The following is a 57,671-nucleotide window of genomic DNA, read 5'->3' as shown; positions in this document are numbered from 1 at the left end:
CGCCCACGGCCGGATCCGCCGCTTCCCGGCTCAACCGAGCCTCGGCGACGCGACCGCGGGTTTCCCAGAGGCTGGACGGTCCGAAGAACTGCCCACCCCGCACACCGGGGTCGGTGGCGGCGTGCAGTTGTGGCAACGCGCCCCGCGCCGCGGGTTGGGTGGCCACCAGGCCGAGCCGTGCGATCACCCGTCCCAGTCGGCCGCGGTGCTCCCAGGCCCGCGGCGTGAGGTTGGTTCGGGTCAGGCCGGGGTGGGCCAGCACGCTGACGACCGGTGACCCGGCGGCGCGCAGGCGGCGGTCGAGTTCGACGCCGAAGACGGTGGTCGCGAGCTTGGACCGGCCGTAGGCGGCCGCGGCCCGGTAGCCGCGCTCGAACATCAGGTCGTCGAAGTCGAGGTGCGCGGTCTTGTGCGTGATCGAGCCGAGGTTCACCACGCGGGCCCCGCCGGCGGCGGCGAGGTTGTCCAGCAGGAGGCCGGTCACCGCGAAGTGGCCCAGCGCGTTGGTGCCCAGGTGCAGCTCGAAGCCGTCGGCCGAGGTACGGCGCGGGCCGAGCAGGACCACGCCGGCGTTGTTGACCAGCAGGTCGATCGCCGGGTGGTCGACGGCCAGCTTCCCGGTGAACGCGCGCACCGAGTCGAGGGAGGCCAGGTCGAGCTCGCGCACCTCGACGTCGCCGCCGATCCGCCGGGCGGCTTGTTCCCCGGCTTCGGTGTTGCGCACGGCGAGCACGACGTGGGCGCCGCGGCGGGCCAGCTCGGTGGCGGTGACCAGGCCGAGGCCCGAGTTCGCGCCGGTCACGACGGCGACCCGGCCGTGCTGGTCGGGGATGCGGTCGGCGGTCCATCCGGTCATGCGGTCGCTCCTGGGGTTGTCGAGGCGTTGTGCCCGCGACGCTAGGAGCGATCACGGCCGGCTCGGTCGGCCTCGGTTGCCTAGGTCTGCCGTGCCTACCTTGGGCGTCCCGCGGGACGGCACACTCGTGGCATGGGCAGTCGTCATCCGCACGCTCGCGAGCTCGGTGATTTCCTGCGCGCCCGGCGCGGCCGGCTGCGGCCGCACGACGTCGGCCTGGAGCCGGGCGGGCGGCGCAAGGTCGCCGGGTTGCGGCGCGAGGAGCTGGCGCTGCTGGCCGGGTTGAGCACCGACTACTACCAGCGGATCGAGCAGGGCCGGGAGGTGCGGCCGTCCGACGACGTCCTGGACGCGCTGGCCGGCGCGCTCGGCCTGGACGACGCGGAGCGGCGGCACCTGTTCGCCCTGGCGCACGCCGCCCGCCGACCCGTGCCCAGCCGGCCGGACCGAGCCGCGGAACGGGTGCCGGACCGCACCCGCCGGCTGCTGCGGGTGCTGGACACGCCGGCGGTCGTGCTCGGCAGGCACCTCGACCTGCTCGACTGGAACCCGATGGCCGAGGCGTTGCTCGGCGCGCCCGGCGACTACCCGCCGGACCGGTTGAACATGCTCCTGCTGCTGTTCGACGACGCGCTGACCGGAGGGCGGAGCTGCCCGGACTGGGAGCGGCAGGCCCTGGACTACATCGGCATGATGCGGGCCGCCGTCGCCACCGACCCGACGCACCCGCGCGCCACCGCGGTCGTCGGCGAGCTGAGCATCCGCAGCGCCGAGTTCCGGCGGCTGTGGGCGCGGCACGACGTGCGCGGGTCGGTCAGCGGCACCAAGGCGTTCCGGGTGCCCGAGGTGGGTGACGTGGTGCTGGACTGGGACACGTACCCGCTGCCCGGCGACCCGGGCCCGGTCATGCTGGTCTTCACCGCCGAGCCGGGCAGCCCCGACGCCGACCGGTTGCGGCTGCTGGCCTCGCTGCACGCGACCCGGGCGGCGATCGACCACCAGTAGCGTCCACGGTGGAGCGGAGACGGCCCGCCCGGTGTGGGCGGGCCGTCGTCGTGGCTACGCGGGAGCCGGCGCGTAACCGGTGGGCCGGGAGGTGAACGTGCCCCGGCCCTGGGTCCGGCTGCGCAACCGGGTCGCGTAGCCGAACAACTCGGCCAGCGGCACGCTCGCGGTGACGACCGTCGTGCCCGCGCGGGCGGTGGAGCCGAGGATCCGGCCCCGCCGCGCCGAGAGGTCGCCGAGCACCCTGCCCACGGCGATCTCCGGGACGGTCACCGTGACCTCGGCGACCGGTTCCAGCAGCGCCACCGTGCTCGCCCGCAGGGCGTCCCGGAGCGCGAACCGGCCGGCGGTGCGGAACGCCATCTCCGACGAGTCCTTGACGTGGGTCGAGCCGTCGATGAGCGTGACCCGCAGCCCCGTCACCGGGTGCCCGCCCAGGGGGCCGTCGGCCAACGCGTCCCGGCACCCGGCTTCCACCGCGCGCACGTACTCCGAAGGCACCCGTCCGCCGGTCACCGCGGACCGGAACTCGAAGTCGTCACCGTCCGACGGCTGCACGTCGATGACCACGTGGGCGAACTGACCCGCACCTCCTTCCTGCTTGACGTGCCGGTACGCGAAGCCGGAGACACCGCGGACGACGGTCTCCCGGTAGGCCACCTTCGGCCGCCCGACCACGATGTCGAGCCGGTGGTCGCGCCTGGCCTTCTCCACCGTCACCTCCAGGTGCAGCTCGCCCATCCCGGACAGGACGGTCTGACCGGTCTCGCGGTCCGCCCGGACCACCAGCGCGGGGTCCTCCTCCACCAGTTGCGCCAACGCCTGAGCCAACCGCTCGTGCTGCGCGGCCGTGCGCGGTTCGACCGCGACGGAGACGACCGGGGTCGCCACCACCGGCGGTTCGAGCACCAGGGGGGCGTCGGGCGCGCACAACGTCGTCCCGGCGCGGGCCGACTTCAGCCCGACCACGGCGACGATGTCACCGGCCGCGGCGACGTCCACCGACTCGTGCCGGTCGGCCTGCACCCGCAGGATGCGGGCGACCCGCTCGACCCGGCCGGTCCCGGGGTCCAGCACTGTCCCTCCCTTGTGGATGGTGCCCGAGTAGACGCGCAGGTAGGTCAACCGGCCAGTGCCCGTCGCGTTCACCTTGAACACCAGTGCCGCGAACGGACCGGCCGGGTCCGCGGTGCGCTCGTCGCCGTCCGCGCCGCGCACCGGCGGCAGGTCCAGCGGTGACGGCAGGTAGGCCGCGACCGCGTCCAGCAACGGCTCGACACCGCGGTTGCGGTAGGCCGACCCGCACAGGACGACCACGGCCTCGCCGGTGCGGGTGAGGTCGCGCAACGCCGACGTCAACGTGCGGGCGGAGACCGTCGACTCGGCGACGAACTCCTCCAGCGCGGCCGGGTGCAGCTCGGCCACCGCCTCCTCCAGCAGCCGTCGTCGCCGGTTCGCCTCGTCCCGCAGCGCTTCCGGCACGGGCAGGTGCTCGACGTCGTCACCGGTCCACACCAGCGCCCGCAGGCGCAGCAGGTCGACCACGCCGGTGAACGCGTCCTCCGCGCCGATCGGCAGCTGGACGACCAGCGGCACCGGGTGCAGCCGGTCGCGGATCGACGCCACGGCCGCGTCGAGGTCCGCGCCCGCCCGGTCCATCTTGTTGACGAACGCGATGCGCGGCACACCGTGCCGGTCGGCCTGCCGCCAGACCGACTCGCTCTGCGGCTCGACCCCGGCGACCCCGTCGAACACCGCGACCGCGCCGTCGAGCACCCGCAGCGAGCGCTCGACCTCGTCGGCGAAGTCGACGTGGCCCGGTGTGTCGATCAGGTTGATCCGGTGGCCGTCCCACGTGCAGCTCACGGCGGCGGCGAAGATCGTGATGCCGCGGTCGCGCTCCTGCGGGTCGAAGTCGGTGACGGTGGTGCCGTCGTGGACCTCGCCGCGCTTGTGGGTCGTGCCGGTGGCGTACAGGATCCGTTCGGTGAGGGTCGTCTTGCCCGCGTCGACGTGGGCCAGGATGCCCAGGTTGCGGACGCCGGTCAGCGGGAACGTCGAGGTGCGGTTCGGGTCGGTGCGCACGGCACAGCGCCTTTCGGGTGATCCGGAACAGGTCCGCGCGATGGCGCGACGAGCCGCCGGTGCGGGCCACCGGGGCGGTTCCGCTGCGGCGCAGCAAGAGCCCGGTGGTCAGGCGTTCGTCAGGACATCCGGAGCCGGGCGCGCAGCCGGCACCGGGCTCCCGGAGACACCAGGATCACCTCGTGACGCGAGGAGGGGACGACGACAGCGGTGCGGTAGCGCACGGCCTGCCTCCCTCGTCACGGGCGCGTCGTCGATCGACGCGCGAAGTCGAGCGGGAGTGTAGGCACGACCCCTCGCCCGCGGCGAGGGGTTTTCCTCTCGGTGGCTGAGCCCGACGACGTGCCGCAGTGCCGCCATGCCCCACGACTTCGAGTTCCACCTCGACCCGGCGCGCGGCGGCACCCCGGAGTGGCCCGACCGGTTCGCCGTGATGTCGTGGCCGGACCGGCTCACCCACGACTCGCTCGTCCTCGTGCCGCGGATCACCCCGCTCGACCCTGCTCGCGCACGCGAGCGGCCACCCCCGAGCGCGCGCCGCTCGCACGTCGGGCCGGCCGGCGTGCTCGTCCGACGCGCTGCGCCGGCTGCTCCGGTCGCGCGTGGGCGACGCGTTCGGCGACGTGCCGACCGCCTCCGCCCACCCGGCCGACATCGCGGCCGTGACCTGCGCTTCCACGCTTCGGGAACGAGGAGGCCAGGGAGCGGATGAGCGCCACCACACCGGCCGAGGACGTGATCGGCGAATCTTTTCCGCTCGCGGTGTCGATCCGGGTCCTCGCCGTTCGACTGAAGGGTGACAGGGACGACCGAGACGGCGGGGAGACGACGATGAGGGCAGGACGACGCGAGTGGCTGGGGTTGGCGGTGCTGGCGCTGCCGACGCTGCTGTTGTCGCTGGACATGAGCGTGCTGCACCTGGCGGTCCCGCACCTGGCCGCGGACCTGCGGCCGAGCAGCACCCAGCTGCTGTGGATCATCGACATCTACGGCTTCATGATCGCGGGCTTCCTGGTCACGATGGGCACGCTGGGTGACCGGATCGGCAGGCGGAAGCTGCTCATGGTCGGTGGCGCGGCGTTCGGCGCGGCGTCGGTGGTGGCGGCGTTGTCCACGAGCCCGGAGATGCTGATCGGGGCGCGGGCCGTGCTCGGTGTCGCGGGCGCGACGCTGATGCCGTCCACGTTGGCGCTGATCAGCAACATGTTCCAGGACGCCAAGCAGCGCGGCACCGCCATCGCGGTGTGGATGAGCTGCTTCATGGGCGGCATGGTCATCGGGCCGGTGGTCGGTGGCGTGCTGCTGGAGCGGTTCCGGTGGGGCTCGGTGTTCCTGATGGCCGTGCCGGTCATGGTGCTGCTGCTGGTCGCCGCGCCGAAGTTGCTGCCGGAGTACCGCGACACGGCCGCCGGGCGGCTCGACCCGGCGAGCGTGGCGCTGTCGTTGGGCGCGATCCTGCCGGTCGTCTACGCCCTCAAGGAGACCGCCAAGGACGGGGTGTCGCCGGTGAACGCGGTCGTGCTGGCCGTGGGCGTGGCGGTCGGCGTGGTCTTCGCCCGGCGGCAGCGCGGCTTGGCCGACCCGATGCTCGACCTGCGGCTGTTCCGGGTGCGGGCGTTCAGCGCGGCGGTGAGCATCATGCTGGTCGGCGCGCTCACCATGGGCGGGGTCTTCCTGCTGGTCAGCCAGTACTTGCAGATGGTCGCCGGGCTGTCCGCGGCGCAGGCGGGGCTGTGGCTGGTGCCGCAGGCGGGCGCGGTGGTCGTGGGTTCGCTGCTCGCGCCGCGGTTGGCGCGGCGGTTCCGGCCCGAGTTCGTGCTCGGGTTCGGGATGCTGGTGGCGGCGGGCGGGATCGGGCTCTTCACGCTGGCCGACGGCGCGGGCGGGGTGGCGTTCGTGGTGGCGGGCATGTCGATCGCGAGCTTCGGGATGGGGCCGCAGGGCGTGCTGTGCACCGAGATGGTGGTCGGCTCCGTGCCGCCGCGGAAGGCCGGCGCCGCGTCGGCCATGTCGGAGACCAGCGGGGAGTTCGGGATCGCCATGGGCATCGCGGTGTTCGGCAGCGTCGGCACGGCGGTGTACCGGGACTCGGTCGCCGTCCCGGGGGAGGTGCCCGCCGAGGCGGCGGCTCTGGCTTCGGACAGCATGGCGGGCGCCCTGCGAGCGGCGGGTTCCCTGCCGGGTCCGCTGGGGGAGGGCGTGCTGGCCACGGCGCGGGACGCGTTCGCGTCGGGCCTGCACGTCGTGGCCGGCATCGGCGCTTCGGTCGTCGTGGTGTTCGCGGTGGTGGGCATGGTCGCGCTGCGCCGGACCAGCCCGGACACCGCCGGTGAACCGGCCCCGATGTCCGCGGGCCACTGACGGTTCCGGGTGCGGGTCGGGGGCGGCCGGTTCGAGCCCTCGGCCGCACCCGGGCCGGACCGCTCGGTGGCGGGCCTTCGGTGGCCGTGGCCGTGGCCGACCGGCGGCGAGCTCCGGTCAGGCCGGGGTGCGCAGGGATGCGATGGCGGCGGTGATGCCGGGTTCGTCGTAGCTGTTCGTCGGCAGCGTGGCGCCGTGCGCGTGGCGCACGATGCCCTGCCGGTCGACCAGGATGCTGCCGGACTGCTGCATCGAGCCGAACACCTTGCGGCTCAACCCGACCAGTTCGTGCGGGTTCTCGTGGCGGCCCGTCAGGACCGGGAACGGGATCCCGTGCTCCTCCTTCCACTTGACGGCCTCCGGTCGGTCCTCGGGGACCGCGATGAGCACGCGGACGTCGTCGGCGGCCAGGTCGTCGGCGCGCTGGGCCAGGTCGCGGACGTGTCGGTTGCAGATCGGGCACGACGTCGACCGCATGAAGAAGAGCAGCACCGCGTGCCTGCCCTGGTAGTCGGACAGGCGGACGGCCTGCCCGTCGGTGTCTTCCAGCACCAGTCGCGGTGCGGGCGAGCCGGGTTCGAGCACGGTGGACCTTCCCTTCGAACTGGGTGACAAGGCGTCGGTCGACGGCGTCAGGCGCTGTCGGTCCCGCGCAGGCTGAGGCGCAGCGCGGCCCTGGCCCGGTGCAGGTGGGACTTCATCGCCGGGGTGCTCAGCCCGAGCGACTCGGCGACCGCGCGTCCCGGCCGGCCGAGCACGTCCCGCATCACCAGCACGCGCCGCTGGACGTCGGGCAACGCCCGGATCGCCGCCGCCACGCGGTCGGCTTCCAGGCGCCGGAGCACCTCGTCCTCGGCCGACGCCGCCGCGACGACGTCCGCCTCGTCCGGCCGGTCGAGCAGCCGCCGGGCCCGGCGCAGGCACTCGTGCCGGACGATCCGGAACATCCACGACGCGAGCGCCGCCGTGGCGCGCAAGGAGCCGATCTCGCGGTACAGGACGATCAACGCCTCCTGCGCCGCGTCCTCGGCGTCCTGCGGTGACGCGCACAGGGTCTCCGCGAACCGCCGCACGTGCGGGTGCGCGCTGTGCACCACCGCGACGAGTGCTTCGGGGTCGCCGCCCCGCGCGGCCTCGATCAGCCGCTCGCTTGCCCAACCACGATCAACCACGCTCACCCCCATGAGAGACCTCGACCCACCGAAAGGGTTCACCTCGACGGTCGACGCAGGTCAGCGCAGGCCACATCGGGTGGCCCGGTTTGTCCGGTATGCCCGATGAAACCGCTACACAAAGTTTCGTTGAAGTTTCGCTCAGTGACGTATAGGCTGACACTCGTTCTGGGAGCGCTCCCATATCGATCACCGCCGCTCACACCCATCCGGAGAATGGAGGCCCATCGATGCGTGTCCGTGGTACTTCCGGGTCCGTCGCCAGACGGCGGGGCATCATCGCGCTGGTCATCGGCTTGGTGGCGTGCACCATCGTCTCCGCGCCGACGGCTTCGGCGCACGGGACGATCGTCGGTCCCGCCACCCGCGCCTACCAGTGCTGGCAGTCGTGGGGCAGCCAGCACACGAACCCGGCGATGCAGCAGCAGGACCCCATGTGTTACCAGGCGTTCCAGGCGAACGCCGACACCATGTGGAACTGGATGAGCGCGCTGCGGGACGGCCTGAGGGGCAATTTCCAGGGTGCGACCCCCGACGGAACGCTGTGCAGCAACAACCTCTCGCGCAACAACGCCTTGAACAACCCGGGCCAGTGGCGGACGACCAACGTCGGCAGCAGCTTCACGATGCACCTGTACGACCAGGCCAGCCACGGTGCCGACTACTTCAAGGTGTACGTCAGCAAGAACGGGTTCGACCCGAAGACCCAGCGGCTGGGTTGGGGCAACCTCGACCTGGTCACGCAGACCGGTCGGTTCGCCCCGGCGAAGGACATCCGGTTCAACGTCCAGACCTCCGGCTCGTACCGGGGTCACCACGTGGTGTTCACGATCTGGCAGGCTTCCCACCTCGACCAGGCGTACATGTGGTGCAGTGACGTGAACTTCGGCTAGGACCGGAGCACGGAACGGCCGGCCCGGCGTCAGCGGTACCGACGCCGGGCCGGCCTTCGCCGTTCCTGTCGGTGGTGGCCGGCACCGTCCCCCTCGGTGACCCGGCTCCTGCCACCGCTGCTGCGCGATCCGCGTTCCGCTGGTACTCCGTCGCCCGGACGTCCTCCCGCCTCGGTGGCGGACTGATCGCCGTCGCGCCGCTGTTCGGGGCATTGCGCCTGGGCGCGTCACCGACCGCGGTGGGGCTGGTGCTGCCGGCCGGTTGCCGGTGGTCGTGTCCACGCTCGTCGGCGGGGTGGTGGCCGACCTGCTGTCACGCCGTGCCGTGATGCTCGCGGCCGACCTCGTCCGCTGCGCCTTTTAAGGGCTGACGGCCGTCCTCCTGCTCAGCGGGACCGCCGCGCCGTGGCACCTGGCGGCGTTGCAGGCGGTGGCGGGCACGGCCACCGCGTTCTTCGGCCCCGCCGCGGCCGGGCCGGTGGCCGACGTGGCGACGCCGTCGGGCCAACGCCCTGGTCGACGCGGTCCAGCACGTCGCGACGCCGGCCGCACCGGTGGTGTCGGCGGCGTGGTGGCCGGGGTCGGCGCGTGCATCCCGCCGTCCCCGGCCCCCGGCCCGATCACCGCCGACCGGCGGCTGGGCGGTCCGCCGGCGTCGGCGTTCATCGGCAACGGCTGCACCGTCGGCGCGTTGCCGGGCAGCGCCGTCGCCCTGCGCCGGAAGCCGCGCCGCCCGCTCCGGGTCGCGGTGACGATCCCCGCAGAACTGGCACCGCTGCTGGTCCTGCTCGCCGCCGCGGCCGTCCCCGCCGGGGTGCGGGCCGCCGTGTACGCGGTGCTCGCGGAGACCGCGCGGCAGGTGCACGTGCCCGCCGACCTCGTCGCCCGCGCCACGGGGCGGTCCACCGTCGTCGGCCCGGCCGCCGCGCCGTGGGCATGGCATCGGCCGGGCCGGCGGCCGGACGCGTCGGTGCGGCACCTGCCCGCCGGGCTCGAACCCGCGCGCTGAAGTGCACTGCGGAGAGTCGGTGGCCGCCGTGTCAGGGCCGTGTCAGGGCGGTGTCAGCACCGTGTCCGGCGGGTCGGTGACCGTGGCCGGGACAACAGCCGCGGAAGGAACACCATGGATGACAACGCCGTGGGTGGCGCAACCGCCGTCCCGCACGGGCTCCCGATGGATCGCGACGCGGGTCCGTTCGACCCGCCGAGCCGGATCACCCGGTTGCGGGAGGTCCGCCCGGTCAGCCCCCTGATCTTCCCCGACGGCCACGAGGGGTGGCTGGTGACCGGGTACGACGAGGTCCGCCGGCTCATGGCCGACACCCGCTTCAGCTCGCGCCAGGACATCGGCGTCCTGCACGTGCCGTACGAGGTGCCCGGCATGCCCGCGGCCACCGAGCCGTCACCACAGGTGCCGGGCCTGTTCATCAGCATGGACCCGCCCGACCACACCCGGCTGCGGCGGATGCTCACCGGCGCGTTCACCGTCAAGCGGATGAAGCAGCTCGAAGAGCGCATCACCGACCTGGCCGAACGGCAGCTCGACGAGATGGCGCGCCTGACCCCGCCGGTCGACCTGGTCGAGGAGTTCGCGCTGCCGGTGCCGTCGCTGGTGATCTGCGAACTGCTCGGCGTGCCCTACGAGGACCGGGACGACTTCCAGGCCAACTCCGCCAAGTTCATGGAGAAGGACGTGGCGCTGGACGAGAAGATGGCCGCCTTCACCGGCCTGACCACGTACCTGGCCGGGCTCGTCACGCGCAAGCGCGCCGAACCCGACGAGGACCTGCTGTCCGACCTGGCCCGGCACGACGAGCTCACCGTCGAGGAGCTGACGGGGATCGCCTTCCTGCTGCTGCTGGCGGGCCACGAGACGACCGCCAACATGCTGTCGTTGGGCACGTTCGCGCTCCTGGAGCACCCGGAGCAACTGGCCGCGCTGCGGGCCGACCCGGACCTGCTGCCCGGCGCGGTCGAGGAGCTGATGCGCTACCTGGCCGTCGCCGACATCTTCTACCGCTACGCCACCGAGGACATCGAGCTCGGCGGCGAGACCATCCCGGCGGGGTCGACCGTCGTGGTCTCGCTGCTGGCGGCCAACCGGGACCCCCGGCGCTTCGAGGACCCCGACGTGCTCGACGTCCGCCGCACCGCCCGCGGCCACCTGGGGTTCGGCCACGGCGTGCACCAGTGCCTCGGCCAGCAACTGGCCCGCATCGAGATGCGCGCGGGGTTCGGTGGACTGCTGCGGCGCTTCCCGACGTTGGCACTCGCCGTCCCGGCCGACCAGGTCAGGCTCCGGACCGACATGAACATCTACGGCGTCCACGAGCTGCCCGTCACCTGGACGGACACCTCGGAGTAGCACGGCGGGCGTCGACCTGACCCGACCCCGCCGCCGGTCTGGAGCCCGGCGGGAAGGAGCCGATATGACCGTCTTCGCCACCCCGACACCCATCACCGCCACCGTCGTCGCCGCCGGGGCGAGAGTGCGGGTCACCGCGACCGCCCGAACCGACACCGTCGTGCGGGTCGAACCCGTCGACCGGACGAGCGAGGCGCACATCAAGGTCGCCGAGGGGACCAGGGTCGACTTCACCGGCGATCGGCTGTCGGTGAAGACGACCGCCTCCGGCGCGAAGACCGGGTCGGTCGCCGTCACGATCGACCTGCCCGCCGGCTCCGCCCTGGTCGCGTACCTGGCGCACGCGGGCGTCGAGGCCGATGGCGCGTTCGGCGACTGCGAGCTGCACGCGGCGTCGAGCCGGGTCCGGCTGGGGCGCGTCGAGGCGCTGCGGGCGAACATCGCGGCGGGGGAGCTCGTGATCGACCACGTCGCCGGGCCCGTCACGATCGACGGCAGCGTGGTCGTGACGCGGATCGGTGAGGTCGGCGGCGCGCTCCGGCTCACCGGCTCCGGCGGGCGGACCTGGATCGGCCACGCCCGCGCCGACGTCGACTTCGCCGGTGGCAGCGGCGGGTTCGACATCGACCGCGCCGACGGCGACGTCACGGCCAGGACCGGCGACGGCGCGATCCGGATCGGCCGGCCGACGCGCGGTCGGGCGGGGTCGGCCAACCGCTCGGGCACCCCCGAGGTCGGACTCGGCGAGGGCGCGGCGGCACGGCTGGACCTCGACAGCGAGCGGGGCTCGGTGCGCGACCGCGTCACCTCGCACGACGGTCCCGACGCGGTCGGGGTCCACGCCCGCACGCGGCAGGGTGACATCGTCGTGCACCGCGCGGCGGGCTGAGGGCGGCGGTGGTCACGCCTCGCCGAGGACCGCCCCGACCAGCTCGGACCAGTCCACCCGCGCACCCTCCGCGGTCACCTCGGCGAACCGCGCGTCACCGAGGCGGGCGCGCGCGGCCTCCTCGATCCGGTCCACGTCGGGGTACGAGCGGTCCGGCAACCCGCGCACGGCGGCGCTCGCCGCGAGCAACCGGGCGGCCCCCTCGTGCCGGTCCAGGCGCAGCGCCAGGTCCGCCACCCCGACCAGCACCTGGGCGATCAGCGGCGCGTACCCCGCCTCGGCGGCGGCGGCGCAGGCCGCCGCCCGGTGCGTCCGGGACGCGTCGAGGTCGTCGGCGAGGTAGCCGAGCAGGTCGTGCTCCATCGCCCGGATGCTCGGCCGGTCCGCTTCCGCACCCAGGAAGGCCTTCGCGAGTCCGAACTGCCGCAGCGCCTCCTCGCCGTCACCGCTCCACCGGGCGAGTTCCGCCTTCGACTGCACCAGCAGCGCCAGCGCGGCCGGCCAGGTGACCCGTTCCGCGAGCCGTTCCGCCTCGGCCAGGGCCGCCGCACTGGCGTCCTTGTCGCCGAGCAGCCAGTGCAGCCGGGCCTGGCGCGCCCGCATCAGGATGACGTCCTCGGTCGCGCCGACCTCGTCGACGACCGTGATCGCCTCGTCGTAGTACTCGCAGGCGCGGGCGAACTCGCCGCGCACGGTGATCCGGTCCGCCAACTCGGACAGGGCGAACGACATGCCCCAGCGCTCACCGATGGCCCGGAACTCGGCCAGCGCGGTCTCCAGGTGCGCGTCCGCCTCCTTGCCGCCGTGGCCGAGCGCGATCCGCATCTTGCCGAGCTGCAACCGGGCCAGCGCGTGCACCCAGGGGTCGTCGTGGTCCAGCAACGGCTCCCACGCCGACAGGAGCTCGTCCGGGGACCGCAACATGCGTTCCAGCGGGACGACCAGCGCCAGCAGCGGGTTGCCCGACCGACCGCCGCGGCTGGACGCGTACGCCTGGTGGATCCACTTCGCGGCCTGGTGCTCGTCGGCCGGGCCGGAGCCGGCGAACGTCGACATCAGGGCGTACACCATGGCCCGCACCTCGTCGGGCACCTCGCCGGGCGTCCCGGTGGCGGCGATGAGCAGCTCCATGCCCTCGGACTTGTGCCCGCTGAGCCACCAGTACCAGCCCGCACCCGCCGCGAGCCGCATCGCGCCCCGCCCGTCGCCCGCCGCGACCGCGCCGCGCATCGCGGACACGACGTTGTCGTTCTCGGCGTCGAGCACGGCGAGCCACGTGAGCTGCTCGGCGCGGCGGAGGTTCGGCTCCGCGGCCTCGACGAGCTCGGTGAAGTGCGCGAGGTGCGCATCCCGCGCCAGGTCCGCTTCCCCGGCCTCGGCGAGGCGCTGCGCCGCGTACTCCTTGATGGTGCCGAGCATCCGGTAGCGCGGCGCGCCGTCGCCCACGGCCACCAGCAGCGACTTCTCCACCAACGACGTGAGCAGCTCCAGCACGTCCTCCGGGTGCACGGCGCCACCCGCGCAGACCCGCTCGGCCGCCTCCAGGCTCGCGCCGCCGGAGAACACCGAGAGCCTGCGCAGCACCAGCCGTTCCTCGTCGGTGAGCAGCTCCCAGCTCCAGTCGACCATCGCGCGCAACGTCCGGTGCCGCGGCAACGCGGTGCGGCTGCCGCCGGTGAGCAGGCGGAACCGGTCGTCGAGGCGGTGGGCGAGCTGGTCCAGGGTCATGGTGCGCAGCCGCGCCGCGGCCAGCTCGATCGCCAGCGGCATGCCGTCGAGCGCCCGGCACACGCGCACCATCGTGGCCAACGCGGGCGCGTCGAGGACGAGGTCCTTGCGCACCGCGCCCGCCCGGTCGCGCAGCAACCGGACCGCGGGCGCGGACCCGATCTCGTCCGCGGTCGCGTCCGCCGACGGCAGCGCCAGCGGCTCCACCAGCCACAGCGCCTCACCGGTGATGCCCAGCGGTTCCCGGCTGGTCGCCAGCACCCGCAGCCGCCGGCACTCGCCGAGCAACCGGTGCGCGAACGCCGCCGCCGACTCGATCACGTGCTCGCAGTTGTCCAGGACCAGCAACGCCTCGCGGTCGCGCACCGCGGCGATCAACCGGTCCGTCGGCTCCGCGTTCGGCGCCTCGCCGAGCAGGGCGTCCCGCAGGCCGAGCGCGGCCAGCGTCGCCTGCGCCACGTCGCCGTCCGCGTCGACGGCGGCGAGCTCCACCAGCCACGCGCCGTCGGGCAGGTCGTCGAGCAGGGTGCGCGCGGTCTCCGCGGCCAGCCTGGTCTTGCCCGAGCCGCCCGGTCCGATCAGGGTGGTGAGCCGCTGGTCGGCGATGAGCTCGCGGACCGCGGCGACGTCGGCGTCCTTGCCCACGAAGCTGGTCAGCTCGGCCCGCAGGTTGGTCTTCCGGTTCTCCTCCCGCCGGCTCAGCTCACCCCGCAGCAGCGCGACGTGCACTGTGGACAGTTCCGGCGAGGGGTCGACGCCCAGCGCGTCGGCCAGGGCTTCCCGCGTGCGCTCGTAGACGACCAGCGCCTCGGTGTCCCGCCCGGCCGCGACGAGGGCGCGCATCAGCGCGGCGACGAGCCGTTCGCGGGTCGGGTGCGCGGCCGCCAGGTCGGTCAGCTCGGGGATCACGTCCGCGCCGTGCCCCAGGGCGACTTCGGCGTCGAACCGGTCCTCCAAGCCGGTCAGGCGCAGGGCTTCCAGCCGGGTGACGGCCGCGTCGAACGCCTCGCTGTCCGCCAGGCCGACGTCCTGCATGGCCGCACCGCGCCACAGCGCGAGGGCGTCGCGCAGCAGCCGCACGCGCCGCGGGCCGTCGTCGTTGCGGGCCTGGGTGATGAGCTGCTCGAAGCGCACGGCGTCGACGGCGTCGGGCCCCACCGCCAGCCGGTAGCCGTGCGGGTGCCCCTCGACCGTCCCCTCCGGCAACACCTTGCGCAGCCGGGACACCAAGCGCTGCAAGGCGTTCGCCGCGTCGGCGGGCGGGTGCTCGCCCCAGATCCAGTCGACCAGCGTCGCCTTCGGGACCACGTGACCCGGTTCGAGCGCGAGCGCCGCCACCAACCCGCGCAACCGCGCGCCCGGCACGTCGGTGAGGACGCCGTCCCCCACGCGCACTTCGAACGGCCCGAGCATCCCGATCTGCACGTGGCCGATTGTGTCACGGGCGATCGGCGGCACTCGCCCGCCGACGTTGCCATGCTGCGCCGCATGGCCGTGACGCGGCAGCCCGTCCGCATCACCGCGCCGCACCCGACCGAGTGCCGCCGGTCGACGGGCGCGCGCTGGACGAGCTGTGCTCCTCCCGAGCGGCTCCGGGCGGGGACCACCTGGACCTGGGCTGGTGGCCGGTGCTGCTGAAGCGGGCGTGGGAGCGGGTCGGTGCCGGGGCGCGGGCGACGACGAGGCTCGCGCTCGACGGCGGCGAGGGGGTGAACCCGTCCTACCGGGACCACACCGACACGAACGCCGACCACCGGTGACCGCGTCGGAGCCGCCTCGGGTCGCTGGACCGGTACGGGGCCGAGTGGGGCGCTGCGGCGGTGGAGGTGGTCGGCGACCTGACCGGGCACCTGGCCGAGCAGCACGCCCTGCTGGCGGGTTCGACGAGCAGGCCGCGAGACGTGGGCCGGCCGTCGTGCTGTGGTGGGACTGAGCCACCTCGTGATGATCAACGGCGTCGATCGAAAACCAACGTAAAAGCGCTCAAAATGTGGGCAAGTCGAACAACAGTCGACATTCGAGCGCTGGCCGTGTTGGATGTTGGCGAACCTAGACGTGGGGAGTGGGCCGTGGTCGAAACGGGTCCGGCGCGGCGGGCGGCCGCGGCGTTCGAGCGCTTGGTCGGCGTCGCGCCGGAGGGCGTGTGGTCCGCGCCCGGTCGGGTGAACCTGATCGGGGAGCACACGGATTACAACGACGGTTTCGTGCTGCCGTTCGCTTTGCCGTACCGGACGGCGGTGGCCGCGTCACCGCGCGATGACGGGATGCTGCACGTCGCGACGCTGCACGACGACGGCGCGGAGGAGCGTGCGGACCCGATCGCGGTGGCGGACCTGGAGCCCGGTGTGGTGAAGGGTTGGGCGGCGTATCCGTCGGGTGTGGCGTGGGTGTTGCGGGATCAGGGTGTGGTCGGTGGCGCGAATCTGGTGATCGCGGGTGATGTGCCGGCGGGTGCGGGGTTGTCGTCGTCGCACGCGTTGGAGTGCGCGGTGGCGTTGGCGTTGTTGGGATTGGCGGATCGTGCCGTGGACGACTTGCCGCTGGTGGCGCGGTGGGTGCGGCGGGCGGAGAACGAGTTCGTCGGTGCGCCGACGGGGTTGTTGGACCAGACGGCGTCGTTGTGCTGTGTCGAGGCGCATGTGTTGTTCCTGGATGTGCGGTCGTTCGAGGCGGAGCAGGTGCCGTTCGACGCCTCGGCGCACGGGTTGGAGGTGTTGGTCGTCGACACCCGTGCCAGTCATTCGCACACCGACGGTGGCTACGGTGCGCGGCGGGCCGGGTGTGAGCGGGCGGCGTCGGTGTTGGGGGTCGCGGCGCTGCGGGACGTCGAGGACCTGGATGGTGTGCTGGGGCGGTTGCCGGAGGAGCTGCGGCCGTTGGTGCGGCACGTGGTGACGGAGAACGAGCGGGTGCTGGCGGCGGTGGAGCTGCTGCGCGGCGGTCGGTTGGCGGAGCTGGGGCCGTTGCTGGACGCTTCGCACGCGTCGTTGCGCGACGATTACAAGGTCTCCGCGCCGGAGTTGGACGTGGCGGTGGAGGCGGCGAAGGCGGCGGGGGCGTTGGGTGCGCGGATGGTGGGTGGCGGGTTCGGCGGGTCGGCGATCGCGCTGGTGCCGGTGGAGCGGCACGACGAGGTGGTGCGGGCGGTGCTCGCGGCGTTCGCCGAGCGGGGTTGGACGACCCCGCGCACGTTCACGGCGGTGCCCTCGGCGGGCGCCGGCCGGGACGTGTGACGGCGTGTGTCGACGCCCTCGCCGCTTCCCCGGTGGTCAGAAGCCCTGCGCCGCCTTCATCGCGTTCTCGTGCGCGAGCCTGCGCCGCTCGTCGGCGTCGGCGTCGGCGGTGGCCAGGTTGGGCCGGAACTCGACCTCGGTGATGTCGGTGATCCCGATCCAGCGCAACCACCCGGTGAAGAACGGCCGCTGGAAGTCCGCGCCGAACTCCGGGCCGCGACCGTCCCCGTACACCGCGCTGGTGTAGACGACGGCGGCCTTCCGGCCGGTGAGCAGGCCCGCGTACCCGCGCTCGGCGTCGAAGGAGAACACCAGGCCCGGCTGGCTCACCACGTCCATGAGCTGCTTGAGCACGTACGGGACGCCGCTGTTCCACATGGGCACGCTGAACAGGTACGCGTCCGCGGCGGCGAAGCGCTCGAACGTCCTGGTGGCGGCGTCCCAGGCGCGGGTCTGCGCGTCCGTCGGCTCCCGGCCCGCCGGCACCGCCATCTTGGCCGACGCGGCGTCGGGGCCGAACTCCGGCAGCGTGCCGTCCCACAGGTCGAACGTGTCGACCCGGTGGCCGGGGTGGATCTCGCGGTAGGTGTCGAGGAACGTGCGGGCGATCGACAGCGACTCCGAGGCCTCGCCCCTCGGTGACGCGGAGATGTGCAGCAGGGTCGTCATGGTCCAGTCCTCCGTCGGACGCATCGATCCGGACTACGGTCCGGTTGATGGTCACTGTAGCGGACTGTGGTCCGTTTGTGCGGTGAGGTGCGCGTCACCCCCCGCTCGGCCGGTCAGCACCAACCGGGCCAGGTCGGCGACGTCGGCGGCGACGCGCTCGGCGGTGAACGCCTCGCTGGTCGCGTGCCGCAGGTCGGCCGCCAGTGGCGCCAGCAGCGCGTGCGAGAGGTAGTCGGCGTCGAGGTCCGGCCGTGCCTCGGCCAGCAGGATGCGCACGTGCAGCCGCCAGAACCGGTAGGCGCCGGCCCGGTAGCGCGCGCCGGGGCTGGCCGTCTCCGACAGCCGGACCAGGTCGAGGTTGGCCTCCAGGAACCGCGCGTACGCGGTCACGAAGGCGACCAGCCGTTCCCCCGCCGGCGCGCCCGGGCCCAAGGGCGGCGGCCCGCCGAGGATCGCGCCCTGGAGGTCTTCTTCCCGGGCGTTCAGCAGGGCCGACGCCAACCCGGCCTTGTCACCGAACCGGCGGAACAACGTGCCCTTGCCGACGCCGGCCTCGCCGGCGATCTGGTCCATCGACACCGTGGCGACGCCGTGCCGGGCGAACAGCCGTGCCGCGACGTCGAGGATCCTGGCCCGGTTGCGCGCCGCGTCCGCCCGTTCCCTCGGCGCGGGTTCGCGCAGGCGGGCCAGTTCCACGTCCTGGGGCGCGTCATCGCCGCCCGGAGGCATGTCGGTCATGGAGGCGGACTGTAGTCCGGTCACCGTGCCGGAATGCCATCACGCGGCGGCGGAGGTCGCGATCCTGGCCGGCCCCGAGCCACGTGCACAACACCACCCGGCGGGAACTCCACGTCGAGCGCGAGCTGCCGATGGAGGACGCCTGCCACGACCCGGTGACCCGGCTGATCGGCGAGGGCGCGACGCCGCGCCACCCGGTCACCGCCGGCTGACCACCAGGTAGCGCTCGTCCTCGATGGCGCGGCCCCACAGCGCCGGGTCGGTCAGGTGCTCGACCTCGGCCTGCGCGCGGACGGCCAGGACGAGCTCCCTCGTCCGCGCCGCGGGCAGTCCCGCGCCGGTCGACCAGCGGCCCTCCACCAGCAGGAGGAGGCCGCCGGGCTTGAGCAGGTCGACCCACCTCGCCAGGGCCGCGCCGGGGTCGGGCAGCGCCCAGAGCACGTGCCGGGCGAGCACCACGTCGAACGACGCGGCCGGACTCGGCGGGTCGGCGGCGTCGCCCTGCGCGAAGTCCGCCCGCACGCCCGCGACGCGCGCCTTCTCCCGTGCGGCGGCGACCATCCGCCCGGAGAGGTCGACCCCGTGCACCTCGTAACCCGCTTCGGCGAGCAGCACCGCCAGGCTGCCGGTGCCGCAACCCAGGTCCACAATGGACACCGGAGCGAGCGGCACGAGCGGCAGCAGCAGATCCGCCCACGCCCGGCGCACCTCCGGGTCCAGCAGCCCGTGGTCGGGCTCCCGGTCGAAGGTGGCCGCCCGCTCGTCCCAGAACTCGCGCGCTTCGGTCGTCACACCGCCCAGTCTGGACCGACGACCCGGCTGTCGGTACCCGGCGCGGTCCGGCGCCGACCCCGCGCGTCGATCAGCGCAGCGGTGCCGACGTGCGGCACCCCACCGCGCCCGGTGTCGTACCGTGCTCGACATGGGCACCTCGTTTCGGGCCGAAGCGATCGGCCAGGACGGACACTTCGGCACCTTCAACACCTTCGTGGGCAGGCGTGCGCTGCTGGCCGACCTCAGGGGCGCGATGGGCGGTGCCGACTCCACCCGGCTGGTCACGCTGACCGGCGGGCCCGGCGTGGGCAAGACGAGACTGGCCAAGGAGTACGCCAGGCAGGTCGAGTCCGCCTACGAGCACGGTGTGCGGTTCGTGGACCTGCGCGGCGTGCCCGCCGGTGACACGGCGTTGCTGGAGCAGGCGTTGATGTCGGCGGTGCGCGTGCCCAGCCAGTCCGCCCGCGACCTGCGCGCGTCGTTGGTGACCTACCTGCGCGACCGCCGGATGCTGCTGATCCTGGACAACTGCGAGCACCTGGTCGAGGAGGTCGGGGACCTGGTGTCCACGCTGCTGCGCGGTGCGCCGCACCTGCGCGTGCTGACCACCACCCGGACGTTGCTCGCCCTCGACGGCGAGGCGCTCGTGATGGTGCCGCCGCTGGAGTTACCCGCCGAGGACGGCCCGCTGAACCTCAAGGTCGAGTCCGTCCAGCTGCTGGTGCAGCGGGCCCGCACCGGTGCGCCCGGCTGGAAGCTGACCGACGAGAACTGGCCCGCGGTGCGGCAGATCCTGCGGCGCTTCGGCGGCCTGCCCCTCGGCATCGAGCTGGTGGTGGGCCAGATGCGGTCGTTGTCGCCGGAGGTCATCGCGGCCAGGCTGGACAACTCGCCGCACCAGGAGACGCTGAACAAGCTGATCGGCCCCAGCTACGAGGTGTGCGAACCGGCCGAACAGCTCCTGCTGGCGGCGGTGTCGGTGTTCACCGGCTCGTTCGACCTGGAGGGCGCGGAGCGGGTGTGCGCCGGCGAAGGGCTGACCGAGCACGCGGTCGCCGAGGCGCTGGCGGGCCTGGTCGACCGGTCGCTCGTGGTGCCCTTCCCCAACCGGGCCCGCTACGAGCTGCTGGAACCGGTCCGGCAGTTCGCCGCGCAGCGGTTGCAGCGGCTGCCCGACGCGGGCGCGGCGGTCCGCCGGCGGCACCGCGACCACTACCGGCAGGTCGCGGCGCAGCACGCGGCCGGCTTCCGGGGCGAGAACGAGATCGAGCTGCTGCGCGCGGTCGAGGTCGACATGCCCAACCTGCGGGCGGCGCTGGGCGCGTTGCACCAGGACCCGACGGCCGCCACCGAGGCGTTGCAGATGGCCGTCGACATGGCGCGCACCCGCTGGTGGACCTACTCCGGGCGGCTGCCCGAGCAGTCGCTGTGGCTCAACCGCGCGTTGGCGGTGGCGCCGGCGGTCCCGTCGGTGCTGCGCGCCAGCGCGATCGCGCTCGACGCCTGGATGATGTTGTGCCTGGGTGAAGGCCGCGAGGCGGTGCTGGCCCGCATCGCCGAGGCCGAGGCCATGGCGCCGGCCGGCGAACCGGTCGCCGCGCTGCTGTTCATCAAGGGCGCGCAGGTGCTGCTGATCGACGGCGACCGCGCCGGGATGGACCTGCTGCGCGAGTCGCACCGCCGCTGGCTGTCCTACGGTCCCGGCGCGCTGGTCGACGCGCACCTGACCGAGATCCTGCTGACCATGGGCTCGGTGCTGCTGGGTGAGCCGGAGGAGGGCAGGCGCGTCGCCGCGGACTTCCTCGCCGAGTGCCGGCGGTTGCGCGCCGAGTGGGGCATGGCGTGGGCGCTGTGGTGCCGGGCGGTGTCGCTGATCAGGTTCGACGACGACCCGCGAGCCGCCGTGCGGGTGCTGCTGGAGAGCGTGCGCGGGCAGCAGCGGATCGGCGACCGGTGGACGCCGCTGTTCACCCTGCCCGTGCTGGCGTGGGCGCTGGCCCGCTGCGGACGGCGTTACGCGACCGCCGCGGCACGGCTGCTGGGCGCGGCCGACGGCCTGCACCAGGCGACCGGCATCCAGCTCTCCCGCAAGCTGCGCGTGTTCGCCGTGCTGCGGGAGCTGGCGGAACGGGCCGTGGCCGAGCACCTCACCGGCGAGCAGTACGACAAGGCGTACGCCGTGCAGGTCGGCACGGTCGAGGACGCCTTCGCGCTGGTCCTGGACGGCAAGTACATCGACTCCGCGCTGGACGACGAGCCCTTCGGCGGTGCGCCGCCCGGTGACGCCGCCGCGGGCCGCGCGATGACCCCGCACCTCACCCCGACCGAGGACGCCGTGCTGCGCCACGTCATGGAAGGCCTGACGAACAAGGAGATCGCCGAGGCGATGCACATCGGTCCCCGGACGGTGGAGACCCACGTGTCGTCGATCCTGAGCAAGATGGGCGTCCGGAACAGGTTGCAGCTCGTCACCTACCTCAGCGGCCCGCGCGTCCGCCGCTGACCCGGTCCCGCGCGTTCACCCGCCCAGCACGATGTCGACGCGGGTGAACCCGTTGATCACCACGTGCGGGTTGCGGACCATCCGGTCCACCGGGATCGCGGCCACCGCGTCGGGGAAGCGCACCAGCGTCTCGCGCACCGCGATCTCGATCTCCATCGCGGCCAGGGCGCTGCCCACGCACCGGTGCCACCCGTTGCCGAAGGTCAGGTGGGAGCGGGCGGGCCGTGGCCGGAACGGCACGAACCGGTGGGCGTCCGGGCCGAACGCCTCCGGGTCCCGGTTGGCCGCGCCGAGGTTGACCATGGTGAGCGCGCCGGCCGGCAGCGTCACGTGGTCGCCGAGGTCGATCGGCTCGCGGACCAGGTAGTGCGGGATGTTGCGGGTGGGCGGGTCGAAGCGCAGGCTCTCCCGCACCACGTCCGGCACGGCGTCGGGCTTCGCGGCGACGGCGGACCACTGCCCGGTGTGCAGCAGTGCGGCCAGCGTGTTGCCGATGCCCGCGGTGGTGGTCTCGTGCCCGGCGGCGATCATGAGCACGGCGGTGGTCAGCACCTCGTCGGGGGCGAGCCGGTCGCCCTCCACGTCGACGTGCACCAGCGCGGACAGCAGCGCGTCGTCGGGCTTGGCCCGCTTCTGCTCGATCAACGCGGCCAGGTAGCCGACCATCGCTTCGGACGCCGGCTGCTGCTGCTCCGGAACCTCGGTCATCATCGCCGAGGACCACGCGGCCAGCATGGCCTGGTCCTCGCCCGGCACGCCGAGCAGTTCGCAGATCACCGTCAGCGGCAGCGGCAGCGCCAGACCCGCCACCACGTCGGTCGGCCGGCCCGGGTCCAGGTCGTCGAGCAAGCCGCGGGTGATCGCGGTGACGCTGTCGCGCAGCGCCTCGACCCGGCGCGGGGTCAGCGCGGCCGCGACCGGTCGGCGCAACCGGGCGTGGTCCGGCGGGTCGGCGTTGATCATGCTGCCGCCGATGATCGCCGACACGTTCGGCTCCACCCCCGCCGCGACCATGTGCTGCCGCATCGCGCCGGCGACGCCCAGGGCGTCCTTGGACAGCCGCTCGTCGGTCAGGAAGGTGCGCGCCGCCTCCAGCCCGAGCGTGGCGACGTGGACCCGCACGTGGTTGGGCTGCACGGCCAGGTGCGCCGGCCCCGCTTGGCGCGCGGCGTCCTCGACCTCGTGGTGCCGGTAGCCGTGCAGCTCACCGCCGAGCAGCAGCGCGTGCTCGAGGTTCTCGTGCTGGGTCGTGGTCATGGTTCTGCGGCTCTCCCTGGATCTCGGCGGGCCGAGCGTCGGTGTGGTCCGCCGGATGATCCCGTGTCCCGCCGCCGCCGCACATCCGTACTGACACGGAGACCGGTCCCACCGCGCCCGCACCACCGGCCGGTGCCCCGGCCACCCGGCTCCGCCCGGCGCGGCAGCGGTGGTCGGACCACCCGTCGGCCGTCGGCCGCACCCCCCATCACCCGATCGGCCTCCGTCGGATGCCGCACGTCACGTCGTGGGTGCCGAGCGTGACGCCGTCGGGTCCGTGGTTTCCGCGCGGATGCGGTCTCGCGGTCGATCTCCGTGCTCGCCACGATGTCCAACCTGCCCGAAATCGCGATGCTGGTCCTGGCGCACGGCGTGCGGCGCGCCGGCTCGCGCCGCCACGAGGGGGAATGACTCGCGGGTCTGCCGCGTCGTAGCCGCGGGCGAACCACCGCGGTGGCGTGCACGAAAGGGGGCGGGCGTGGCCGGAACCGAAGAGCACCCGGTCGTGGAACTCCAGCGGCACTTGGAGGTCCTCGACCAGGCCGCGTTCGCCCTGACCCGCTCGTTGTCGATCATCGTGGCGCTGGCGGGCCGCCACGGCTCGCCGCACCAGGTGGAGGACGCCCGTCGGCTCCAGGAGCTGTTCGGCCGGATCGGCCCGCTCGTGCCGGGGCTGGCGGACTTCCACGAGCGGGCCGAGGGCCTGTGCTTCTCGCTGGAGCACCGGCTCGGCCTGCTGGGCATCGGGTCACCCGAGCCCGTCCCGGCGGGCGAGACACCCCGGACCTGACGGGGCCGGGCGCACGAGGGGCGCGCCCGGCCCCGTCGCGGACGCAGACAAGTGAGGAACGCTGTGGGGGCACCGATCATCATCGACACCACGGGCGCGATGGGTCTGACCGGCGTGGCGGTGCGCCTGGTCTACGACCCGGCCGACCCGTGCGCGGTCGTCGTGCGCGTGCGGGACTGGACCGTCCGGCGGTGGGTCGAGTGGGTGTTCGCGCGCGACCTGCTCGTGGAGGCCGTCGCGTGCCGGGAGGACGGCGCGGAGACCGGCGCGCTCGACGTGGTCATCACCCGGATCAACGGGCGCAACCTGAAGATCCGGAAGGTCGCGCGCGACCAGTCGCCGGGCCGGCGCGAGGTCGTCCTGGTCACCGAGGCGGTGGCCCGGTTCGTCCGGGCCACGTGCGCGCTCGTGCCGCTCGGCCAGGAGCGGATCGACTTCGCCGACGTCGAAGCGCTGCTGCGCTGACGGGGTGTGAGTCGCGGTCCTCCGTCGTGCCGAGTCCGATCGAGGAAGAGGGGGTTTTCGTGAACGGGAGGCAGTCAGTGGAAGTCGGCGCGACCAACGAGGGCGTGCAGCGGTGGCGTCGTGCGGCGTCCCGCCGGCGGGACGCGGTCACGGTGTCGAAGCGTTGCCCAGCGCCGCCTCGACGATCCGGATCGCCTGGGTGGGGTCGATGCCGACCCTGGCGATGACCGCCGCGTAGTCGAAGGCGGCGCGGCGGGCCTGTTCCAGCGCCTGGTCGCCGGCGGCCGAGACGAAGGACCCGGCCCGCCCGCGGGTCTCGATCAGCCCGGCCTCCTCCAGCTCCCGGTACGCGCGACCGACGGTGTTCACGGCGAGGCCGAGGTCGGCCGCGAGCCGGCGGATCGTCGGGAGCCTCGTGCCGACGGCGAGCGAGCGGTCCTGGATCTGCCGGGCCAACTGGGCTCGCAACTGCTCGTACGGCGGCGTCGGCGAGGCCGCGTCGATGACGATCACCGGGTGGCCAGGGCCCGCCGTGCCGCCGTCACGACGGCCGCGGACCGGACCTGGAGCAGGCAGAACGCGGTGGCGCCCGCCACCACGAACGCGAGCGAGGCCGCGTTCCACCAGCCGAGCGATCCGCCGTACAGGAAGATGACCGGCAGCATCCACACCAGGCTGGGCGTGACCAGGGCGCGGGCGTCCTCGACCCGCATGATGACGTCGGCGGTCAGCGACGCCTCGTCCTCCGCCACGGCCGGGCTCGCCAGCACCTGGCGCAGTTGCACGACGGTGCCGACGCCCGCGCCGGCGAGGCCGATCAGCACGACGATCGCCCCGTCGCGCAGGCCGGGGTCCGGAACCGGCAGCACGCTCACCGCGAGCAGCGCCGCGCCGGCGAAGCTGACGACCGTGAAGACGGCGTACGGCCGACCCACCACCGCGGCCCACCCGAGCTGGGCCGGGTGGGCCACCCGCCGGGACAGCCGTGCGCCGGCCCGCCGGTCGGCGCGCCGCACCCACCGGCCGAGCAGCCACTGACCCGTCAGCAACCCGACCACCAACGCCGCCGGCACCAGCAGCGGTTGCCACGAGGACGTCACGTCGGCGGGCAGCCGCAACGCGTGCGTCAGCGCCGCGCCCATCATGAACAGGGCCAGCAGGACGCTGCCGACGACGTTGGCGCGCCATCGCGCCGCCAGCCGTGCCGCGAGCAGCGGTGTGGGTTCGGCGTCGGTCAGGCCGTGCCGGGCCAGCCACCGCCCGACTTCCGCGTGATCCGCCTCGCGCATGCCGCCACCTCCGAATGTCACAACCTTTGTCTCAACAAGATGGGTCAAACCTTGCGACAATGTCAACCCCGGAGTTCGGGGATCGCGAGGCCTGGGTGACGCCCGCGAGGTGACCCAGCTCATCGTTTGGCCGGTGCCCCTCACCGGCTATTACCGGTGCGCGTGAGCAGTTCGACCTGGAGGCGTGAATGCACGAGACGGACACCGCACGGGCCGTGGCCAACCCCCGGCGGACCAGGCTGGGCGCGGACTGGACCTCGTCCCGGTCCGGCGAGGTGGCCGACCGGTCACGGCAGACCCCCGGACCCGATCCGGAGGGCGGCGAACGCTCGGTCGGGTGAGGCCGGCCCGGTGATCCGGGTCGTGCGGTGTCACAGCGCTCGGCCGGTCGGTGTCCCTCGGGCGACGCACCGGCGAGCGAAGGAGAAGCCGCACGACCCTCCAGGCAGGCGTCCGGGCGACCGAGGCCTTCCTCGCCCACCGCAGCCTGCTCTTCACCGTCGCGTGCGAGATGCTCGGCTCGACCTGGCGGAGGTGCGCGACCACCGCGCGTTTCCTGGTCCGGATCACCACCCGGCAGTCGCTCGACCGGCTGCGCGCGATGTCGCGCCGCAAGGAGTCGTACGTCGGCCCGTGGCTGCCCGAGCCGGTGCCGGCCGCGCCGGACGTGGCCGAGGACGTCGAGCTCGCCGAGGGCGTGTCGATGGCGATGATGCTCGTGCCGGAGACCTCGTCGCCGACCGAGCGGGCCGTGTTCGTGCGGCGCGAGGCGTTCGACGTGGACCACGACGAGATCGCGGCCGCGGTCAACGGCCACCCGGCCCTGGCCGTGCGGCTGGACGGTGAGCTCGGCGGCATCGTGGCGGTCCGGGTCGAGGACGCCCGCATCACCGGCCTGTGCTACGTCCGCGACCCGGCGAGGCCGGGTGGGCCGGTGCGCGTGACCCGTCCCGCCCGGACTCGTCCCGCTCTGGCGGCAGGCGGGTGCCGGCGATCAGGGGCGCTTCCACTCCTGGGCCTGCCAAGCCGGGTCCAGCGGGGTGTGCGCGATGTGGTTGGTGTAGTTCGACAGCGTCTTCATGCCGACGCCGAGGACGACGTCCAGCACGTGGCGGCGGGTGAGGCCGGCGGCCAGGAACGCCTCGACCTCCTGCTCCTCCACCCACCCCCGGTCGGTGACCACGCGCTCGGTGAACCGGCGGACGGCCTCCAAGGTCTCGTCCGACACCGGCTTGCCGGCGCGCAGTGCCCGCACGGTCTCCTCGTCCACCCCGGCCTTCAGCGCGACCGTGGAGTGCGCGGCCACGCAGTACTCGCAGCCGTTCACGACGCTCACCGTGATCAGCACGACCTGCTTGGCCTTGGCCGGCAGCGAGGACTTGGTGAACTGCTCGGCCAGCGCGTTGTAGCCGGCCAGCAGCTCCGGCGACTCCGCCATGACCGCGTTGAGGGTGCTGACGAACCCCAGGCGGGCCCGACCCGCCTCCAGGTGGGGTCGGGCCGCCTCGGGCGCGGTGGTCTCGTCGTGCACGGTGAACTGCACCATGTCAGCCGATCTCCTCGGGTCGGGTGGCCAGCGAGGCGAGCACGGCGGTGACGGTGTCGCCGAGCGCTTCCGGGCTCGCGCCCGCGCGGGAGCGCAGGTTGACCCCGTAGGCGAGCAGCGCGAGCACGTCGGCCGACGCCGCGGGCACGACGCCGGGCCGCAACGCGCCGGCGTCCCGGGCCCGGGTCAGCGCCGCGCACATCGCCGCGCGCAACCGGTCGTGGTGCTCCTGCAGGACCGCGCGCACGTCGGGGTCGTCGTTCTCCGGCCCCGCGTGGGCGTTGGTGACCATGCAGCCCCAGCGGGCGTGCGCGCCGGAGCAGCGGGCCCCGATCAACGCGCGGAAGAAGTCCGCGATCGCGGGCAGGCCGCGCTCGTCCTCCGCGAGCCGCCGGAAGACCGGTCCCGAGCGCCGATCGGCGTAACGGCGCAACGCCGCGACGTACAGCTCCCGCTTGCCGCCGAACGTCGCGTACAGGCTGGACCGGTTGACGCCGGTCGCCGTCACGACGTCCTGCACCCCGGTGGACGCCACGCCCTGCCGCCAGAAGAGCTCCTCCACCGAGCCGAGCACGGCCTCGGGGTCGAAGTGCTTCACGTCCGGCATGTCCGCCTCGCTAACTTGGAATGGTCGTTCCAAGATAGCCCCGCTGCCGGAGGTGGCGCAACGGTCGCGGTCAGGGTGTCCTGTGGCGCTGGTAGTAGCGGGCGACCCGGGCGCGGTTGCCGCACCGCGTCGGCGAGCACCACCGCCTGCGCGGGTGCGCGGGCAGGAAGACCATCACGCAGTCCTCGGCCTCGCACCGCCTGAGGGTGTCGACGGCGGGGTCGGTCAGCAGGTCGGCGGCGGCTTCGGCCAGGTGCGCGGCCAGGCGGACGCCGAGCCGGCCCGCCCGTCGGTGCGTCGCGGTGACGGCGGAACCGTCCCAGCCCAGTTCGCGCACGGCCGGTGCGGCGCGCATGGCCTCGGTCAGGCCGACCAGGGCGGTCCTCGGCGGCCGGGTGCCGCGCAGCAGCGCGTGGACGGCGGCGTCGACGTGCTCGCGCACCGCGTGCACGGGGGCGAGGTCGGCTGCCGTCGGGGTGGCCCGTCCCGCCCGCAGCGCGGGTTCGAGGGCCAGCCAGGCGGCCAGTCGGCGCGGGGTGTCCAGCAGGTCGGCGCGGCCGTCCCCGGTCACCGGGCGGGTGTTGACGAGGTCGAGGGCGAGGTGCTCGCCGGTGAGCGGGTCGATCACAACGCTAATGGTACTGCACGGAGTTGACCCATTAGTCCCACGCGGCTATACCTAACGGGACATCACGCCAAGGAGGCATGTGACATGATCGCCCGGGTCGCGCACCGGCACGTCGACGTCGACGGGGTGGAGGTCTTCTACCGGGAGTCGCTGCCGGACCGCGCCGACGCGCCGGTCCTGTTGCTGCTGCACGGTTTCCCGTCCGCGTCGCACCAGTTCCGCCGGCTCCTCGACGCGCTCGGCGCGCGGTACCGGCTCATCGCGCCCGACTACCCCGGCTTCGGGCACACGCGGGTCCCCGACGGCTTCACGTACACGTTCGACCACCTCGCCGAGGTGGTCGGGGGTTTCGTCGACCGGTTGGGCCTGCGCCGGTTCGCCCTGTACCTGTTCGACTTCGGCGCACCCGTCGGCTTCCGGGTGGCGGCGCGCCACCCGGAGCGGGTCGCCGGGCTGGTCGTGCAGAACGGCAACGCCTACGTCGAGGGGCTGTCGGCCGCGGCCCGGGAGTTCATCGCCCTCACCCCCGCGACGCCCGGCGGCGAGCGGACGATCCTGGACCTGTTCACGCTCGACGCGACCCGCGGCCAGTACGAGGGCGGCACCGCCGACCCCGGGCTGGTCGCGCCGGAGGGGTGGCTGCTGGACCAGCTCTTCCTGGACCGGCCGGGGCGCAAGGAGGCGCAGCTCGCGCTGGCCTACGACTACCACCGGAACGTCGCGGCCTACCCGGACTGGCAGGCGTGGCTGCGCCGCCACCGCCCGCCGACGTTGATCGCGTGGGGCGTCAACGACCCGTTCTTCACCGAGGCGGGCGCTCGGGCGTACCTGCGCGACGTGCCGGACGCGGCGCTGCACCTGTTCGACACGGGCCACTTCGCACTGGAGGACCACCTACCCGAGATCGCACCGCTGATCGCCGGCTTCCTGGAGGCCGTGGCCACCACCCGACCTGCCACCACGTCGTCCGCGTGACCCCCGGGCCGCCGGCTCGACGCCCCCGACGACCACGGCGTCCGCGTGGAGTCGTCGGGGGCGGGGTGATCGGTTACTGCTTGCTCACCCTGGTCGGCTTGACGACGTAGACGACCCGGTAGCGGGCGTCCCACGGCGGGCCGTCCATCCGCACCCCGTACCGCGCGGCCATCTCGATGAAGAACCGGCCCTGCGAGTCGTCCTCGATCCGCTCGACCACGCCGCGGACCTCCAGGTACCTGGTCGGCCGCTCCGGGTCGTTGATGGACAGCGCGACCTCCGGGTGGACGGCCACGTTCTTGTGCTTCTGGCGGAACGTCGTGCTCGTGAAGAGCACGTGCTCACCGTCCCAGGCGAACCACATCGGGTTGACCTGGGGCTTCCCGTCCGGCCGGATCGTGGCCAGATGCGTGTACAGCGGCCGTTCCAGGAGATCGCGGTGGCTGTCCGGGATGACGCTCATGTGTTCACCTTCTGGTCGGGACGGTTTCTCTGGGGGACGACGCACGGTCACGGTCGCGCGGGGAGCCGGGGCGTCCGCGCGGTGACCGGTCGGTGTTCGAGGAGGTCGCGCACGCGCAGCAGGCGCAGCGCGAGCTGGATCTCCAGTGCCTGGTCGGGTTTCTGCCACCCCGGCCCGAGCAGGTCCTTGACCCGGTCGAGCCTGCGGGTGACGGTGTTGGTGTGCACGTGCAGGCGGGCCGCGGCGTAGGTCGGGCTGCCACCCTCCTCGAAGTACGCCTGCAACGTGGGCAGCAGGTCGGCCGAGCGCTCCCGGTCGTAGTCGATCACCGGCCCGATGACCTGCTCGACGAACCCCGCCGCGTCGCGGTTGCGCGACATCAGAGCGCCGACGAAACCCAGGTCGCGCGCCGACGCGGCACCGCCCACGACACCGAGCGCGATCACGGTGTCGGCGCAGCGCACCGCTTCGCGGTACCCGTCGTGGACCTTGGCGGCGCCGGTGAGCGGGCCGGCCGCGCCGACCGAGACGGGCGCGCCCAGCGCGGACTCCAAGGCGGACGACACCTCGCGCGCCGCGCCGCTCGCGTCCGCGCCGGGCAGGAGCAGGACCAGGTTGCCGTCGCGGGAACCGCGCAGCCCGTTCACGCGCTGCACGTACGACCCCGCCCACGCCTGCGCCGGGCACAGCAGCTCGCCCTCCGGCTTCGCCACCAGCACCAGGTAGGGCTCCGCGAGGTCCAGCCCGATCCGGCTCGCCCGCTCGGCCAGCCGGTCCGGCGCGCGCCGCTCGTCGCCGAGCGCGTCGTCGAGCCACCGGTCCCGGGTCTCGCCCGTCGGACCGGCCGCGAGCGCGTCGCGCCGCAGGACCAGCACGATGGTGCGGGCGAGCAGGCGCAGCCGGCCGCGTTCCCGCTCGGTCATCCTCTCGGGCCCGCGCAGCACGAGGGTGCCGAGGTGTTCCTGTTGCCAGCACAGGGGAGCGACCCACACGCCGAGGTCCACCATGGCCGGTTCGCCCGTCCGCAGGCCCGGCACGGCGGCGAGCGCGGCGGGGTCGTCGACGTCGGCGGGCTCACCGGCGGCGGTGCGCAGTTCGCCGTCCGCGTGGTAGACCGCGATGTTCCCGCCCAGCCACTCCGCGCCGGCCGCGGCGGTGGCGTGCAGGTCGTCCTCGGAGAACAGGATGTCCAGCAACGCGGTCTGGAAGTCGTGGTGCTCGTGCGCGTCCTCGGCGGTGGCGGTGAGCTGGGACAGCCGCGCCTCCAGCTCCGCCGTCCGCGCCTGCGCGGCGAGGCGTGCCCGGGTGGTCTCCATGTAGAGGCCGGCGAGGATGCCCAGGGAGCCGATGAGGGAGCGTTCGTCGGCGGTGAAGTGGCGGACCTTGCGGCTGGCCACGTAGAGCACGCCGCGGTGGTGGTGCGAGCGGTCGCCCAGCGGCACCGCGATCACCGCGCGGAGGTCCTCGGCCCTGGCCATCTCCTCGAACGCCGGGCTGAGCGTGATCCGCTCGTCGGCGAGCAGGTTGTGGGTGGCGAACGGTGCGCCGTCGGGCTGGTCGACGGCGGCGACGCCGTCGACGGGCAGCCGCAGGCCCACGCTCAGGCTGGACGTGTGGCCGTCCGTGGCGTGCACCCTGCTGTAGCGCTGCTCCTCGTCGAGCAGCGCGATGTAGGCCATGTCCACGTGGAGCAGCTGACGGGCCCGCCGCGTGATGGCGTGCAGCAGCGCGGCCATCGAGTCGTGCGGTGACGCCAGCTCCCGGGCCGCGTCGACCAGGGCGGCGAGACCCGCCTCGCGGGTGCGCCCGCGCTGGATGTGGACGTGCACGCGCATGGCGCGCCACACCGCGGCCTTCACGTCGGGTGTCGACCCCGCGGTCCCGCCGAGCCTGCTGTCGTCGTCCAGCAGCGTCTCGAACGCGTCCGTGGGCGCGCCGCTGGCCAGCATGTCCAGCAGCTCGGCCACGAGGTCTCCGGCAGCCGCTTCCCGGGACGTGAACAAACCTGTCATCAAGACACCGCCCGCATCTGACCGTTGGTCCGGTACCACCTTGCGCACACCGTCGCGGTTGCCACCCGGCGAGCGGGCGGGGGAGTGCCCGCTCGCCGGGTGACCGGGGGAGAGCCGATCAGGCCGTGGTCTTCTTGCGCATCGCGTGGGCGAGCAGCGCCAGCACGGAGAAGATCAGCATCGTGGCCACACCGGGGTAGAGCTCGCCCAACTGCGTGGCGGGCACGATCACCGCGGTGACGACGGCGAGGCCGAACGCGCCGCCGATCTGCAGCGAGCTGTTGAGCAGGCCCGCGGCCAGGCCCTGGTCCTCGTCGCGGATGCCGGCGGTGCCCGCCACCATCAGCGAGGCGAGGGCGAGCGCGAAGCCGAGGCCCCAGATCAGCGCCACCGGCACCAGCACGCCCCACAGGTCCGGCTCCGGGCCGATGCGCAGGAACAGCAGGTAGCACGGGATGAACGAGATCAGGCCGACGAGCGCGACCCGGCTCACGCCGAACTTGTCGATGAGCCAGCCGAGCTTCGGACCGATGAGCAGCGTCAGCGCCGTGCCGGGCAGGATGACGAACGACATCTGCCACGGCTCCCAGCCGTTCATGTTCTGCAGGTAGAGGGCGAGCACGAACTGGAACCCGAGCGCGCCGCCGTAGAGCAGGAACATGCTGACGTTGGCCAGCACCAGGTTGCGGTTGCGCAGGATGCTCAACCGGATCAACGGCTCGCGCACCTTGCGCTCGATCACCACGAACGCGGCCAGCAGCAGCGCCGACAGGACGAACCCGCCGATCGTGCGCACCGAGGACCAGCCGACCTCAGGGGCTTCGACGACGGTGAAGACCAGCAGCAGCATGCCCAGGAGCAGGGTGAGCGCGCCGCCCACGTCCAGGCGCACCTTCTCGCTGCGCGCCGGGTCCCTCGGGACGAAGCGCATCGCGCCCACCATCAGCAGCAGGGCGACCACCGCGGGCAGGACGAACGTGGACCGCCAGTTCAGCGCGGCGAGGAAGCCGCCGATCAGCAGGCCCGAGGAGTAGCCGGAGGCCTCGAAGACGTTGAAGATGCCGAACGCCTTGTTGCGCTGCGGACCTTCCGGGAACGTCGTGGTCAGCAGCGACATCGCGGCGGGCGCGGTGAAGCCCGCGGCCACGCCCTTGACGAACCGCGTCAGGATGATCAGCAGGGGGTCGTCGGCGAACGCGCCGATCATCGACACGACGGCGAACACCGCCATGCCGATCACGAACACCCGCCTGCGGCCGAACAGGTCGGCGCACCGCCCGCCGAGCAGCAGGAAAGCGCCGAACGCCAGGATGTACGCGCCGGGCACCCATTGCGCGGTCGCCGCGGTCACGCCGAACGCCTGCTGGATCTCCGGGATGGCGACGGCGATCATCGAGTTCTCCAGCCCGTCGAGCGTGATCGCCCCGCTGAAGATGACCAGCAGAATCCACTGGCGCGCGTTCCACCGCACCCGTTCGGTCCCGGTGTCCGGAGCCGAGCCGGTGTCGTTGCCCCTTTGCTCCTCGTTGGGGCTCAAACTGGTCGACATGTTGTTGCCATCCTTCGGCGCGGGGCCGGAACGCGGCAGACATCGCGTCCCGACGCGATTTTTGACCCGATATGACTAGGCAAGAGCATTCGTTGCGCGGTGCGCCCGCGGACACGGCGGAGGACACGGGCGCGCGCCGTGCCGTAGCCTTGTCCCACGCACGCTACCGGCGTCCGCGATAGTGGCACACGCGGCTTGTTGCATGCGAGTTATGATGGCGTATGCAAGTACTTCGGCGCAAGGAGGGAGGTCGATGCCGTGAGGACGGGCGATGACGCCGAGTCCCGCGCGCAGGGCTGGCGCACCCTGGCCGCGCTGCACGCCTGCATCGACGACGTGCTGGAACCGGCCCTGCAGCGCGGGCACGGCCTGTCCGTGAGCGAGTACGGCGTGCTCGACGTGCTCTCGCGCCAGGATGTCGACGCAGGTCAGCGCCTCCGGATGGCCCAGCTCGCGCGCGCGATCGTGCTGAGCGGGTCGGCGACCACCCGGCTGGTGGACCGACTCGAACGACGCGGCCTGCTGCGCCGCAGGCTCAGCGACGAGGACCGGCGGGGCATCTACACCGTGGTGACCGAGCAGGGCCGGCAGCTCCTCGACCGCGCCCGCTCGACGCACGACGAGGCGTTGGCGCGCGCCCTCCGCGAAGCCTCGGAGCTGCCGGAGCTGGCCCCGTTGGTGCGCGCGCTCGCCGCCCTGGAGCCCGTTCTGCGTCCCTCCGAACCGACATGACAGATCATCGGCGGACTTTTTGAGGACGTCGTTCGGCCGTGGGTAACGTCGGTCGTGGCGAAGGGGTCGGCGACGTGCGGATTCGACCGGTCGAATAGCCGCACCGATTCCCGGGCCACGAACTGGGGCGCGATTCCGGCGTCGATCATCAGCGAGTCACACAGCTGTCCACGCCATCCCGAAGGAAGGAAAGCCATGTCGACCGACGTGTCACCCGAGGCAATGCTGGAAGCCGTGCGGGAGATGATCCCCACTCTCCGCCAGAACGGTGCCGAGGCCGACCGGAACCGGTGGATCCCGGACGAGAACATCGCCCTGCAGGAGAAGGCGGGCGTGTTCCGGATGGGCGTGCCCGCGCGGTTCGGGGGCCTGGCCTACTCCGCGGCCGACATGGCGAAGGTCATCTCCGAGATCAGCCGGGGCTGCGGCGCGACCGGCTGGGTCACGATGGTGTGGGTGCACACCGCGTGGACCGTGCGGCTCTTCCCGGACGCGGCGCAGGAGGACGTCTTCGCGGGCGGCTCGGTCCGCGTCTCCGGCACGATCCCGCCGACCGCCACCATCACCAAGACCGACGGCGGCTACGTCGTCAGCGGCAAGTGGAACTTCAACACCGGTGTCCGCGGCGCGGACTGGAACCTGGTCAACGCCCTGCTCGAAGAGCCCGACGGCACGTCGAGCACCATGATGATGCTCATCCCGGTCAGCGAGCTGACCATCCTGGACGACTGGGACGTGATGGGCGCGGCGGCGACCGGCAGCACGACCTCGGTCGCGGACAACGTCTTCGTGCCCGAGCACCGCGTGGTGAAGTACGCCGACGTGCTGGCGGGCACGGTCGAGGGCCGCAGCGACGACGGCTCCGACGGTCGCGCCTACGGCCTGATGAGCCTGGTGATGGCCATCATCTCCGGCATCTTCACCGGCATGGCGCGCGGTGCCTACGAGGAGTTCCTCAAGCGGCTGCCGGGCCGCGGCATCACCTACACGCCGTGGACCGAGCAGAGCGAGCACCCGCTGACCCAGATGCAGGTCGCCATCGCCAAGAACAAGATCGACGCGGCCGAGGCGTTCGCGTCGGTGTGGCACAAGGTGATCCAGGAGCGCGCGGACGCGCGGGAGGAACTGACCAACGAGGAGAAGGCGATCGTCCGCGGTCAGACGACTTACGCCGCCCAGTTGGCCAAAGAAGCGGTGGAGCTGCTGTTCAGCGCCGGTGGCGGCTCGGTGATCCGCAACGACGTGGCCCTCGGCCGGTTCCGCCGCGACATCGAGGCCCTGTCCCTGCACGCGCTGATCCAGTACAACGCCAACATGGAGCTCCAGGGCCGCGTGCTGCTCGGCATGGACCCCGGCACCCCCTACATCTGATCCCGCACCCGGACCAAGGAACCGGCGTCTCCCCAGGGCGCCGGTTCCTGCCTGTCGTCCGTTCGTCGTGCCGACAGCGGAGCACGGGCCGACGTGGTGACGTCGGCCCGTGCTCCGGCGCGTGTCACTGGGCGGGCGGCAGCTCGTCCGTGAGCGGGTAGTGGTAGTCCACAGTGGCCGGTTCGTCGGTCCAGCTCGGCCAGCCGCCGCGGTGGGCGGAGTCGGCCAGCGCGAGCACGGCGTGGGCCGCGGACGCCAGCGTGGTGTGCCGGTGCCAGCCCGCGAACGACCGGCCGGTGAAGTCGCGCAACCCGACCCGGTCCCCGAACCGGGCGAAGTCGTGGTCGACGCGGTCGATGAACCGGCTGGTGTGCAACAAGGTCGCGGCGTCCACGTCGGGCTGGTTGGACAGCCACAACTCGGCGGGCCACGACTGACCGGCCGAACCGACGCCCAGCAGCACGAGCTCACCGACCCGCGCCCGGCCCGCCGCACCGATCCGCGCGGTCTGACCGGGGGCTCCCGCCTGGCCGGCCTGTCCGACCCCGACACCGACCCGAACGGGGTCGCCCGCGCGGCCGCCCAGGCCCGGCACGCCGACGCGCACGGTCGCCGCCAGCAGTGGCCAGCGGCCCGCGACCGGCTTGTGGGTCTCCCGGGCCATGCCCATGATCTGCCGCGCCGGCAGCGGTTCCGCGCCGCGGCGGGCCACGGCCGGGTCGAGCACGGTGAAACCCTGCGTGCCGCTGATCCGCATCAGCAGCGGTGTGGTGGGGTGCAGGCGGGCGACGGCGGCGTGCACGTCCATCCCGCGCGCGTCCAGCACCAGCGGCCGGTCCGGGAAGTCCAGCCGGGCGTCCGTCCCCAGGAACGCCTCGATGGCGCACTCGCCCTCGGTCTCCGCGCGCACCCAGTCCGGGATCGCGGCGCGGCTGCGCCGACCCGCGTCCTGCACCCACGCCTGCGACAGGTGCAGCCGCCAGTCGACCGGCACGGTGACGTCGTCGGACGCCGCCCACACGCCCATGGCCTGCTGCGCGTTGAGGGTCTGGCCGAGCTCGGGGCAGAACCGCCGGGCCACGCCGACGGAGTGCTTGCCCGCCTTGGGGATCAGCATCGGCCGCACCACCCACGCGTCCGGCTCGGCGACCCGGCGCACGTGCTCGGCCAACGCCCTGCGCACCGGCCCCCAGCCCCACGTCGAGTCGCTGATGAAGTGGTGCAGGTACTGCTCGGTCCCCTGGCCGCCCACGGCCTGGGCGATGTTGCGGATCGACTTGCGGCCGCCGGCCCGGAGCAGGCCGTTCAGGTACTCGACGCCCTTGCGCCGCTGGTCCTCGCGCGCGAACGAGGAGAACAGGGCGGAACCGAGTTCGGCGACGACCAGATCACGCGAGAAGTCCGGGATGGTGCGCGCTGCTGAGTTCCTTCCGCCGGGCATGGAGCCTCTCTTCACGTCGTGTCGACAGGGCTGCCACCCAACGTGCTCGCCGGACGCGGACCTGCCTAGATCCGGGGAGCACCGTCCTGTGCGGCCCGGGGGTGGGCCGACTCCACTCGACCGCGCATAGCCGTCGATCCCCGCCGACCCGGCCAAATCGGGCGGTGTTCGGGCCACACGTCCATCCGGCCGGGGCCACTGCTCCAAGTGGCCGCTTCCGGGGTCGACGTCGCAGGTCACGGCACCTGGACGGGCGGGCGGCGCGGACTCTCCGGCCCGGAGGAGACCCGGGCGGACGACCTGGTGCGGCCCGCCCCGCCACACCCCGGCGGACATGACGGAGAAAGCGGGAACCTGACGAACTGCGTTCCCGATTCGTTGCCCCTTGTCCGGGTTCGGCTCCACGATCGCGGTGTCGACGAAGTGGTGTTCATCCGCGAACTTCAGCCGCACGACCGCACTCATCGCACACCCGTCTCCCGGTCGTGCCCGGTCCCTTCGTGATTGGAGTGTCAGTGGACAACGCCGTGCGCGAGAGCCCGCCGAGGATCGCGCTGCAGCAACCGGATTGGGACGACCACGACCTCGTGCGCCGGGTGCGGGCCACCTTGACCTCCCGGCCCGGACTGGTCACCGCCGACGAGGTCGGGCAGCTGCGCACCACGCTGGCCCTGGTGGCCGCGGGCGGCGCGCACGTCGTGCAGGCCGGCGACTGCGCCGAGGACTTCGCGGAGTGCGAAGCGGGTTACGTCGCCCGCAAGGCCGGCCTGCTCGACCTGCTGGCCGGGGTCATGAAGATGGCCACCCACCTGCCGGTGGTGCGGATCGGCCGGATCGCGGGCCAGTTCGCCAAGCCGCGGTCCAGCCCCACCGAGGTCGTCGGCAACGTGGAGCTGCCCTCGTTCCGCGGTCACATGGTCAACAGCCCCGAGCCCGACGTGGAGGGCAGGCGGCCGGACGCGAACCGGGTGCTGGCCGGGTACGACGCGGCCCGGACCGTCACGTCCCTGCTCGGTTGGGGCGACGGCGGCTCACGGCTCATCGACCCTCCGATGTGGACCAGCCACGAGGCGCTGCTGCTGGACTACGAGGTGCCGATGCTGCGCGACGACCACACCGGGCGGAGGTTCCTGGCCTCCACGCACCTGCCGTGGATCGGTGACCGCACCCGCCAGTTGGACGGCGCGCACGTCGAGCTCCTGGCCGGGGTGGTGAACCCGGTCGCCTGCAAGGTCGGGCCGACGATGGGCACCGACGAGCTGCTGGCGCTGGCGGGCCGGCTCGACCCGGGCCGCGAGCCCGGCCGGCTGACCCTGATCGCCCGGATGGGCGCGGACCTCGTCGCCGACCGGCTGCCCGCGCTGGTGGCCGCGGTGCGCGCGGCCGGGCACCCGGCGATCTGGCTGTGCGACCCGATGCACGGCAACACCGTGCGCACGCCGGACGGCCTCAAGACCCGGTACGTGGAGACCGTCGTCGTCGAGATCGAGCGGTTCCAGCACGTGCTGCGCGCCGAGGGCGGCGTCGCCGGCGGCCTGCACCTGGAGACCACGCCGGACGACGTCACCGAGTGCGCCTACGACGAGTCGGGCGCGGACCGCGTCGGTGACAAGTACACGAGCTACTGCGACCCCCGGCTCAACCCGGACCAGGCGGTCGCCGCCGTGGCGGCCTGGACCGCCTGACCGGGCGCGCGCCCGCCGTCCACGACCGACGCGGGCGGCGCCGCACTCGCCGTCCCATCCCCGACGGAGGACCACGATGACAGGCATCCCCCCGATCGAGCACTACCCGCTGCCCACGTCGGACGACCTGCCGGCCAACACCGCGACGTGGACCGCGGACCCGCGGCGGGCGGTCGTGCTGGTCCACGACATGCAGCGGTACTTCGTCCGGCCGTTCCCCGACGCGATGCGCGACCGGATCGTCGGCAACATCGCGGCGCTGCGGACGGCGTGCGCGGCCCGAGGCGCGCGGATCGCCTACACCGCGCAGCCGGGCGGCATGACGGAGCGGCAGCGCGGTCTGCTGCGGGACTTCTGGGGTCCGGGGATGCGGGTCGACCCGAGCGACCGCGAGGTGGTGGACGAGCTCGCGCCCGCCGACGGCGACTGGGTGCTCACCAAGTGGCGCTACAGCGCGTTCTTCCGCTCGGACCTGCTGGAGCGGATGCGCGCCGAGGACCGCGACCAGCTGATCGTGTGCGGGGTGTACGCGCACGTCGGCGTGCTGGTGACGGCGCTGGAGGCCTACACCAACGACATCCGCACGTTCGTCGTGGCCGACGCGATCGGTGACTTCACCGCCGACTACCACCGGCTGGCCGTGGACTACGCGGCGCAGCGGTGCGCGGTGGTCGCCACCACGGACGCGCTCCTGGCCCAGTTCGGGGCGGCCGACCGGGAGCGGGTGGCGCTGTGACCGGGGACCTGCTCGACCGCGTGCTGGCCGCGCCGGACCGGCCCTTCGCCCTGCTGCACCGCACCGAGTCCGGCCGCGGCCGGGTGGACGTGCTGGTCGGTGACGTCACGACGCCGGACGTGCTGGCGGACATCGCGCTGCCGACCGGCCCGGTCGCCGGGGCGCGCCACGACGTGCTGGCGGTGGTGCCGTTCCGGCAGATCCGCGAGCGCGGCTACGTGCACCGCGACGACGGCGAGCCGCTGCTCGCGCTGACCGTGGCCGACCAGGCCGTGCTGGCGCTGCCGGACGTGCTGCGCCGGCTGCCGGACGTGCCGCTGGAGCTGGCGCGCGGCCGGTTCGACACCGACGACGAGAGCTACGCCGAGATCGTCCGCCGGGTCCTGACCGACGAGATCGGCGAGGGCGAGGGCGCGAACTTCGTCATCCGGCGGGCGTACGTCGCCGACATCGTGGACCACTCGCCCCGGTCGGCCCTGTCGTTGTTCCGCCGGCTGCTCTTGGACGAGACGGGCGCCTACTGGACCTTCCTGGTGCACACGGGCGACCGCACGTTCGTCGGCGCGACCCCGGAGCGGCACATCAGCGTCACCGGCGGCACGGCGGTGATGAACCCGATCAGCGGCACGTACCGCTACCCGCCGACGGGTCCCGCGCTGCGCGGCGTGCTGGACTTCCTGGCCGACACCAAGGAGTCCGACGAGCTCTACATGGTGCTGGACGAGGAACTGAAGATGATGGGCCGCATCTGCCCCGACGGCGGCCGCGTCCACGGGCCGTACCTGCGGGAGATGGCCCGGCTCGCGCACACCGAGTACTTCATCGCGGGCCGCACCGACCGCGACCCGCGCGACGTCCTGCGCGAGACGATGTTCGCGCCCACGGTCACCGGCAGCCCGTTGGAGAGCGCCTGCAAGGTGATCAGCCGCCACGAGCCGGACGGCCGCGCGTACTACAGCGGTGTGGTGGCGCTCATCGGCCGCGAGGCCGACGGCAGCCGTTCGCTGGACTCGTCGATCCTCATCCGCACGGCCGCCATCGACGGCGGCGGCACGGTCCGCGTCGACGTCGGCGCGACGCTGGTCCGCCACTCCGACCCGTTGGCGGAGGTCGCCGAGACGCGGGCCAAGGCGGCGGGGTTGCTGGCCGCGCTGGGGTCGGACCCGAGCCCGCGGTCGGTCGACCCGGTCGGGTTCGCCGACCACCCCGAGGTCCGCGACGCGTTGCGCGCGCGCAACGTCGACATCGCGCGGTTCTGGTTGTCGGAGGACGGCGCGCGGGACGCGGCCGACCCGGCGCTGGCGGGGTTGCGGGTGCTGATCGTGGACGCGGAGGACACGTTCACCTCGATGCTGGCGCACCAGTTGCGCGCGTTGGGGCTGGAGGTGGTGATCCGCCGCTTCGACGAGCGCTACGACGTGCACGACGCCGACGTCGTCCTGATGGGGCCGGGCCCGGGCGACCCGCGCGAGCTCGGCCACCCGAAGATCGCGCACCTGTGGTCCACTGTGGAGCGGCTCCTGGCCGGCCGGGTGCCGTTCCTGGCGGTCTGCCTGAGCCACCAGGTGCTCAGCTCCCGGCTCGGGCTGCCGCTGATCCGCCGGGACGTGCCGAACCAGGGCGTGCAGCTCGGCATCGACCTGTTCGGCACGTCGCGGCGGGTGGGCTTCTACAACACGTTCGCGGCGAGCAGTGCCGACGAGGTGCTGGACCACCCGGACATCGGCGCGGTGGAGATCTGCCGCGACCCGGTCACGCACCAGGTGCACGCGTTGCGGGGTCCGCACTTCGCCTCGATCCAGTTCCACGCGGAGTCCGTGCTGACGCAGGACGGACCGGCCATCATCGGCTCCCTGCTGACCGGCCTGCTCCCGGTGCTGCACCGGCCGCGGCAGCGGGTCGGGGTGGAGGCGGTGACGGGTGGTGGCGACGTGCCCTGGCCGCACCGCAGGCGCTTGCCGCGGCCACCGGTGTAGCGGCGCCGCGGAGCGGGCGTGCACGGGTGTCAACCGCCGGTCCGGTCGGGGCGCGGGTGCGCTTCGACCGGACCTCGGACAGGAACCCGCCTCGGCAGCCGGTCCGGCCGGCGTGCGGAGTGCGGCGGGTGGTGGCGCGCACCAGCCACCCGCCGCACCCCGTGCGTCGGCCGGGATCAGGTGCCGACGGCCAGCGCCTCCGGTTGCGCGGTCAGCGTCTCGCGGACCCGCAGCAGGCGCAGCGCGAGCTGGATCTCCAACGCCTGCGCGGGTTTCTGCCAGTCCGGGCCGAGCAGCTCCTTGATCCGGTCGAGGCGGCGGGTGACCGTGTTCGTGTGCACGTGCAGGCGTTCGGCGGCGTAGGTGGGGCTGCCGCCCGCGTCGAAGTACGCCTGCAACGTGGGCACGAGGTCGGTGAACCGCTCCCGGTCGTAGCCCAGCACCGGGCCCAGCGCCGCCTCGATGAACCCCGCCACGTCGTGGTCGGCGGAGACCAGCGCGCCGACGAACCCCAGCTCGCGCGCGGAACCCGCGCCGCCCTCGACACCGAGCGCGGTCACCGCGTCGAGGCAGCGGATGGCCTCGCGGTAGCCGCGTTGGACGGATTCCGCGCCGGTGAGCGGGCCCGCCGCGCCCGTCGACACCGGTTTGCCCAGGTCCGCCGCCATCGCGGCGGCCACGTCCCGCGCCACGGGCCCCGCGTCGCTGCCCGGCAGCAGCAGGATCAGGTGCCCGTTGCGGCAGCTGCGCAGCCCGCCCTTGCGCCGCGCGTAGGCCGAACCCCACGCATTGGCGCGGCTCTGGATGCTGCCGTCCGGCCGGGCCACCACCATCAGGTACGGCCGCGACAGGTCGAGTCCGATCCGGCGGGCCCGCTCGGTGAGCAGCCGGGGCACCCGGCGCTCGTCGCTGAGCGCGTCGTCGAGCAGCCGGTCGCGCACCTCGCCGTCGTGGCCGGAGGTGAGCTTGTCGCGGCGGATGAACAGCGACGCCATCTGCGCGTAGAGCCGCAACCGCTTGCGCGCGGCGGGGGACAGGTCGCCGGGCGCGGACAGCACCAGCGCGCCGACGTAGTCCTTCGCCGCGCACAGCGGCGCCACCCAGCGCCCGCCGCCCGCCGCCGCCGGGTCCTGGGTCAGCATCTCCACGGCGGTGGCCAGCGCCGCCGCGTCGTCGCCGTCGTCCTGGCCGTCGCCCGCGGTGACCAGCACGTCCCCCACGGCGGTGTAGAGCGTCACCCGGCCGCCGAACGAGTCCGCGGCGGTCGCGACCAGCGTGCGCAGGTCGCCGTCGGAGACCAGCATGTCCACCAACGACGCCTGGAGGTCGCAGTCCTCGCGGAACCGCTCGGCGGTCCGGGACACCTGCGCCAGCCGGGCCTCCAGCTCGGCGGCGCGCGCGTCGGCGGCGAGGCGCAGGTGGGTGGTCTCCAGGTAGATGGCGGCGAGGATGCCGAGCGAGCCGACCAGCGACCGCTCGTCGGCGGTGAAGTGGTGCACCTTGCGGCTCGCCACGTACAGCCTGCCCCGCGGCACGCGGCCGGTGGAGTGGTCGCCGCAGCTCAGCGGCACCGCGATCATGGCGTGCAGGCCTTCGACCCGGACCATCTCCTCGAACGCCGGGTTGAGCGCGATCTGGTCGTCCGCCAGCAGGTCGTGCGTGGCGAACGGGGCCGTGGTGACCGGCCCGACCGTGGTGATGCCGTCGTCGGCGGGCAGGCGCAGGCCGACGCTCAGCCCGGACGTGTGGCCGTCCGCGGCACGCACCTGGACGCAGCCGTGCTCCTGGTCGACGATCGTGATGTAGGCCATGTCCATGCTCAGCAGGTGGCGGGCGCGCCGGGCGATGGCGTGCAGCAGGCCGCCGACCGAGTCGTAGGGCAGCGCCAGGTCGCGGGCGGCGTCCACCAGCGCGGTGAGACCCGCCTCCCGGACCCGCCCCCGTTGGATCTGCGTGTGCACCCGCATGGCCCGCCACACGGCGGCCTTCATGTCGGTGGTCGTGGCCCCCGTGACGCCGAACCTCCGCGCGTCGTCCAGGAAGTCCTCGAACGCGTCCGCCGGCGCCCCGCTGGCCAGCAAATCGAGTAACTCGTCTATGCCGCCGCTTACTGTCAGCTGCGGAGGCACAAAAGTCTCCACGGTCAGGATACCCCCATGTCGAGTCTACTGCCGTCACCCGATCGCACCACTGCATTCGTCGGGCAACCACGGTCCGTAGACGTTCTATCCGGTCACTCCTCAGCGTATCGAAATCGCCGTCCGGGAGGCTTCGGTCGACGTGCGCGCGAACTGCGGGAAAGGGGAACCCGACCTGTCCGCCATTAAATGCGAGGGAGTTCGCGGAATCGACCGATCGGGTGGTGCTCGGCTCGCGCGCACGCGAGGTGCCCTCGTGTGAGCAGCGCCAGGACCGCGCGTCGAACGTCCCGGTCGGCGGGACGTCGGCGGGCCGGGCGGCCCGCGCCGGGCACGCGTCCCGGCCGGGTCGAGGCGGCGGACCTGTGCGTGAAACCGAAGCCGCCCCCGATCGCGAGTCGCGGGGTGACCAGCGATGTCACCCTCGCGTAACCGCCGATCGTGTGCAGTGCGCAGTGCACGAGTTGCGACCACGACGATAGACCGGAGGGGTGGTCGCACATCCCGCACGCGCTTGCGGCGCGCTGATCCGCCGGTCCGGGGTCGGACCGCCGACGGTGTTTCCACCTCGTCGGGCATAAACGCGCGGTCGTGCGGAACCCGGGTTCCATTGTCGTGCTTTCCGGCGCGCCGAGTCGACGGCGGACGACCGCGCTTTCCCGCTTCCGCGCACCGGTCACCAATGGCGCGGGCAATTGCGGCGGGGTCGGTGGACGACCTGCGGCACGTGGCGAGACCGTCCCGCACCGACGCAAATCACGGATCGCCGACCGCGCCACCGATTCGACGGGAACGGCGGCGGTGCGGGTGAGCGCCATTTCCTCCGGCCACCGCGGACGGCGGCCCGCCCCCGAAGGGGTCGTCACCGGGTCGGTGTCGAGTCCGGCACGGACTTGCGATGTGCCGGTATCATGGTCACAAGCACTCTACCAGCCTGTGCAATAGTTGCACACGGCGTGCATAGGGTGTGGCACCGAGTCGCCGTGCGAGAGCAGTGGACGGCAGGAGGGATGTCACGGTGGACAGCGACGCCGTCGAGACCCGGGCGCAGGGGTGGCGAACCCTGGCCGCGCTGCACGCGCGCATCGAAGACGTGCTGGAGCGCGCGCTCCAGCAGGGACACGACCTGTCCGTGAGCGAGTACAGCCTCCTGGACGTGCTCTCCCGCCAGGCGTCACCGCGCCAGTTGCTGCGGATGAACCAGGTCGCCAAGGCCGTCGTGCTGAGCCAGTCCGCGACCACCCGGCTGGTGACCCGGCTGGAGCGGCGCGGGCTGCTCCAGCGGTCCCTGTGCGAGGACGACCGCCGCGGCATCTACACCGAGGTCACCGAGGCCGGCCGCGCCGCCCTCGACCGTGCGCGCTCGACGCACGACGGAGCGCTGGCGCAAGCGTTGAAGGAAGCCGCGGAGCTGCCCGAGCTGGCGCCGCTGGTCGACGCGCTCGCCGCCCTGCCGTACGCCGGCACGTCCCGCTGACGATCGTCCTCACGCAACCGCCGACGCGCGCCTGACGCGCGTCGGCGGTCCTGTTCCGCGCGCGTCCCCGATGACGACGCCGCGACTGCCTTCCCGCTCCCACAACGAAGTTCGGTCCCCGGTCGACATGACAGACTGTCGTCCGGCGTGTGGGAATTCCACTCCGCGCACGGCTAGCGTCGGTGTCGATCTGGAGAACAGCGCGACCCGCCGACGAACGCTCCGATGAGCACCAGGCCCTCGGTTTTCGAGCCTCGCAGTCGGCCAGTGATGCGATGTGGAGACCAGCATGCGGCTTACGCAAACGGTGGCAGCAGTGATGCGGCGCTACGCCGACCGTCCCGCCCTGGGGGAACGCGCGAAGGAGTTCACCCGGGACCCCGACACCGGCCGCACCTCGCTCCGGCTGCTGCCGTCGTACGAGACGACCACTTTCGACCAGTTGTGGCAGCGCGTCCGCGCGGTCACCACCGAGTGGCGCCACAACACCGCGCACGCCACCGAGCCCGGCGACCGCGTCGCCCTGCTGGGCTTCGCCAGCCGCGACTACACCACGGTCGACCTGGCGTGCATCTGCCTCGGCGCGATCACCATCCCGTTGCAGACCAGCGCGCCGATCGCGCAGTTGAAGGACATCCTGGCCGAGACCGAGCCGACCGTCGTGGCCGCCTCCGTCGAACGGGTGGACGCCGCCGTGGAGCTGGCGCTGGCCACTCCGTCCGTGCGCCGCCTGGTCGTCTTCGACTACCACGCGCGAGTGGACGACCAGCACGACCGGTTCACCGCCGCGCAGAAGCGCCTGGCGGACCGGGGCGTGTCCGTCGAGTCCTTGTCGGACGTTCTCGAGCAGGGGGCGCGGCTGCCGGAAGCGCCGCTGTTCACGCCGGAGGACGGCGACGACCCGATGACCATGCTCGTCTACACGTCGGGCAGCACCGGCACGCCGAAGGGCGCGATCTACACCGAACGCCTGGTGGCCGCGATGTTCGGCGGCGGCGGGTGGGCGGACCTGTTCTCCGAGCAGCAGGCCGTCACCTTCCACTACATGCCGATGAGCCACGTGGCCGGGCACTCGTCGGTGAAGAACACGTTGGCGCGCGGAGGGATCAGCTACTTCACCGCGAGCAGCGACCTGTCCACGTTCTTCGAGGACATCGCGCTCGCCCGGCCCACCGAGCTGTCCCTGGTGCCCCGGGTGTGCGAGATGCTGTTCCAGTTCCACCGCAGCGAGGTCGACCGCCGCGCCGTCGGCGACGTCGATCGCGCGGCGCTGGAGGCGGAGGTCAAGCGGCATATCCGGGAGCACGTCCTGGGGGGCCGGATCGGGTGGGCCAGTTGCGGTTCCGCGCCGCTGTCGGCCGAGCTGCGCGCGTTCGTCGAGTCCTTGTTGGACCTCGAGCTGCACATCCTGTACGGCACGACGGAAGTGGCCGGCGTCTCCGTGGACGGTGCGATGCTGCGCCCGCCGGTGGTCGACTACAAGATCGTGGACGTGCCGGAGCTGGGCTACTACCGGACCGACGTGCCGCACCCGCGCGGCGAGCTGCTGCTCAAGACCGACGCCGCGATCCCGGGCTACTACAAGCAACCCGAGCTGTCGGCGACCATCTTCGACGAGGACGGCTACTACAAGACCGGTGACATCGTCGCCGAGGTCGCGCCGGACAAGCTGGAGATCCTGGACCGCCGCAACAGCGTGCTGAAGCTGTCGCAGGGCGAGTTCGTGGCCACGCCGAGCCTGGAGGCGACGTTCGGCACGAGCCCGCTGGTCCGGCAGGTCTTCGTGTACGGCAACAGCGAGCGGTCCTACCTGCTGGCCGTGGTCGTGCCCACGCCCGCCGTGCTGGAGAAGTTCGCCGACCGGCCGGGCGAGATCAAGCAGCGGGTGACCGAGTCGATCCAGCAGATCGCCCGGGAAGCGGGTCTGAACTCCTACGAGATCCCGCGCGACTTCCTGATCGAGACCGAACCGTTCAGCCAGGCCAACGGCCTGCTGTCCGACCACCGCAAGCTGCTGCGCCCGCAACTGCTCGCGCGGTACCGCGACGAGCTGGAGGCGCTGTACGCCGAGATCGCCCGGCGCGAGTCCGACGAGCTGCTCGAAGTCCGCCGCACGGGCGCGGACCGGCCGGTGCTGGAGACCGTGCAGCGGGCCGCGCGGGCGCTGCTGGCCGGGTCCATGGCCGACGTCAGCCCCGCCGCGCACTTCCGCGACCTGGGCGGCGACTCGCTGTCCGCGGTGTCCTACGCCAACCTGCTGCACGACATCTTCGCCGTGCGCGTGCCGGTGGACGTGCTCATCAGCCCGGCGAACGACCTGCGGCAGGTGGCCGCCTACATCGAGGCGAAGCGGTCCGCCGGGCTGGACCGGCCGACGTTCGAGTCGGTGCACGGCGAGGCGTCCGCCGAGGTCCGCGCCGCCGACCTCACCCTGGACAAGTTCCTCGACGCGCGCACCCTCGCCGAGGCCGAAAACCTCCCGCGCGTGACCGGCGAGCCGCGCACCGTCCTGCTCACCGGCGCGAGCGGCTACCTCGGCCGGTTCGTCGCCCTCGAGTGGTTGCAGCGGCTGGCCCCCGCCGGCGGGAAGCTGGTCTGCCTGGTCCGCGGCAAGGACGACGAGGCCGCGGCGAAGCGGCTCGACGAGGCGTTCGCGGGCGGCGACTCGGACCTCGTCGCGACGGTGGCGGAGCTGGCCGGGCACCTGGAGGTGCTGGCGGGCGACATCGCCGAACCGCGGCTCGGCCTGGACGAGCCGACGTGGGACCGGCTGGCCGAGGAGGTCGACCTGATCGTCCACATCGGCGCGCTGGTGAACCACGTGCTGCCCTACCCGCACCTGTTCGACGCGAACGTGGTGGGCACCGCCGAGCTGGTCCGCCTCGGGCTCACCGCGCGGGTCAAGCCGTTCACCTACCTGTCCAGCGTCGCCGTCTCCACCTCACGGCAGCCCGCGCTGGACGAGGACGCCGACGTGCGCCAGGCGCTGGCCGCGCAGCCGGTGCACGAGGGTTACGCGGGCGGCTACGCCACCAGCAAGTGGGCGGGCGAGGTGCTGCTGCGGGAGGCGCACGACCTGTGCGCCATGCCGGTCACCGTGTTCCGCTCCAGCATGATCCTCGCGCACAGCCGGTACGGCGGGCAGCTGAACGTACCGGACGTGTTCACCCGCCTGCTGTTCAGCGTCATCGCGACCGGCATCGCGCCGCGGTCGTTCTACGCGGGCGACGCCTCGGCGGCGCACTACGACGGCCTGCCGGTCGACTTCACCGCCGCCGCCGTCGTGTCGCTGGGCGGGCAGGCCGCGGGCTACCGCACGTTCAGCCTGGTGAACCCGCACGACGACGGCGTCTCGCTCGACACGTTCGTGGAGTGGCTGAGCGCGGCGGGCCACCGCATCGAGCGGGTGGACGACTACGCCGACTGGCTCGCCCGGTTCGAGACGGCCATGCGCGCGCTGCCCGAGGCGCAGCGGCAGCACTCGGCGCTCCCGCTGCTGCACCGGTTCGAGCGGCCGGAGGAGGTCGTGCGCGGCTCCGAGATCCCGTCGCAGCGGTTCCGCGCCGCGGTCCGCGCCGCGGGCGTCGGCCCGACCGGCGACGTCCCGCACCTCTCGGAACCCTTCATCCGCAAGTACTCCGCCGACTTGAAGCACCTGCTGTCCATCTGAGCCCTGCCGCGGCCCGCCCCCCCGGGCCGTCGCCCAGCACCCGAGGAGAGTCATGAGCCAGCAGTCTTCGAAGTTCGACGAGCGCTACCGGATCGGGCGCAAGCTCGTGGACGAGCTCGGGCCCGTCGACAACGCGAACACCACGTTCGACCTCCTCGGCATGGAGTGGGACCTGGTGCCCGGCGCGTACGCGCCCGCGCCGGGCACCGGCACCGAGTACTACACCACCGCGATCCCGTACCCGCAGGGCGGCCGGTTCCTGGAGATCGGCTGCGGCGCGGGCGTCACGGCGGTGTGGGCAGCGCTGCACGGCTGCGCGCACGTGACCGCGACCGACATCACCGAGACCGCCGTGGAGAGCACCGCGCTCAACGTGAAGCGGCACGGCGTGGAGCAGAAGGTGCACGTGCAGCGCAGCGACGTGTTCGCCGACCTCGAACCGGGGCAGCGGTTCGACACGATCTTCTGGAACTGCAGCGTCATCGAGGCGCCGCGGGACTTCGAGTTCACCCAGGACTTCGAGTGGGCGATCTTCGACCGCGGCTACACCGCGCTGAGCCGCTACCTGGCCGAGGTCCACGGGTGGCTGCTGCCCGGCGGGCGCGCGCTGGTCACCTTCAACAGCCTCGGCGACCTCAACCGGATCAACCAGCTCGCGGCCGACGCGGGCGTCCGGCTGACCCGGCTCGACAGCGCCACCAGGCGGCTGACCGGCGAGGAAGTCACCTACAACGTCTTCGAGATCACCCGCTGACCCTCGCCACACCACGGAGGAGATCGTGACCACACGCTTGTTCAGTTCCGAGTCGGTGACCGAGGGGCACCCGGACAAGATCTGCGACGCGATCAGCGACGCGGTCCTGGACTCCTACCTGCGCGCGGACCCGCGGGCGCGGGTGGCGGTGGAGACGCTGGTGACCACCGGCCAGGTGCACGTGGCGGGGGAGGTGACCGCCGACGCACACGTGGACATCGCGGGTATCGCGCGCCGGGTGATCCTGGACATCGGCTACGACTCGTCCGCCAAGGGGTTCGACGGGAACTCCTGCGGCGTGAACGTCGCCCTCGGCTCGCAGTCCCCGGACATCGCGCAGGGCGTCGACACCGCCTACGAGTCCCGGCTGGAGGAGGCGCTGGACGACCTGGACCGGCAGGGCGCGGGCGACCAGGGCCTGATGTTCGGCTACGCCTGCGCGGACACGCCGGAGCTGATGCCGCTGCCGATCGCGCTCGCGCACCGGCTGGCGCGCCGGCTGACCGCGGTGCGCAAGAGCGGCGCGGTGCCCTACCTGCGGCCCGACGGCAAGACGCAGGTGACCATCGAGTACGCGGGCGACGAGCCGGTGCGGCTGGACACGGTCGTGGTGTCCAGCCAGCACGCCGACGGCGTCGACCCGGAAGCCCTGCTCGCCAGGGACGTCCGCGAGCAGGTGATCGAGCCAGAGCTTGCGTCGCTGGAGCTGGACGCGTCCGGGGTCCGGGTGCTGGTGAACCCGACGGGTCGGTTCGTGATCGGTGGTCCGATGGGTGACGCGGGCCTGACCGGCCGCAAGATCATCGTGGACACCTACGGCGGTATGGCGCGGCACGGTGGTGGCGCGTTCTCGGGCAAGGACCCGTCGAAGGTGGACCGGTCGGCGGCGTACGCGATGCGCTGGGTGGCCAAGAACGCGGTCGCGGCCGGGCTCGCGGGCCGGGTCGAGGTGCAGGTGGCGTACGCGATCGGCCGGGCGGCGCCGGTCGGGTTGTTCGTGGAGACGTTCGGCACCGAGAACGTCGACCCGGCGCGCATCCGGCAGGCCATCGCGGACGTGTTCGACCTGCGCCCGGCGGCGATCATCCGCGACCTGGACCTGCTGCGCCCGATCTACGCGCAGACCGCGGCGTACGGGCACTTCGGCCGGCCCGAGCTGGACCTGCCGTGGGAGCGCACCGACCGCGCCGACGCCCTCAAGCAGGCCGCGACCAGCTGACCACCGACCCACCGCTCCCGAAGGGCTCCACCCCATGCGCATCGCCGTGACCGGCTCCATCGCCACCGACCACCTGATGGTCTACCCCGGCAGGTTCACCGAGCACTTCCTCTCCGACCACCTCGACACCGTGTCGCTGTCGTTCCTCGTGGACGACCTCGAAGTGCGTCGCGGCGGCGTCGCGGCGAACATCTCGTTCGGCCTGGCCCAGCTCGGCGTGTCGCCGGCCCTGGTCGGCTCGGTGGGCAAGGACTTCGACGACTACCGCGCCTGGCTGATCGGGCACGGGGTGGACACCCGGTTCGTGCGCGTCTCGCCGACCAGGCACACCTCGCGGTTCCTGTGCACGACCGACCAGGACCAGAACCAGATCGCGTCGTTCTACGCGGGCGCGATGCAGGAGGCCAGGGAGATCGCGCTGGCGCCGATCGCGGACGGCCTGGGCGGGCTCGACCTGGTGGTGGTCGCGCCGAACGACCCGGAGGCGATGGTCCGGCACACCGCCGAGGCGCGTGCGCTGGGCCTGCCGTTCGCCGCGGACCCGTCGCAGCAACTGGCCCGGATGGACGGCGAGTCGGTGCGATCCCTTGTGGACGGTGCGAAGTACTTGTTCACCAACGAGTACGAGAGCGTCTTGTTGCGCCAGTCGACGGGGTGGTCCGCCGACGAGGTGCTCGACCGGGTCGGCACGTGGATCACCACGTTGGGCGCGGAGGGCGTGCGGGTCGAGCGGCGCGGCCACCCGCCGCTGACCGTGGCCGCGGTCGCGGTGAAGGAGGAGGCGGACCCGACCGGCGTCGGCGACGCGTTCCGCGCCGGGTTCCTCTGGGCCACGTGGGCCAGGCTCGGGTTCGAACGGGCGTGCCAGGTGGGGTGCGCGATCGCCGCCGCCGCGCTGGAGAGCGTCGGCACGCAGGAGTACAAGCTCAGCCGTGCGAGCGTGGCGGACCGCGTCGCCCGCGCGTACGGCGAGGACGCCGCGGCCGAGATCGAGAGCAGGCTGCGGATCTGACCACGTGCGGACGCCGGCCCGTCCGGCCGGACCGGCGTCCGCACGTGCCCGGTCGACGGCGCCCACACCACGGAAGGACGTGGACCACGTGTCCGAGCAGCTGAGCCCGGAAGACCACCTCACGATGCCCGACCTCGCCGACCCCGACCCGGCCGGGTGGGAGCCTGCGGTCACCTCCGGCCGGTTCCGGTCGGCCATGCGCCACCTGCCCACGAGCGTCGTCATCGCCGCGGGCATGGCGGGGGACCGGCCGATCGGCATGCTCCTCGGTTCGTTCACCAGCGTGTCGCTGGACCCGCTGCTGGTCGGCTTCCTGGGCGACCACGGCTCCAAGACCCTGCGCCACCTGCTGGACCTGGACCTGTGGACGTTCAGCGTGCTGGCCGACGACGACACGACCACGCCGGGCGCGTTCTGCGGCCCCCTGCACGACCGCTTCACCGAGGTGAAGTGGTCGACCTCGCCGCTGGGCACCCCGGTGATCGACAACTCGGTCCTGGCCGTCCACGCCCGCAGGCACTCCACCGTCCGGGCGGGCGACCACGACCTGGTCCTGGCCGAGGTCCTGGACATCACCGACCCGGACCCGTTCCGCCGGCCGCTGGTGTTCGCCGAGGGCCGGATGACCGGACTCGCACCCCGCTGAGGGGTTGCCCGCCGCCGTCGGATCTCCTCGGTTACGCGCGTCACTTTGACCGGACGGCGGCGGGCCCGGCATGCTGGTGGCAGAGGGGAGTACCCACTCCGCCCGTGATCGTCATTACGGCCGCTCCGCAGCGGTCCGGTCACGGCGCCACCGCCCGGTGGTCGGGGAGACCTCTGGTTCGTCAGACGAGAGCCGGAGGACCACGCCATGCGCGTCACGACCCGCCTAGCCACCGCTGCCGCCGCCATCGCCGCCGCCACCGCGCTGACCGCGTGCGGATCGTTGCAGGAGGCGTCCGACGCGGCCGCCGCGGTCGCCGACACCGCGTCCACGGTCCAGGTGTGCACCGAGGCGTTGTCGCAGGCCACCGCCGTCTTCGACCCCGGCAGCCCGGAGCGGGCGGTCGACCGGGCGCACTCCGCCGCGGACCGGCTGACCGAGCTGGCCGCCAACGCCGCCGACACCACCGTCAACCAAGCCCTCACCGCGCTGGCCACCACGATGCGCGAGGTGACGCTGGACGACCTGGTGCTGCAGCCGGCCGCGTGGCTGGAGGACAAGGCCGCCCGGGTCGCCGACCTCACCGCCGCCTGCACGCCGTGACCGCACGGGATCACCGGGCGCGGCTCGTGCGTTGTCCTTGGTGATGAACGGACTGCTGCGCTTCAGAGTGCTGGGTGACTCGCTGGCCGCCGGGGTGGGCTGCACGCGGGTCGAGGAGACGTTGGGCGAGCGGTTGGCCGCGGTGCTCCGCGCGGAGGGGCACGCGGTCGACCTCGGCGTGCACGCGGTGTCCGGCGCCCGCTCCACCGGGCTGGACGCCCAGGTCCGCGCGGCCGTGCGGGCGGGGGTGGACGTCGCGCTGATCGTGATCGGCGCGAACGACCTCACGTCGTTCACGCCGCCCGCCGTGGGCGCGCGGTTGCTGCACGACGCCGTGGCCGGCCTGCGCCGCGCGGGTGCGCAGGTGGTGGTGGCGACGGCGCCGGACCTCGGCGTCGTCTCGCACGTGCCGCCCGCGTACCGGGCGTTCGTGTCGCAGGCCAGCGGCCTCTACGCCCGCGCGCAGGCCGACGCGGTGGTCGGCGCGGGCGGGGTGGTCGCGGCGGTCGGGGCCGAGGTGTCCGCCCGGTTCGCGGGCGAGCCGGCCCTGTTCTCGGCGGACCGCTTCCACCCCTCGGCGGCCGGGTACGCGGTCATCGCCGACGCGCTGGCGCCGTCCGTGCGGGCGGCGGCGCACCGCTGGGCGGCCTGACCTGCACCGGTCCTTCACAAGTCCCACACACCGTCCTTGACGGTCCTTTCGGGAGCGGGCTAGCGTTTCTTTCGCTGCGAGGGGAGCAGCGAAAGGTACCGGCCCCGCTGTTCCACTTCGCTGATTCCCGTCATTCCGGGTGTGTTCGGCGCGGGCGCCGGACCTCACGACGATCCCGGGGGAACGCGGACCATGGTGGACCAGAAGGTGCTCGAAGCGCAGCGTTGGGTGAACTCGACCTACGGTTCGGTGCCGGGTTACGAGCGCTGCGCGGAGAACGGCACCACCGGGTGGGGTGTCATGTTCTCGCTGACCCGCGCGTTGCAGCACGAATTGGGCATCACGGCGTTGTCCGACTCGTTCGGGCCGACCACGTTGGGCAAACTCGCCGAGCGGGGCAACGTCGGTCCCGGCTACACCAACGCGAACATCGTGCGGATCGCGAAGTACGGGCTCTTCTGCAAGGGCTATTCGGCGGGCGACACGTCCGACGGGGTCTTCGACGACGACCTGTACGACGCGGTGCGGAACCTGAAGGGCGACATCGGCTTCTCCTCCGACGGCTACATCCCGCCGAAGGTCTTCAAGGCGATCCTCAACATGGACGCCTACGTGCTGCTGTCCGGCGGCCGGCCCGAGGTGCGGGACATCCAGCGCTGGCTGAACGCCACCTACATCAACAGGTCGACGTTCTTCGTCATCCCGTGCGACGGCCACTACTCGCGGGACGTGCAGGTGGCCCTGATGCGGGCCATCCAGTACCAGATCGGCATCCCCGAGGACCAGGCCACGGGCAACTTCGGGCCGGGCACGCAGAACGGCCTGCGCGCGAACACCGTGCGGCCCGGTTCACCGCCCGCCTGGGTGCGGCTGTTCAGCGCGGCCTGCGTGGTCAACGGCGGCGCCGACGGGGTGCACGCCGCGTTCACCTCGAGCTGGGACGCGGCGCTCGGCACCTTCGTGACGTCGTTCCAGGAGTTCTCCGCCCTCACCTCCACGGGCATCGGCGACTACGCCACGTGGGCGCAGCTGCTGGTGTCCATGGGCGACCCGGACCGGCCCGCGACGGGCAGCGACACCCGGTTCCACATCAGCGCCTCCCGGGCGCGGGCGCTGAAGGCGGCGGGCTACGAGGTGGTCGGCCGCTACCTGGACGAGGACCCGTGGAGCACCCTCGACAAGGAGATCCAGCCCGGTGAGCTGGAGGCCATCTTCGCCGGTGGCATGCGGGTGTTCCCCATCTCGCAGTACGCCGCCGACACGGTCGAGGACTTCACCTGGTCCAACGGCTACGACCACGCGCTGCGGGCGCACGACCGGGCCGTCGGCTACGGCTTCAACCGGGGCACGGTGATCTACTTCGCGGTGGACTACGACGCCACCGGCGAGCAGATCACCAGCAACATCATCCCGTACTTCCAGGGCGTCCAGGCCGGTCTGGGCACCCGCGGCAAGCGGTACGTCGCCGGCGTCTACGGTTCGCGCAACGTGTGCGCGCGGGTCAGCGACGAGGCCTTCGCCCGGTACTCGTTCGTGTCCGGCATGTCGTGGGGCTTCTCCGGCAACCTGGGCTTCCCGCTGCCCGCGAACTGGTCGTACAACCAGATCAAGGAGTTCCAGTTCACCGCCGACGGCGACGTCTTCGCGCTCGACCGCGACGTCCGCCGGGGCAACGACCCGGGCGTGGGCCCGGAGAACGTCGGCGGCGGCGACTCGCCGCTGGACGCCTTCCTGCGCTACGTCGACGGCTTGTACGCGACCGCGGTGGCCTACGGCGGTGACGCGAACCAGCGGGTGATGGAGTACCTGCGCTACCCGAACTACAACGGCGCTTGGTCGGGCTGGGAGCTGCTGATCGGCAACGTCGACCAGGCGTGGATCGACCACGCGGCAGAGCACGCGCCGGCCCGGGTCGAGTCCTACGTGGACCCGGGCCTGGGCATCACGGTCAACGTCGACCACCTCGGGGCGACCGCCAACGCGGTGTACCTGAAGGGCGGCGGCGGCCGCGGCGACTTCGGCGGCTGGTCGGGCGACCTGGCCACGTTCTACGGCGAGTGGCGGTCGCACGGCGAGGAGTACGCCTCCGGGTACGCGTTCTGCGCCGACCGACTGGCCAAGATCAACGTGCTGTCGTCGTTCCCGCTCAACGACTTGGTGGAGGACGTCGACGGCTACCTGATCGGGAGCGCGGTGCGCGACGGCGCGCGGATCGACCAGGCCATCCGCGACCACCTCACCAGCGGGCACCGGACGAGGTTCCGGCAGTTCTACGCCGGCCGCTACGGCGGCACGGTGACCGGGGTCCGCGACGCGGCCTGGAGCGCGCTCGGCGGCAACACCGCGGACGCGCAGCTCGCCACGCTGACCGAAGCCGCCATCCGCAGGACCGGGGGTGCCTGCCTGCTGCCCATGCAGCTGCCCTCGGCCAAGCTGGAGCCCTTTCTGCAAGGCTATGCGGAGACGATCGAGAGGTTGTCGCGCAGCTGACGGCACGCCCCCCGCGGCGTGTGAGGAGGGGGAGCGTGGGCGTCCCGGGAACGGCGCGACGGTGGGCGGTGGCCGCGATGTGCGCCCCGTCCGCCGCGTTCCTGGTGTACGCCTGGGGCGCGATCCACCTCTACACGCCGGACTTCCGCGAGACCTGCGAGCTGGAGCACGGCGGGTGGGACCGGGCCTACGGGCGGGTGACCTACTTCCCGCTGTCCCGGCCGTGCAACGCCTACCAGGACCTGGTGCCGCCCTACGTGAACCCGGCGGTCGTCGTGCTGCTCGTCGCGACCGCGTCGTGCGTGGGCCTGGCCGTCGCCGCCCGCCGAAACCCCCGATCCCGCAAGGAGCTGTGAACCACCATGAGCGAACCCACCGAGGACGCGACCCGGCTGGGGCGTCGCCGGTTCCTCGCCATCACCGGCGGCCTGGTCGCCGCCGCGTCGATCGGCGTGGCGATCGCACCCGGGGCGTCGGCCGCGCCGCCCGCCAACGCACCCGCCCGCCCGGACGCCCTGGCCGCGTTCCCCGTCGAGGGCTCGAACGCGTCCGTGACGCTGCTGTCCGGGCCGGCCGCGGTCGTGCTGCTGCACGTCGCGCGGCGCTACCACTACGAGGTCGCCACCCTGCGGGCCGGGGACATCACCGGCTACGCCGAACCGCCGGCGGGCACCCCGTTCGAGGCGGACTACCGCTCCGGGACCGCCATCGCCGTGCACGCGGCCCGGTACCCGGCGGGCGCGACCGGCGGCCTGTTCCCGCACGAGCTGGCGGTGGTCCGCGACATCCTGGCCGAGTGCGAGGGCGTGGTCCGCTGGGGCGGTGACTCCCGGAAGACGCCGAAGGAGGGCCACTTCCGGCTGGACGTGAAGCCGGGCGACCCGGCGCTCGCCCGGGTCGCGGCCAAGGTCGGCGGTTGGGCCGGGGAACCGGGCCGGGCCGCACCCGCCGACCCGTTCACGCCGGGTCGTCGGCGGGCGGCGGAGCGGCTGGCGGAACGGCAGATCGCCACCGGCTGACGGGTCGGTCGCCCACGGGCTCTCGCTCGTGGGCGACCGGGTCGGGCCTGGGTGGCAGGTGCGGGGGAGGTCGCGGCGAGCAAGGCCGTGGCCGGTCACCGGTGTTCCCGTGGCCGAGGTGGTCCGGGGCGGCGGTCCCGGAGCGCGTCCCAGCCGGTCAGAGGCGGGGGTGGGCGTTGGCCAGCAGCTGGCGGAACTGGGCGGGGAACCAGTGGCCCGACAGCGGCGCGTTGGCCAGCGCACCGGACATGTTGTTGCCGTTGCGGGCGTTGCCCGTGTACGTGGGGTCGCACATCCGGTCGAAGCCCTTGCCCTCGTCGTTCGGGATCTCGCGGCTCGCGCCGTCCGACTCGCCCGGCGGCTTGGCCCACACGTAGGCGTCGATGCCCGAGGCCGGGTTCGCCTTCGGGCGCTCGCCGATGCCCGCACCGGACTGGTTGCACCAGTTGCCGAGGTGGATGCGCCGGTCGTACCGGCCGCCGTTGACGTAGGCGTCCACGCTCGTCGTCGGACCCTTCGCCGTCGGCCGCTGGGAACCACCCCACCCGTTGCGGGACGTGTCGATCAGCATGCCGATGTTCGACGGGAACCCGGCGCTGACCAATTGTGTCCGGAACGCCTGGGCGAACGACAGCTCGTCCACGTAGCGATTCCAGTCGACCCACTTGGACTGGCGCACGGAAGTGCCGTTCACGGTGTCGTCGATCGTGAAGTGGTCCTCTTTCAGGACGCCGTAGTTCGCCGTGTTCGCGATGAATCCGGTGACGTTGTCCACCGTGCTGCCGGACGCGCGGGCGGCTTGGGCGAACAGCGTCGCGGAGGCGCGGAAGTTGTCGTCCCAGCCGATCCAGCCGTGGTGGGCGGCGTCGATGTAGTTGTACACGTTGCCGATCGCGCCGAGCTTGGCCAGCGCGTACCCGACGCCGTTGACGTAGTTGCCGTTCTGCAGCATCCGGTCGCACATGGCGGTCGCGGTGGGCCGGCCGCCAACGTTGGTCACCAGGTTGGGCAGCGAGTCGATCTCGATGATCGTCACGATCCGCAGGTTGGCGTACTTCGCCTCGCCCATGATCGCCGCGATGGGGTCGATGTACTCGGTCTTGTAGCGGGGCAGGTCGTCCGGGCCGAGTTCGCCGTTGGACGCCAGCGCGGCGCAGTCGCGGCCGGGCAGGTTGTAGATGACGAACTGCACGACCAT

General features: G+C 72.9%; 50 protein-coding genes and 1 pseudogene (2 of these 51 running past the window's edge). 31 read left to right on the top strand and 20 right to left on the bottom strand.

Features of this window, described 5'->3' with window-relative positions; all coding sequences use genetic code 11:
- A protein-coding gene (locus tag FHX81_RS11020) for an oxidoreductase (RefSeq protein ID WP_141977544.1) crosses the window boundary here: on the bottom strand, positions 1-856 show its 5' portion. 50 nt of this gene lie to the left of the window's left edge; only the first 856 of its 906 coding nucleotides appear in the window; it begins with the start codon at positions 854-856; its stop codon lies off the left edge, out of view.
- 132 nt (positions 857-988) lie between these two features.
- Here FHX81_RS11020 and FHX81_RS11015 point away from each other — a divergent pair, with 132 nt between their 5' ends.
- Positions 989-1,861, top strand: coding sequence for a helix-turn-helix transcriptional regulator (locus tag FHX81_RS11015; RefSeq protein WP_141977542.1), 873 nt, complete (start codon positions 989-991; stop codon positions 1,859-1,861).
- A 54-nt stretch (positions 1,862-1,915) separates the two neighbouring features.
- Here FHX81_RS11015 and fusA read toward each other — a convergent pair whose 3' ends face one another.
- Positions 1,916-3,946 (bottom strand): elongation factor G, encoded by a 2,031-nt coding sequence (gene fusA / locus FHX81_RS11010; RefSeq protein WP_141977540.1) that lies wholly within the window; start codon positions 3,944-3,946, stop codon positions 1,916-1,918.
- An 831-nt stretch (positions 3,947-4,777) separates the two neighbouring features.
- On the opposite strand from fusA, the gene FHX81_RS11005 reads away from it, so the two are divergent.
- Entirely contained in the window at positions 4,778-6,307 is a 1,530-nt protein-coding gene (locus tag FHX81_RS11005) for an MFS transporter (protein WP_141977538.1), read from the top strand.
- A 117-nt stretch (positions 6,308-6,424) separates the two neighbouring features.
- Here FHX81_RS11005 and FHX81_RS11000 read toward each other — a convergent pair whose 3' ends face one another.
- Together FHX81_RS11000 and FHX81_RS10995 are read right to left on the bottom strand one after the other, a co-directional pair.
- Positions 6,425-6,892: a peroxiredoxin family protein gene (locus FHX81_RS11000; protein WP_141977536.1), complete on the bottom strand. Its 468-nt coding sequence runs from the start codon at positions 6,890-6,892 to the stop codon at positions 6,425-6,427.
- Between the two features lie 47 nt (positions 6,893-6,939).
- Positions 6,940-7,485 carry an RNA polymerase sigma factor gene (locus tag FHX81_RS10995; protein WP_425473811.1) on the bottom strand — a complete coding sequence of 182 codons (546 nt, stop codon included), beginning with the start codon at positions 7,483-7,485 and terminating at the stop codon, positions 6,940-6,942.
- Between the two features lie 224 nt (positions 7,486-7,709).
- Here FHX81_RS10995 and FHX81_RS10990 point away from each other — a divergent pair, with 224 nt between their 5' ends.
- The 4 genes from FHX81_RS10990 (at position 7,710) to FHX81_RS10975 (ending at position 11,626) form a co-directional block, all read left to right on the top strand.
- Positions 7,710-8,372, top strand: a complete 663-nt coding sequence (locus FHX81_RS10990) for a lytic polysaccharide monooxygenase auxiliary activity family 9 protein (protein WP_141977531.1) — start codon at positions 7,710-7,712, stop codon at positions 8,370-8,372.
- A 430-nt stretch (positions 8,373-8,802) separates the two neighbouring features.
- Entirely contained in the window at positions 8,803-9,381 is a 579-nt protein-coding gene (locus tag FHX81_RS10985) for a hypothetical protein (RefSeq protein ID WP_141977529.1), read from the top strand.
- A 114-nt stretch (positions 9,382-9,495) separates the two neighbouring features.
- A complete protein-coding gene (locus FHX81_RS10980; RefSeq protein WP_141977527.1) occupies positions 9,496-10,737 on the top strand; it encodes a cytochrome P450 in 1,242 nt (413 codons plus the stop codon).
- A gap of 64 nt (positions 10,738-10,801) precedes the next feature.
- Complete coding sequence (locus FHX81_RS10975) at positions 10,802-11,626, top strand: DUF4097 family beta strand repeat-containing protein (RefSeq protein WP_141977525.1); 825 nt, start codon at positions 10,802-10,804, stop codon at positions 11,624-11,626.
- 12 nt (positions 11,627-11,638) lie between these two features.
- On the opposite strand, the gene FHX81_RS10970 is transcribed toward FHX81_RS10975, so the two are convergent.
- Complete coding sequence (locus tag FHX81_RS10970) at positions 11,639-14,779, bottom strand: AfsR/SARP family transcriptional regulator (RefSeq protein WP_141977523.1); 3,141 nt, start codon at positions 14,777-14,779, stop codon at positions 11,639-11,641.
- A 113-nt stretch (positions 14,780-14,892) separates the two neighbouring features.
- On the opposite strand from FHX81_RS10970, the gene FHX81_RS10965 reads away from it, so the two are divergent.
- Both FHX81_RS10965 and galK read left to right on the top strand, forming a co-directional pair.
- A complete protein-coding gene (locus FHX81_RS10965; RefSeq protein ID WP_141977521.1) occupies positions 14,893-15,114 on the top strand; it encodes a hypothetical protein in 222 nt (73 codons plus the stop codon).
- Between the two features lie 309 nt (positions 15,115-15,423).
- Positions 15,424-16,587 carry a galactokinase gene (galK, locus tag FHX81_RS10960; protein ID WP_246107755.1) on the top strand — a complete coding sequence of 388 codons (1,164 nt, stop codon included), beginning with the start codon at positions 15,424-15,426 and terminating at the stop codon, positions 16,585-16,587.
- A gap of 36 nt (positions 16,588-16,623) precedes the next feature.
- Here the strand turns inward: galK and FHX81_RS10955 are convergent, their stop codons facing one another.
- Both FHX81_RS10955 and FHX81_RS10950 read right to left on the bottom strand, forming a co-directional pair.
- Positions 16,624-17,256 carry an FMN-dependent NADH-azoreductase gene (locus FHX81_RS10955; protein ID WP_141977519.1) on the bottom strand — a complete coding sequence of 211 codons (633 nt, stop codon included), beginning with the start codon at positions 17,254-17,256 and terminating at the stop codon, positions 16,624-16,626.
- Positions 17,257-17,307: 51 nt separating this feature from the next.
- Entirely contained in the window at positions 17,308-17,985 is a 678-nt protein-coding gene (locus FHX81_RS10950) for a TetR/AcrR family transcriptional regulator (protein ID WP_211363795.1), read from the bottom strand.
- 92 nt (positions 17,986-18,077) lie between these two features.
- Between FHX81_RS10950 and FHX81_RS42595 the strand changes: the two genes are divergently transcribed.
- Positions 18,078-18,206 carry a hypothetical protein gene (locus FHX81_RS42595; RefSeq protein ID WP_281291728.1) on the top strand — a complete coding sequence of 43 codons (129 nt, stop codon included), beginning with the start codon at positions 18,078-18,080 and terminating at the stop codon, positions 18,204-18,206.
- Here the strand turns inward: FHX81_RS42595 and FHX81_RS10945 are convergent.
- Entirely contained in the window at positions 18,193-18,786 is a 594-nt protein-coding gene (locus tag FHX81_RS10945) for a class I SAM-dependent methyltransferase (protein WP_246107754.1), read from the bottom strand. The two genes, FHX81_RS42595 and FHX81_RS10945, sit on opposite strands and share 14 nt — an antisense overlap.
- A gap of 130 nt (positions 18,787-18,916) precedes the next feature.
- Here FHX81_RS10945 and FHX81_RS10940 point away from each other — a divergent pair, with 130 nt between their 5' ends.
- Positions 18,917-21,271 carry a helix-turn-helix transcriptional regulator gene (locus tag FHX81_RS10940; RefSeq protein WP_141977514.1) on the top strand — a complete coding sequence of 785 codons (2,355 nt, stop codon included), beginning with the start codon at positions 18,917-18,919 and terminating at the stop codon, positions 21,269-21,271.
- A 15-nt stretch (positions 21,272-21,286) separates the two neighbouring features.
- Here the strand turns inward: FHX81_RS10940 and FHX81_RS10935 are convergent, their stop codons facing one another.
- The gene (locus FHX81_RS10935; protein ID WP_141977511.1) at positions 21,287-22,528 is read right to left on the bottom strand and encodes a cytochrome P450; all 1,242 of its coding nucleotides are present in this window, start codon (positions 22,526-22,528) and stop codon (positions 21,287-21,289) included.
- Between the two features lie 478 nt (positions 22,529-23,006).
- On the opposite strand from FHX81_RS10935, the gene FHX81_RS10930 reads away from it, so the two are divergent.
- Positions 23,007-23,318, top strand: coding sequence for a hypothetical protein (locus tag FHX81_RS10930; RefSeq protein ID WP_141977508.1), 312 nt, complete (start codon positions 23,007-23,009; stop codon positions 23,316-23,318).
- Between the two features lie 63 nt (positions 23,319-23,381).
- A complete protein-coding gene (locus tag FHX81_RS10925) occupies positions 23,382-23,783 on the top strand; it encodes an SsgA family sporulation/cell division regulator (RefSeq protein ID WP_141977506.1) in 402 nt (133 codons plus the stop codon).
- Positions 23,784-23,930: 147 nt separating this feature from the next.
- On the opposite strand, the gene FHX81_RS41945 is transcribed toward FHX81_RS10925, so the two are convergent.
- Together FHX81_RS41945 and FHX81_RS41940 are read right to left on the bottom strand one after the other, a co-directional pair.
- A complete protein-coding gene (locus FHX81_RS41945; protein WP_141977504.1) occupies positions 23,931-24,296 on the bottom strand; it encodes a GntR family transcriptional regulator in 366 nt (121 codons plus the stop codon).
- A complete protein-coding gene (locus FHX81_RS41940) occupies positions 24,293-25,072 on the bottom strand; it encodes a hypothetical protein (RefSeq protein WP_141977502.1) in 780 nt (259 codons plus the stop codon). Before FHX81_RS41940 ends, FHX81_RS41945 begins: the two co-directional genes overlap by 4 nt.
- A 188-nt stretch (positions 25,073-25,260) precedes the next feature.
- On the opposite strand from FHX81_RS41940, the gene FHX81_RS40425 reads away from it, so the two are divergent.
- Entirely contained in the window at positions 25,261-25,413 is a 153-nt protein-coding gene (locus FHX81_RS40425; RefSeq protein WP_170232005.1) for a hypothetical protein, read from the top strand.
- Positions 25,414-25,559: 146 nt separating this feature from the next.
- Positions 25,560-26,021 (top strand): annotated as a pseudogene (locus tag FHX81_RS41935) (sigma-70 family RNA polymerase sigma factor family protein); the annotation flags it as partial.
- A 45-nt stretch (positions 26,022-26,066) separates the two neighbouring features.
- Here the strand turns inward: FHX81_RS41935 and FHX81_RS10905 are convergent.
- The 3 genes from FHX81_RS10905 to FHX81_RS10895 form a co-directional block, all read right to left on the bottom strand.
- Entirely contained in the window at positions 26,067-26,618 is a 552-nt protein-coding gene (locus tag FHX81_RS10905; protein ID WP_141977500.1) for a carboxymuconolactone decarboxylase family protein, read from the bottom strand.
- Position 26,619: 1 nt separating this feature from the next.
- Positions 26,620-27,225, bottom strand: coding sequence for a TetR/AcrR family transcriptional regulator (locus FHX81_RS10900; RefSeq protein ID WP_141977498.1), 606 nt, complete (start codon positions 27,223-27,225; stop codon positions 26,620-26,622).
- A 70-nt stretch (positions 27,226-27,295) separates the two neighbouring features.
- The gene (locus tag FHX81_RS10895) at positions 27,296-27,853 is read right to left on the bottom strand and encodes a CGNR zinc finger domain-containing protein (protein WP_211363460.1); all 558 of its coding nucleotides are present in this window, start codon (positions 27,851-27,853) and stop codon (positions 27,296-27,298) included.
- Positions 27,854-27,937: 84 nt separating this feature from the next.
- Between FHX81_RS10895 and FHX81_RS10890 the strand changes: the two genes are divergently transcribed.
- The gene (locus FHX81_RS10890; protein WP_141977494.1) at positions 27,938-28,828 is read left to right on the top strand and encodes an alpha/beta fold hydrolase; all 891 of its coding nucleotides are present in this window, start codon (positions 27,938-27,940) and stop codon (positions 28,826-28,828) included.
- A gap of 73 nt (positions 28,829-28,901) precedes the next feature.
- Here the strand turns inward: FHX81_RS10890 and FHX81_RS10885 are convergent, their stop codons facing one another.
- From FHX81_RS10885 to FHX81_RS10875, 3 genes are all read right to left on the bottom strand, one after another.
- The gene (locus tag FHX81_RS10885) at positions 28,902-29,291 is read right to left on the bottom strand and encodes a PPOX class F420-dependent oxidoreductase (protein WP_141977492.1); all 390 of its coding nucleotides are present in this window, start codon (positions 29,289-29,291) and stop codon (positions 28,902-28,904) included.
- Positions 29,292-29,338: 47 nt separating this feature from the next.
- Positions 29,339-31,303, bottom strand: a complete 1,965-nt coding sequence (locus FHX81_RS10880) for a helix-turn-helix domain-containing protein (protein WP_141977490.1) — start codon at positions 31,301-31,303, stop codon at positions 29,339-29,341.
- Between the two features lie 118 nt (positions 31,304-31,421).
- The gene (locus FHX81_RS10875; RefSeq protein WP_141977488.1) at positions 31,422-32,852 is read right to left on the bottom strand and encodes an MFS transporter; all 1,431 of its coding nucleotides are present in this window, start codon (positions 32,850-32,852) and stop codon (positions 31,422-31,424) included.
- A gap of 258 nt (positions 32,853-33,110) precedes the next feature.
- On the opposite strand from FHX81_RS10875, the gene FHX81_RS10870 reads away from it, so the two are divergent.
- Together FHX81_RS10870 and FHX81_RS10865 are read left to right on the top strand one after the other, a co-directional pair.
- Positions 33,111-33,584, top strand: a complete 474-nt coding sequence (locus FHX81_RS10870) for a MarR family winged helix-turn-helix transcriptional regulator (RefSeq protein ID WP_141977486.1) — start codon at positions 33,111-33,113, stop codon at positions 33,582-33,584.
- Between the two features lie 195 nt (positions 33,585-33,779).
- On the top strand, positions 33,780-34,955 hold the full coding sequence (locus FHX81_RS10865) for an acyl-CoA dehydrogenase family protein (protein ID WP_141977484.1): 1,176 nt from the start codon (positions 33,780-33,782) through the stop codon (positions 34,953-34,955).
- Between the two features lie 124 nt (positions 34,956-35,079).
- On the opposite strand, the gene FHX81_RS10860 is transcribed toward FHX81_RS10865, so the two are convergent.
- Positions 35,080-36,396: an IS701 family transposase gene (locus FHX81_RS10860; protein WP_211363459.1), complete on the bottom strand. Its 1,317-nt coding sequence runs from the start codon at positions 36,394-36,396 to the stop codon at positions 35,080-35,082.
- 515 nt (positions 36,397-36,911) lie between these two features.
- On the opposite strand from FHX81_RS10860, the gene FHX81_RS10855 reads away from it, so the two are divergent.
- From FHX81_RS10855 to FHX81_RS10845, 3 genes are all read left to right on the top strand, one after another.
- The gene (locus FHX81_RS10855; RefSeq protein ID WP_141977482.1) at positions 36,912-38,081 is read left to right on the top strand and encodes a 3-deoxy-7-phosphoheptulonate synthase; all 1,170 of its coding nucleotides are present in this window, start codon (positions 36,912-36,914) and stop codon (positions 38,079-38,081) included.
- Positions 38,082-38,157: 76 nt separating this feature from the next.
- Complete coding sequence (locus tag FHX81_RS10850) at positions 38,158-38,817, top strand: isochorismatase family protein (protein WP_141977480.1); 660 nt, start codon at positions 38,158-38,160, stop codon at positions 38,815-38,817.
- A complete protein-coding gene (locus FHX81_RS10845) occupies positions 38,814-40,793 on the top strand; it encodes an anthranilate synthase family protein (RefSeq protein ID WP_141977478.1) in 1,980 nt (659 codons plus the stop codon). Before FHX81_RS10850 ends, FHX81_RS10845 begins: the two co-directional genes overlap by 4 nt.
- A gap of 176 nt (positions 40,794-40,969) precedes the next feature.
- Here the strand turns inward: FHX81_RS10845 and FHX81_RS10840 are convergent, their stop codons facing one another.
- Positions 40,970-42,874 (bottom strand): helix-turn-helix domain-containing protein, encoded by a 1,905-nt coding sequence (locus tag FHX81_RS10840; protein WP_141977477.1) that lies wholly within the window; start codon positions 42,872-42,874, stop codon positions 40,970-40,972.
- 1,075 nt (positions 42,875-43,949) lie between these two features.
- On the opposite strand from FHX81_RS10840, the gene FHX81_RS10835 reads away from it, so the two are divergent.
- The 11 genes from FHX81_RS10835 (at position 43,950) to FHX81_RS10785 (ending at position 56,473) form a co-directional block, all read left to right on the top strand.
- A complete protein-coding gene (locus FHX81_RS10835; protein WP_246107753.1) occupies positions 43,950-44,408 on the top strand; it encodes a MarR family winged helix-turn-helix transcriptional regulator in 459 nt (152 codons plus the stop codon).
- A 289-nt stretch (positions 44,409-44,697) separates the two neighbouring features.
- Positions 44,698-48,078: a carboxylic acid reductase gene (gene car / locus FHX81_RS10830; protein WP_211363458.1), complete on the top strand. Its 3,381-nt coding sequence runs from the start codon at positions 44,698-44,700 to the stop codon at positions 48,076-48,078.
- A 52-nt stretch (positions 48,079-48,130) separates the two neighbouring features.
- The gene (locus tag FHX81_RS10825; protein WP_141977475.1) at positions 48,131-48,832 is read left to right on the top strand and encodes a methyltransferase; all 702 of its coding nucleotides are present in this window, start codon (positions 48,131-48,133) and stop codon (positions 48,830-48,832) included.
- 22 nt (positions 48,833-48,854) lie between these two features.
- Positions 48,855-50,051, top strand: coding sequence for a methionine adenosyltransferase (gene metK, locus FHX81_RS10820; protein ID WP_425473882.1), 1,197 nt, complete (start codon positions 48,855-48,857; stop codon positions 50,049-50,051).
- A 34-nt stretch (positions 50,052-50,085) separates the two neighbouring features.
- Positions 50,086-51,063 (top strand): carbohydrate kinase family protein, encoded by a 978-nt coding sequence (locus tag FHX81_RS10815; protein WP_141977474.1) that lies wholly within the window; start codon positions 50,086-50,088, stop codon positions 51,061-51,063.
- A gap of 88 nt (positions 51,064-51,151) precedes the next feature.
- On the top strand, positions 51,152-51,709 hold the full coding sequence (locus tag FHX81_RS10810; protein WP_141977473.1) for a flavin reductase family protein: 558 nt from the start codon (positions 51,152-51,154) through the stop codon (positions 51,707-51,709).
- Positions 51,710-51,916: 207 nt separating this feature from the next.
- Positions 51,917-52,312 (top strand): bacteriophage spanin2 family protein, encoded by a 396-nt coding sequence (locus tag FHX81_RS10805; protein ID WP_141977471.1) that lies wholly within the window; start codon positions 51,917-51,919, stop codon positions 52,310-52,312.
- Between the two features lie 43 nt (positions 52,313-52,355).
- On the top strand, positions 52,356-52,964 hold the full coding sequence (locus tag FHX81_RS10800; RefSeq protein ID WP_246107752.1) for an SGNH/GDSL hydrolase family protein: 609 nt from the start codon (positions 52,356-52,358) through the stop codon (positions 52,962-52,964).
- Between the two features lie 192 nt (positions 52,965-53,156).
- A complete protein-coding gene (locus FHX81_RS10795; RefSeq protein WP_211363457.1) occupies positions 53,157-55,454 on the top strand; it encodes a glycoside hydrolase domain-containing protein in 2,298 nt (765 codons plus the stop codon).
- A gap of 35 nt (positions 55,455-55,489) precedes the next feature.
- Positions 55,490-55,810 (top strand): hypothetical protein, encoded by a 321-nt coding sequence (locus FHX81_RS10790; RefSeq protein WP_141977467.1) that lies wholly within the window; start codon positions 55,490-55,492, stop codon positions 55,808-55,810.
- Between the two features lie 6 nt (positions 55,811-55,816).
- Positions 55,817-56,473, top strand: a complete 657-nt coding sequence (locus FHX81_RS10785; RefSeq protein ID WP_141977465.1) for a hypothetical protein — start codon at positions 55,817-55,819, stop codon at positions 56,471-56,473.
- Positions 56,474-56,630: 157 nt separating this feature from the next.
- Here FHX81_RS10785 and FHX81_RS10780 read toward each other — a convergent pair whose 3' ends face one another.
- A protein-coding gene (locus FHX81_RS10780; protein WP_141977462.1) for a glycoside hydrolase family 6 protein crosses the window boundary here: on the bottom strand, positions 56,631-57,671 show its 3' portion. 342 nt of this gene lie beyond the right edge of the window; the window shows 1,041 of its 1,383 coding nt (coding positions 343-1,383); the start codon falls outside the window, past its right edge — the gene reads right to left on this strand; the stop codon is at positions 56,631-56,633.

The sequence above is a fragment of the Saccharothrix saharensis genome (assembly GCF_006716745.1).
Taxonomy (GTDB): domain Bacteria; phylum Actinomycetota; class Actinomycetes; order Mycobacteriales; family Pseudonocardiaceae; genus Actinosynnema; species Actinosynnema saharense.
Note: the sequence above shows the minus strand (reverse complement) of the source record. Positions and strands in the feature narration are given on the sequence as shown.

Bases quoted from the DNA above. Each gene is read 5' to 3' on its own strand.
- FHX81_RS11015 (WP_141977542.1), top strand. From the start codon at position 989: ATGGGCAGTCGTCATCCGCACGCTCGCGAGCTCGGTGATTTCCTGCGC.
- FHX81_RS11005 (WP_141977538.1), top strand. From the start codon at position 4,778: ATGAGGGCAGGACGACGCGAGTGGCTGGGGTTGGCGGTGCTGGCGCTG.
- FHX81_RS10990 (WP_141977531.1), top strand. From the start codon at position 7,710: ATGCGTGTCCGTGGTACTTCCGGGTCCGTCGCCAGACGGCGGGGCATC.
- FHX81_RS10980 (WP_141977527.1), top strand. From the start codon at position 9,496: ATGGATGACAACGCCGTGGGTGGCGCAACCGCCGTCCCGCACGGGCTC.
- FHX81_RS10975 (WP_141977525.1), top strand. From the start codon at position 10,802: ATGACCGTCTTCGCCACCCCGACACCCATCACCGCCACCGTCGTCGCC.
- FHX81_RS10955 (WP_141977519.1), bottom strand. From the start codon at position 17,256: ATGACGACCCTGCTGCACATCTCCGCGTCACCGAGGGGCGAGGCCTCG.
- FHX81_RS10950 (WP_211363795.1), bottom strand. From the start codon at position 17,985: ATGCCTCCGGGCGGCGATGACGCGCCCCAGGACGTGGAACTGGCCCGC.
- FHX81_RS10940 (WP_141977514.1), top strand. From the start codon at position 18,917: ATGGGCACCTCGTTTCGGGCCGAAGCGATCGGCCAGGACGGACACTTC.
- FHX81_RS10935 (WP_141977511.1), bottom strand. From the start codon at position 22,528: ATGACCACGACCCAGCACGAGAACCTCGAGCACGCGCTGCTGCTCGGC.
- FHX81_RS41940 (WP_141977502.1), bottom strand. From the start codon at position 25,072: ATGCGCGAGGCGGATCACGCGGAAGTCGGGCGGTGGCTGGCCCGGCAC.
- FHX81_RS40425 (WP_170232005.1), top strand. From the start codon at position 25,261: ATGCACGAGACGGACACCGCACGGGCCGTGGCCAACCCCCGGCGGACC.
- FHX81_RS10905 (WP_141977500.1), bottom strand. From the start codon at position 26,618: ATGGTGCAGTTCACCGTGCACGACGAGACCACCGCGCCCGAGGCGGCC.
- FHX81_RS10900 (WP_141977498.1), bottom strand. From the start codon at position 27,225: ATGCCGGACGTGAAGCACTTCGACCCCGAGGCCGTGCTCGGCTCGGTG.
- FHX81_RS10890 (WP_141977494.1), top strand. From the start codon at position 27,938: ATGATCGCCCGGGTCGCGCACCGGCACGTCGACGTCGACGGGGTGGAG.
- FHX81_RS10885 (WP_141977492.1), bottom strand. From the start codon at position 29,291: ATGAGCGTCATCCCGGACAGCCACCGCGATCTCCTGGAACGGCCGCTG.
- FHX81_RS10880 (WP_141977490.1), bottom strand. From the start codon at position 31,303: ATGACAGGTTTGTTCACGTCCCGGGAAGCGGCTGCCGGAGACCTCGTG.
- FHX81_RS10875 (WP_141977488.1), bottom strand. From the start codon at position 32,852: ATGTCGACCAGTTTGAGCCCCAACGAGGAGCAAAGGGGCAACGACACC.
- FHX81_RS10865 (WP_141977484.1), top strand. From the start codon at position 33,780: ATGTCGACCGACGTGTCACCCGAGGCAATGCTGGAAGCCGTGCGGGAG.
- FHX81_RS10860 (WP_211363459.1), bottom strand. From the start codon at position 36,396: ATGCCCGGCGGAAGGAACTCAGCAGCGCGCACCATCCCGGACTTCTCG.
- FHX81_RS10850 (WP_141977480.1), top strand. From the start codon at position 38,158: ATGACAGGCATCCCCCCGATCGAGCACTACCCGCTGCCCACGTCGGAC.
- car (WP_211363458.1), top strand. From the start codon at position 44,698: ATGCGGCTTACGCAAACGGTGGCAGCAGTGATGCGGCGCTACGCCGAC.
- FHX81_RS10825 (WP_141977475.1), top strand. From the start codon at position 48,131: ATGAGCCAGCAGTCTTCGAAGTTCGACGAGCGCTACCGGATCGGGCGC.
- FHX81_RS10815 (WP_141977474.1), top strand. From the start codon at position 50,086: ATGCGCATCGCCGTGACCGGCTCCATCGCCACCGACCACCTGATGGTC.
- FHX81_RS10805 (WP_141977471.1), top strand. From the start codon at position 51,917: ATGCGCGTCACGACCCGCCTAGCCACCGCTGCCGCCGCCATCGCCGCC.
- FHX81_RS10800 (WP_246107752.1), top strand. From the start codon at position 52,356: ATGAACGGACTGCTGCGCTTCAGAGTGCTGGGTGACTCGCTGGCCGCC.
- FHX81_RS10795 (WP_211363457.1), top strand. From the start codon at position 53,157: ATGGTGGACCAGAAGGTGCTCGAAGCGCAGCGTTGGGTGAACTCGACC.
- FHX81_RS10785 (WP_141977465.1), top strand. From the start codon at position 55,817: ATGAGCGAACCCACCGAGGACGCGACCCGGCTGGGGCGTCGCCGGTTC.